Below are 55,747 nucleotides of genomic sequence, written 5' to 3' on the forward strand. Positions count from 1 at the left end.
TGTCGCTGTAACCCTGGGCCTTCAGTTCCGGCAAGGTCATTCGCCCAATGGTGGCGGCAGTGGCAGCGGATGAGCCGGAAACCGCCGCGAAAATCCCGCAGCTCAGAATGTTTACATGGAGGAGCTTGCCGGGCAGCCCCCCCATCCAGGGCGCGAGGCCCTTGAAAAGGTCTTCGGAGAGTCGGGTCCGGAACAGAACCTCTCCCATCCAGATGAACATGGGCAGGGCCGTCAGGGACCAACTGGTGCTGGCGCCCCAACTCGATGTGGCGAACAACAGGCCGATCTGATCGTTGCCAGAGAGCAGCAGGCCCAGGACGCCGATGCCAACCAGCGTCAGAGACACCCACACGCCCACCGCGAGCATCAGGATCATCGACACTGCCAGTACAATGGAGAGAAACGCGATATCCATTACACGTCCTCCAGGTTCAGCTCGTCTTCATGCTGCTGATAGGAGGGTGTGCGCTTGCGAATCACGGCGACCAGATCGTCAAGAATGGCAATGTTGAGTGCCGTCATCCCGAGCGCAACCGGAACCTGCGGGATCCAGATGGGAACGGGAATATAGCCGTGGGAGACCTCTTCGAAAATGTAGGATTCCCAGACCATGTGCCAGCAATAGAATGTCATATAGCAGGCGAGTGCGAACCCGAAAATAAGTACGACAAGCTCCTGCCAGAATCTTGGCCGTGCCGACCACTTCTGGATCACCAGGGTGACCCGGATATGGCCGCCGTTATGAAAGGTGTAGGCAAGACCGAAAAAGGTGGAGGCTGCAAGCGCCCAGCCGGACACGTCTTCCGCTGATGGAATGATAAAGCCGAACAGGCGGCCGACGATCTGCGCCAGGATGACGACCATGATCAGGGCGATGCAGAAACCAGCAGCGTAGCCGGATGCCAGATAAAACTTCTCTCGGAGAGAGTTCATAACGGATGCCTCCCGGAACAGCCTCCCGAACTCTCGGGAGGCTTCCGTTGATTGAACTTTTAGCGGTAGTTGGAGAGGATAGCGCCCACTTCTTCCGGTGCTTCCTGCTCCCACTCTTTCACCATGATGTCGCCGATCTTCTGGAGTTCGGCCATCAGTTCATCAGATGGTTCGGAGACCGTGATTCCATTTTCCGCCAGGGTGGCGGTGTCTTCTGCGGCGGTCTTGCGAACGCCTTCCCAGCCTTTGGCCTCGGCAGCGGCGGCCGCATCCAGGATCACCTGGCGCTGTTCATCGCCCAGGCGAAGGAAAGCACGCTTGTTGACGACCACAACGTTCTTGGGAATCCAGGCCTTGATGTCGGTGTAATGGGAAAGGTAATCCCAGGCTTGTCCGTTGGCGCCCGTTGACGGCGAGGTGATCATGGCGTCGATGATGCCGGTGCTGAACGCCTGCGGAATTTCGGGTACCTGAACGGTTGTCGGGGTGGTGTTCATCAGGTCAGCCAGACGCGATGTGGAAGGACTGTAAGCCCGCATTTTCAGGCCTTCGAGATCTTCCAGGGTGTTAACCGGCGCCTTGGTATACAAGCTTTGGGCGGGCCAGGGCACAGTGTAAAGCAGGATCATACCTTCCTTGTCCAACTGCTTTTCGATTTGCGGCTTGGCGGCTTCCCAGAGTCTTTTGGCATCTTCGAAGCTGGTTGCCAGGAACGGAATATTGTCGTGTTTGAACACCGGATGGGTGTTGCCCATGATGCCTATGAAGATTTCACCCAGCTGCACCTGACCGGTTCTTACTGCCCGGGGAATTTCCGGGTGCTTGACCAGGGAGGCACCGGAATGAACGGTGATGGTGAGGTCACCATCGGTGCCGTTTTTGATGTCCTCGGCAAAACCGTAGGCGATCTGGGTGGGCAGGTTGGCGTCGCCGTAGGGCGTTGGCATGTGCCATTGATCGGCCTGAACGGATGAAGTCAGCAGCGCCCCGGTAACCAGGGTGGCTGTGGCGAGTTTTTTGAACATAACGAATCTCCCGTGTTTCTGTTTTTTTATCGTTTAAAAGGAACTGGGGCTTCAGAGTACCGCCAGTTCTTCATTCAGCCGCTCGGTAAGCAGCATTTTTCCCGGTACATGGGTTATTGCGAAAGGCAGGCGCGCGTTCTCAAGGGCCAGTTGCGGGGTAACCCCGCAGGCCCAGAACAGCGGAAGCTCGCCCGGCCTGATCGTTACCGGATCTCCAAAATCAGGCTGGTTAACGTCCTGGATGCCAATGAGCGCCGGATCGCCGATATGAACCGGTGCACCGTGGGCCTTTGGCAGGCGGGTCGTAATCTGTATCGCGCGGATTGCATCCGCACCGTTGAACGGGCGCATGGAAACCACCATGTTGCCACTGAACGGGCCGGCGGGCCGGGTAGCGATGTTCGAGCGGAACATCGAAACGTTCCGTCCCTCGTCCACGTTCCGCACCGAGAGGCCGGCCCTGATCAAGGCATCCTCAAACGAGAATGAACAGCCCAGGACAAAGGTCACCAGGTCGTCCCGCCAGAGGCTTTTGAGGTCTGTGGCTGTCTCTGCTCGCTCGCCATTCCGGAATACCTGGTATTCAGGCACATCGGTCCGGATATCCAGATCGTGTCCAAGGTCGGGAAGGGCCGGGTCCCCGGGTTGGGACATGCCGATCAGGGGACAGGAAACCGGGTTATTCTGACAGTATAGGAGAAAATCACCGGCCCATTCGGACGGCAGGATGACCACGTTCCCCTGCAAGAGGCTGTTGGCCAGGCCACTTGTGGGCGCTGTGTGGGCGCCCGAACGAATGCGAGCGCGTAATTCTGAGGCCTGATCAAGCAGGTTGTTCTTGAAATCGGAATACGCACCGGTGTGCATGACGGTAACCCCTGATTGAAATTGTTTTTTACAACTAAATTTCAGGGTATACCGGCTGGTGAAAAAGTCTAATTATCGTTTTTTAGGTCTGGCGATAAGTTTTCGTGATGTGTTGTCCGGTCGTATTCGTCAGAAACCATTACGCCAAGGTTTGCTGCGAGTTCGGCAATCGGGTTGAAAGGGGCACCGGAATAAGACGCGGTGAAGGCGAGCTCGGAGGGCGTCCACGAGGTATTAAGCTGGACCAGACGACCGTTTTCCAGTTCATGCTTGATCACGCTCAGTGGAAGCGTGGAGATACCAATGCCATCCAGGGTCAATTGCCGGCAGGCTGCCAGCGAGCTTGAGGAATAGAAGCGCGCAGGGAGTTCATCCATCTCGCTGAATTTCTGGCTGATTTCAGCAAAGGGTTTGGTGTTTCTGGCATAAGTAATGATGGGCCATTCGGCCAGCTCCTTGAGAGCCAGGAGTCGATCCGGCAGGTTGAGCTCGGGGCTGGCCACCCAGATCAGCGGGAAACTGCAAAGCGCGCGGTTTTCAATTTTCGGCTCAGATACGGGCCCCATCAGGAAGGCCAGATCGAGGCTCCGGTCCAGCAAACCGGATCGGAGGTTGCCGGAGACATCAACGGTAATTTCCACATCCAGATTGGGGGCTGTTTCGTGCAGTTCCCGGAAAAAACGCGGCAGCCAGGAGTGCACAATAGTCTCGGAAACCCCGAGCCTGAGAATGCCGGAGAGCGAGGCCCCCCGGTCTGCGCGCTTGCGTAGCTGCTGGGCCATGAAGACAATTTTCTCGGCATAGGGCAGTAGCTCCTGCCCCTTGCTCGTAAGCTTGCTGTGCCCGGATTCCCGCTCGAACAGTCTGACGCCAAGCTCGTCTTCAAGCGCGGCAATTCGGTTTGAAATGGCGGGCTGGGTGGTGTGCTGGTGCTCGGCAGCCTTGCGAAAGCTGCCGAGCGTCGCAACCCAGATGAAGGTCTCCAGACGCTTGAAATTCATCGGTTATCGGACCTCTGAGGGGCCTACAGCGCGGCGTAGCGCTCGTGAAGGATGCCAACCCTTTCGACATAGGCTTTTGTTTCGGCGTAGGGTGGCACACCCTGGTATCGACTGACGGCGCCGGGCCCCGCGTTGTAGGCGGCGGTAGCCAGCCGGATGTCGCCATTGAACCGGTCGAGCATCTTGGCCAGATAATGGACGCCGCCACGGATGTTCTCGGCAGCCGCCAACGCGTTCCGTACACCGAGTTCTTCAGCCGTGCCGGGCATCAGTTGCATCAGCCCCTGGGCTCCCACCGGGGAGAGGGCTTTTTCGTTGAATGCCGATTCGGCGTGAATCACAGCGCGGACCAGCGCGGGATCAACCCCGAACTCCTGTGCCGCGGTCTGGATTTCGGAATTGAAGGGTTTGGTGAACAGCGGCGTTTTGCGCCAATCGACGCTGGACTCGGGGTCGCAGGCGTAGCAGTGGAAACGAATAACGTCGAACTCGGCAGCCGCCGGCTGCAAACTGCTGTAGGCAACCACGCCATTGTTATCGGTGTAGCGGTAGACGGTGTCGTTGCCGCTGGAGGCCCTGGGTTGGCTGGCACTCTTCACGTTGGTGAATTCGACGGTGCCATCCGGATGCACGATACGCTTGATGCCGTCTGCCAGCGCGGATGCGGACAGAACAAGCAGGAGTGCTGCGATGGATGGGATCATAAGTGATCTGCCGATGGTCATTACTCACTCGCGAAAGATGCCGTCAGTGGCCGGCTTCAGGTTTTGTCTAAAAACCGCCGTTGCACGAATTATACGGGCTTGCGGGGCGGAATAAAGCGCGTGCTCTGTCGTAAAAATGTTACGTTCTGCTTTTAATGCCGGCCAGTTCACATTCTCCACTGAGGTCAGACAGAAGCATCATGGTTACCCCGACCGACACAGGCAACCTCGTTCTCATCGGTATGCCCGGCAGCGGCAAGAGCACCGTGGGTGTGCTGCTGGCCAAGCGCCTTGGCCTCGGGTTTGTCGATACCGATTTGCTCATCCAGGAAGAAGCCGGTCGCACTCTCCAGGCAATTGTAGACCACGACGGCTACGAAGCCCTGCGGCGAATTGAAGAACAGGTGCTTCTCAAGCTGGATGTCCGGCACAAGGTTATCAGCACGGGAGGCAGCGCCGTTTACAGTGCCCGCGCTATGGAACACCTCAAGACCAACGGTACTGTTGTGTTTCTTGATATCCCGCTTGAGCTCGTCATTGAGCGAATTGGCGATCACAGCATGCGGGGCATTTCCCGGAGGCCGGATCAGTCTCTCACCGAGCTGTTTACGGAACGGTTCCAGTTGTATTCCCGCTGGGCGGATATCTCCGTTCAGGGAGAGGGCTGCAATCAGGAACAGGTCACTGACGCAGTCATTGCAAACCTGCCTGTGCCGCCGGAACCGGTAAAGAACACCCTGTAACCAGTAGTCCGTCCCCTACACCCGCCCTACCCAAGCCTTAGTCAATTATAGGTCTGGCACCAATTGTTACCTTGCCCTTTTCGATAGGACCATGACCCCGTCGAAATGGGGAGCCACTCGTGCCAAACAATCAACCTTTTCCCGAACACATGCTGATCGCGGTCACTGCTGCCCCGGCGCTTCTGGCAGCGGTTTTCGCTGCATTTCTGATGCCCATCGCTACTGGCCTGGTTGTCGCCGGTCTGCTGGTGTCACTGTCTGTCATATCCGCGCTCTGGGTCCGAAGTCTGGTTCGTCGTCGCATCAGTGCTCTGAGTGCCTTACAGGATGAGCAGTTCAGGACGCTGTCCCGATTACAGTCTCCCTTTCAGGACGCCCAGCAACAGATGGGGAAAGAATTATTGCCGGTCTGGGACCAGCAGATTGAAACGGCCCGGGTCCAGACGGAAAGCGCCATCACTGATCTCACAGGGTGTTTCAGCAACCTTGCCCGGGAACTGCATGGTGCCACCACCATGGCGTCCGAAGTGGCAAGTTCCCTGGAAGGTGGTATCGACAGCAGTTTTGGCCGAGCCGATTCCGAGCTCCACTCTGTGGTTAACACGCTTCGCGGCGCCCTTGAGGACCGTGACGGATTGCTACACCAGATCAATGGCCTGGATACCTTTGTGGACGAACTGGACAGCATGGCTCAGGACGTTGCCAAGATTGCGGGCCAGACCAATCTCCTGGCCCTGAATGCGGCCATTGAAGCTGCCCGGGCTGGAGAACACGGTCGCGGATTCGCCGTTGTCGCCGATGAAGTTCGCAAACTGTCCCGTCTTTCTGCCGACACCGGTGAGCGGATCAGCACCAAGGTTGGATACATCGGTGACTCCATACGCGCGGCTGTGAGCGCTGCGCAGGAGTCCAGTGGCAGGGATGGGGCATCGATCCGGTCTTCCGAGGAAACCATTGAGGGCGTGCTCGCCGATTTTCAGGGGCTGGGAGCCCGACTTCTGCACTCCGCGGAATCCCTACGCATTACCAATATTGGTATTCAGTCAGAGGTCGAGAGCGCCCTGGTTCAGCTCCAGTTTCAGGATCGTACCAGTCAGATGCTGACCCACGTTCGCGCCAGTATCTCGCATGCAGGGGAAAAGATGGTTTTCGGCGACGCCGTGGATGTCGGTGCCCTGATGAAAGAGATGGAGGCGTCCTACGCCATGGCTGAAGAGCGGCATAACCACAGCCGGAAGAAGGGAGCCCAAACGGTCGCCACCGGTGAAATCACCTTTTTTTGAATGCATGAGGAGCCGGCCCGTCGGCCGGAGCCGGACTGACAGCAAGCGGATTCCAAATTATGGCTAAAAGTATTCTGATCGTTGATGACTCTGCCTCCATCCGGCAGGTTGTGTCTCTCACCCTGAAAGGCGCGGGCTTTGACGTGATTGAGGCCTGTGATGGGCGGGATGCCCTGAGCAAGCTCAATGGCCAGCGGGTTCACCTGATGATCTCGGATGTGAACATGCCCAATATGGACGGTTTGACCTTCCTGAGGGAGGTCAAGTCCAGGCCCGAGTACAAGTTCACTCCCGTAATCATGCTCACCACCGAGTCCGCCGAGGACAAGAAGATGCAGGGCCAGGCCGGCGGCGCCAAGGCCTGGATGGTCAAACCGTTCCAGCCCCAGCAAATGCTGGCAGCCGTCGACAAGCTGGTGGGCCCATGAGCGCCTTTTTGAATTTCAACAACGCGACCGGCTGTCTGTCATTCCAGGGTGAGTTGACCATCTATGAGGCAAATGCTGCGTCCGAGAACCTTTGCCGGGCTTTCGGGACCGGAGAGCTCCGACACGTTGATCTGGCAGGGGTTACCGAGCTCGATACCGCTGGTTTACAGATACTGTTGCTGGCCAGGCGCTTGTTTACGCCTGCCGGTGAGCCAGTAGCCCTGGTGAACCACAGTGAAACGGTCCTGGAAGTATTGGGGTTGGTTGGACTGGAGCCTTCGCGATGAACATGGAGTTGGCCCTTCAAACCTTCCTGGATGAAAGCCGCGAGCTTTTGTCCGACATGGAACGCATTCTGCTGGAACTGGAGACCCGCTCGGGCGAAGCCGAGCTGCAGAATGCCCTGTTTCGCTGCGTGCACACCGTCAAGGGTTCGGCCGGCATGTTCGGTCTGGACCATGTAGTGAATTTTACCCATGTGGTGGAAAACGTTCTCGACCGGCTGCGGGCTGGCGAAATCGAGCTGAGCCGCGAACTGGCCAATCTGCTCCTGCGGTGCCGGGATCACATCAGCCTGTTGGTGGAGGTGCCCGAGCCCTCTGAAGCAGCGCATCTCGAATCGGCCGGTGCCTCGCTTCTGGCCGAACTGGAGCCTTATCAGTCGTTACCGGCCGAATTGAATTCTCGGTCAACAGAGGCACAGGCCATGCATTCAGGTGTGGCCGGACTCTGGCGAATTCAGATCCGGATCCACACGGATGCACTGCGTCATGGCATGGATCCGCTGGGGTTCATTCGGTTTCTGGGCACCCTGGGGGAGCTTGAGCAGGTCATCGCCCTTGATCAGGCACTGCCGGCGCTGGATGCATTCGACCCGGAAGCCTGCTACCTGGGATTTGACGTCTCGCTCCGGAGCGCTGTCGACCGCTGCGCCATTGAGGATGTGTTCGAATTCGCCGGTGATCTCTACCAGCTCGAGATTGACGCGCCGGGACAGTCCCCGGTGGCTGACCTGGTGTCGCCAGAAAGTCCGGAGGAAGCACCGCAAACCATGGCTCGCAACGACGTCGTGCGTGCAGATGTGCCGGTGGACGCGCAGCAGGGCCGCCGGAAGAAATCGGTACAGCACCTTCGTATCCAGGCCGACAAGCTGGACAACCTGATCAACCTGGTGGGCGAACTGGTCATTGCCTCGGCGACCGTGTCGATGGACGCTCACCGGTCAGGCGACGCCTCCGCCCGTGAATCCGCCGCCAACCTCAACCTACTGGTCGAGGAAATACGGGACAGCTCACTTGATCTTCGCATGGTGCCCATTGGCGAAACCTTCCAGCGCTTCCAGCGGGTGGTTCGGGATGTGTCCTCTGAACTGGGCAAGGACATTGAGCTTGTGATTACTGGTGCCGAGACCGAGTTGGACAAGACCGTCGTCGAGAAAATTGCCGACCCCCTGACGCATCTGGTTCGAAACGCCTGCGATCACGGAGTCGAGAGGCCGGATGTTCGGCTTGAAAAGGGCAAGCCCGCACGGGGGCGCGTGCACCTGAACGCCTACCACGAATCGGGCGCCATCGTGATTGAGGTCAGTGATGATGGCAGCGGCCTGAACCGGGACCGACTCCTGGACAAGGCGGTTGAGCGTGACCTAATCAAGCCCGACGCCAACCTGACCGACCAGGAAGTCTTCAACCTGATTTTCGAGCCGGGATTCTCTACGGTCGAGCAGGTAACCAACCTGTCCGGCCGCGGGGTGGGCATGGATGTGGTGCGCCGCAATATTGAAGGCCTGCGGGGCATGGTGGAACTAGTGTCCCCCGGCGTTGCCGGCGGCACCACCTTCCGTATCCGCCTGCCGCTGACGTTGGCAATTATCGACGGCTTCTTGGCCCGCGTGGGCGAGGCCACCTACGTGGTTCCGCTGGAAATGGTGGTCGAATGCACCGAGCTCAGTGCGGAGGAGCAAAAGCTCAGTGCCGACCAGGATTACCTCAATCTGCGCCAGGAGGTGCTGCCCCTGATCCGGCTGCGTGAGCATTTCAGTGTCCCGGGTGAACCCGGCCGGCGCCAGAACATCATTGTGGTGCGACACGCCGGTCAGAAGGCCGGCCTGATCGTGGACGATCTGCTGGGGGAGCACCAGACGGTGATCAAACCCCTGAGCGGTATTTTTTCTCATCTGAAAGGCCTCTCAGGCTCCACCATTCTGGGGAGCGGGCAGGTGGCCCTGATTCTGGACGTGCAGACCCTGATATCCCAGATAAGCCTTCGGGAGCAGGAATCGCTGAATTCGCATGGAATGCGCTTTAACCAACCAAGGCGTGGCCTTACACAGGGGATCAATCCCAATGAGTCTGTTTAATAACCTCCGTATTTTTACCAAGTTGATGGGCGCCTTCGGGATTGTCCTCGTGCTGTTCCTTGCCACTGGCATCTATGCGCTGATGCAGATGTCGACCATGAACGATTCGGCCAATGAACTGGCGGATAACTGGATGGTCGCCGTCGACGCTGCACAAACCATGGATTCCCTGATCGGCGACTATCGACGCTTTGAACTTGAGCACATTATCTCCCAGACCGCAGAGGAAATGGCCGGCAACGAAAAGCGGATGGATGAAATCACGGCACGGCTGGATTCCGTCACCGCAACGTTTACTGCTCTGTTGACGCTTCCCGAGGAAAAAGCTCTGTTTGATCGGTATCAGACGGCATGGAACAGCTATCAGACTGAGCACCAAAAACTGCTTTCGCTCTCGCTCAGTGGTGACACCGAACAGGCAATGGCGTACTACCGGGGTGAATCCCGCAAGACCTATAACGTTATCAGCGAGATCATCGACCGCAACGTCTCCTGGAATACTGAAATGGGCAGGTCTGCCAGTGATTCCGCAAGTGAGGCCTATTCTGCCGCACAGGTCGCGGTGATTGTGCTGCTGTCGGTCAGTATCCTGCTTGGCCTGGGTCTGGCTTACGTGATCGCACGCAGCATCACCGGTGCCATCAGGGAAGCCATGGTGGCGGCCACCAGCCTGGCGGATGGTGACCTCACCGTGAAAGTAGAGTCGCGCGGTCGTGATGAAATCGGCCAGATGATGGACACCATGCAGCGAATGGTGACCAAGCTTTCACAAGTTATTTCCGAAGTCCGCTCCGGTGCCGACAACCTGGCTTCTGCATCAGAGGAGGTCAGTGCCACCAGCCAGTCGCTGTCCCAGGCGTCCAGCGAGCAGGCCTCCAGCGTTGAAGAAACCAGCGCCTCCATGGAGCAGATGACCGCATCCATCAGCCAGAACACTGAGAACGCCTCCATTACCGATGGCATGGCGAGCAAAGCTTCCAGGGAAGCGGTTGAAGGTGGTGAAGCGGTCGGACAGACCGTCACCGCGATGAAGAGCATCGCCGAGAAAATCTCGATCATTGATGACATTGCCTACCAGACCAACCTGCTGGCACTGAACGCGGCTATCGAAGCTGCCCGGGCGGGTGAGCATGGTAAGGGCTTTGCCGTGGTGGCGGCGGAGGTTCGAAAGCTGGCTGAGCGCAGCCAGGTCGCCGCCCAGGAAATCGGCGAAGTGGCCGGGTCGTCGGTGGAACTGGCCGAGCGTGCCGGTCGCCTGCTGACCGAAATGGTGCCCTCAATTCAGAAAACTTCCGATTTGGTCCAGGAAATCGCGGCCGCTTCCAGCGAGCAGTCTGCAGGCGTTGAACAGATCAACGGCGCCATGGAGCAGCTCAACCAGATTACCCAGCAAAATGCCTCTGCCTCCGAAGAACTGGCGGCTACGTCCGAGGAAATGTCCTCCCAGGCAGAGCAACTGCAACAGGCCATGGCCTTCTTCCGGACCAACGACAGTCGTGGTGTTAAGGCGCCGGTTAAAAGCCGCCATACGAACACGTCGGCAAGAGAGCGGGACGTTGCCAGGCCGGCACTAGACCATGATGAGTTCGACGCGTCCGCCTATGTGCGTTTCTGAGCGGGGGGTTTATGAACCAGTCACAAAGACATGAAGAGGTGGCCCGCATAGCGGACACCTCAGAAAACCAGAACCAGTACCTGACCTTTCAGATCGGTCGCGAGATGTTTGCGGTCGGTATCCTTCACATTCGGGAGATCATTGAATACGGCAGCCTGACCACGGTGCCCATGATGCCGGATTTCGTGCGGGGAGTGATCAACCTGCGGGGCAGTGTAGTGCCGGTCATCGATCTCTCCGCGCGGTTTGGCCGAGGCGAGAGCGAGATTGGTCGGCGCAGTTGCGTGGTCATCCTGGAAGTGGAGGCCCCGAGTGGCAGTGAGGAGAGCCTGCAGGAAATCGGTGTGATTGTTGATGCGGTGTCCGAAGTACTGGAAATTCCACCGGAAGAAATTGAACCGGCGCCGAGTTTCGGTGCCCGTATCCGTGCCGACTTCATCGCTGGCATGGGCAAGGTGCAGGGTCAGTTCGTGATTCTGCTGGATGTCCAGCAAGCACTGAACACCCGGGAAATGGCCGAACTGGCCGCTATTGGGGATGCAACCGGTCATGGTCATGGTCTCGACAGCTGAAGCACGCCCCGCATTTGCGGTGAGCGGCGCTCCGGTCCTCAGCGAAGCTGAGTTCCGGGACTTCCAGCAGATGATTCTTGCGGTGGCCGGCATTCACATGCCTGACAGCAAGCAAACGATGGTTGCGGGGCGGCTGTCCAAGCGTCTCAAGGAACTCTGCCTCGCGAGTTACAGTGAGTACTGGAACTACCTTCGATGTAATGCAGCTGAGAAGCAGACGGCGGTGGATCTGCTGACCACTAACGAAACCTATTTCTTTCGGGAACCGAGGCACTTCGAGTTTCTCAGGAGCCGCATTGTGCCCGAATGTTCCCGGAGCCAGCGTTTCCGGTTATGGAGCGCGGCCTGCTCAAGCGGTGAGGAAGCCTATACCGCGGCGATGGTGCTCTCCGACTCGTTGGGTGTCAGTGGCTGGGAAATACTGGCCTCGGATATCAGCACCCAGGTGCTTGAGAAGGCCCGTTCAGGACGGTATCCGATGGCCCGAACGGACCGGATCCCTTCCGAAAGCCTTAAACGTTATTGTCTGAAAGGTGTTGGTGAGGCGGCTGGAACTTTGATGGTAGACCCGCCGCTTCGTGCGAAAGTGGATTTCCGGCAGATCAACCTGAACACGCGCCTGCCGGATATCGGGGCGTTCGACGTTATTTTTCTGCGCAATGTGATGATCTATTTCAACGCTGATACCAAGCAGCAGATTGTCGCCCGGCTGCAGGCCTGTCTCAGGCCAGGTGGTTACCTGATCATTGGTCATTCCGAGACACTGAACGGATTTCAGAATGGACTCGAGGCGATCATGCCCTCCATTTACCGGAAGAAAAAATGACAACAGAGCTGGGGTCGGGGATCGATATCTTTCTGCATCCGGGGGAGTGGTACTTTGGAGACAGGCACACCCGTATTCAAACGACGCTGGGGAGCTGCATTGCCGTGACGGTCTGGCACCCTTCTCTAAAGTTGGGCGGAATGTGCCACTACATGTTGCCCGGTCGAAGGGTAGAGGGTTGTGAATTCAATGCCCGATATGGCGATGACGCTCTCGAATTGCTTGTCTCGGAAATAAGACAGCATGACACCCAGGCAGGAGATTACGAGGCAAAGCTGTTCGGAGGTGCCAGTATGCTCGATGTTGGCCCTGGGGGAAGTTCCGTTGCAAGGCGAAATGTCGCGGCTGCCGAAGCGCTGATGGTCCGCCATGGGTTGCGTGTGGGTGCCCGGAGCCTCGGAGGCACCGGTTATCGCCAGCTGCGCTTCAATATCGCCGATGGTGATGTCTGGGTCCGTCAGGGAGATGGTCGAGCTATTTCCGTCTGCCGGACCCGATCAGGAGATGTGGCATGAATGCACCGGTCTCTGTGTTCATCGTTGACGACTCGGCGGTTGTTCGCCAGGTCCTTTCCCAGCTTTTGGCAGCGGATCCCGGCATACGCGTTTCCGGGGCCGCGCCTGATCCCATCTTCGCAATGCAGAAAATGCAGAGGGACTGGCCGGATGTCATCATCCTGGACGTGGAAATGCCACGGATGGATGGGATTACCTTTCTCCGAAACTTGATGAAGGAACGCCCGACTCCGGTAGTGATCTGCTCGACGCTGACGGAAAAGGGCGCGGATACCACGCTTCAGGCGCTATCCGCCGGCGCAGTGGATATTATTACCAAGCCGAAGATCGGGTTGAGGGATTTTCTTCAGTCGGGTGGCCAGCACATGGTTCAGGTGCTCAAGGCGGCGGCCCGGGCCAAGACTGGTGCCATCCGTACCCACCGCCAGCTTACAGCTGCCGAGCCCAAGGTGGCGCCGCCGACAGCCATGACGCGAACCACGGACAAGGTTGTGGCGCTCGGCACTTCCACAGGTGGCACCCAGGCCCTTGAGACTGTGCTGACGCGGCTCCCCGCCGATTGCCCCGGCATTGTCGTGGTTCAGCACATGCCAGAGAAGTTCACGGCCGCGTTTGCCCACCGTCTGAATCAGCTCTGCCGTTGCGAAGTACGTGAAGCTGTAGATGGCGACCGCGTTATCCCGGGGCTGGTACTTATTGCCCCTGGCGGCAAGCATATGCAGCTTCGTCGCAGTGGTGCCCAGTACCGCGTTGGCGTTGCCGACGGCCCCCCGGTAAATCGCCATAAACCCTCAGTGGATGTCCTGTTTCGTTCGGTCGCCACGACTGCCGGGCGCAATGCCCTGGGTATCATCATGACCGGAATGGGCGACGACGGAGCGAAGGGGCTTCTGGCCATGCGCCAGGCAGGTGCCCACACCATAGCCCAGGATCAGGAAACCTCGGTCGTCTTCGGAATGCCCAGGGAAGCGATCGAAATAGGCGCAGCCATGGAGGTACTACCTTTGGAGAGCATGGCGGAGGCTATCACCGGGCGTTACCAGCGGACTGTGGTCGCCTCCTAGCTGTTTCTCCGGATCTGCCAACGTATGCCAGGCCTGCTACAGTAAAAAGGTAAATGTGATGAGTGTTAAGGAGGGGCAGATGGGGTCACAAAGTGCGATCGCAATGGGCTCTCTCCCGGGGGCGGTTCTGCGGATCGCACCGGACGGCCGTATAAGAGACCTCAATAGTTGGGCGGAGCAGCTCTCTGCAGGCTTTCAGCGCGACACAATGGTAGTTGATTACCTGGATGAGTCTGGCAGGGCAGACTTGCTTTTGCGACTGTCCGGCAACTGGACGCTTCCGGAAGAAGACTGCCAGCTGGAGGCTTTCATAAAGGGGCGCCTGTATCGCCTGACACTTGCCATAAGCGCCGGCCCGGACGGCTCGCGTTTCGTTCAACTGGCGGATATCACGGCTTACCGGCATCTGTCTGAACGCATTGCCATCAACGAGCAACGATACCGTTCGCTGTTTTCCCAAAATCCCTATGCCGTCTGCAGCCTGGATTTGCAGGGCAGGCTGGTGGAGACAAATCGGTGCACGGAAGAGTTGACCGGCTACCCGGAACAACAGTTGTGTGATTATCACTGGGATAACCTGGTTGATGAGCGGGACCGGAAAGCGGCAAGGGAGAGCTTCGAAGCGGCGCTGGAGGGCAATCCCTGCAGCTATCGCTGCAGAGTCCGCAGCCGCATGGGTGAAAAAGCCCTGGTGCAGGTGACCTATATACCGATCGTGATCGGTGGAAAGGTAACCGGCGTGTTCGGTGTGGCCCGGGACAAGACCGAACGATACCGGCTAGAGGAGAGCCGCAGATTGCTTCAGGCCTGTATGGCGCAGATTCATGACGTGATCATCATTACTGAAATGGACCCGCTTGATCCGCCCGGCCCACGCATCGTTTATGTGAACGAGGGCGTGGAACGGATGACGGGCTATCGGCCAAACGAGGTCCTTGATAATACGCCTCGCATGTTCCAAGGGCCGGACACGGACCGCGCGGCCCTGCGCAGAATCCGCAAAGCCCTGGAGCGGCGTGAGCCGATCAAAGAGGTCTTGGTTAACTACTGCAAGAACGGGGTGCCTTTCTGGAATGAAGTGGAGATCGTGCCTATTCCGGCGCCAGGCATTGGCGGGAGATCCTATTTTGCTTCCGTCCAGCGTGACATTACCAAGACCAAGCAGCGGGAGGCCGAACTCCGGCATTCTCAGGAAGAGCTAAGGCAGTTGACCCGTGCTCAGGAAGGCGTGCTCGAACAGGAAAGAAGGCGGATCGCCCGCGACCTGCACGATGAGCTAGGCCAGACCCTGACAGCCCTGAAGCTCAATCTCGGCCTGGCAGTCGATCAGATGGAGGAGCTGTCTGGTGATCACCGTCAACATCTGGAGGCCACCATTGAGTCCGTTGACGACGCGGTTGAAAAGGTGCGGGAAATATCCCTGAATCTGCGACCGCCAATGCTGGATGACCTGGGCTTCGAAGCGGCCGCCGAGTGGTTGCTGACGAGATGGGCTGGCCGCGACGGTCTGGATGTGAAATGGCATTCCGAGCCTGCCGAAGACGGTGTGGTCAAGGGCGAGGTCGCCACTGCCCTGTATCGCATTCTGCAGGAGTGTATGACCAATGTCAGTCGTCATTCAGAAGCGTCAGTTGTGACCATTCATTACCGTGAGACCGAGACCTCTGCCAATCTCGAGGTGCGTGACAATGGTGGGGGCTTTGATCCGGCCGTGGCAGGGAATTACGGTTCAGGGCTTGTAGGTGTCCGCGAGCGTGTGGTTATGCTCGGCGGAGACCTGTCGGTGGAATCTGCAAGCGGTAAAGGTGTAAGAATACGTGTAGAACTGCCCCTGGAGAACAATCTGGATGATTAGTGTCTACATAGCCGATGACCACAGTATTGTGCGTGAGGGTATTCGTTCACTGATTGCTTCTGCGCCTGATATGGAGGTGGTCGGGGAGGCAGCGGACGGAGATGAAGCTCTCAGACAGATACCGAATCAGAAACCGGCCGTGTTTCTGATGGATATGTCCATGCCGGGATGCTCCGGTCTGGAGCTGATTGAACGGATCCGGAGACGGGTGCCAGACACCCAGATTCTGGTGCTGAGCATGCACAGGGAAGATCTTTACGCCACCCGGACGATCCGGGCTGGTGCCCGCGGTTTCATCACCAAAACGCGGCCTCCAGCGGAGCTTCTGGACGCTTTGAGAAAAGTAGCGCAGGGACAACTCTATATTACCCGGGAGTTGGCGGACAGGCTTGCGCAGGGCGCCCTGACCGGTAAGCCGGATGATGAACCCCATGCCCTTATGACCAAGCGTGAGTATGAGATATTTCTCGATCTTGCCCGTGGCATGAACGTCGGCGCTATTGCCGAAAAGCTGAACGTGAGCTCAAAGACGGTCAGCACCCACAAGGCGAGACTGATGGAAAAGCTGAATGCCAACAGCATTTCCGATCTGGTCCGCTACGCACTCTCTCAGGATCTTCTTTAGGTCCGGGTAGGGCATTCCCTATTTAATTTCAGACCTCCCTGATAGTTTTCTGGCATAGGTTCATGCACTTTGGTTGAAATGCCTAATCTGGTGCAGGTTATGAAGTCAGCACGTTTTGTAGAACCCGGGCTTGTTTCCTGGGGGGCGAGTCAGGGGCCTGCTCCCGTAAGAGACATGACCGACGCAATTTCCAGGGGAAACACAAAAGCAATGAATGGTTCATGTTGTAGCCCGACCGGTCCCATTACCAATCTACCGGTCAGGCAGAATCTTTCAGCCGCGATTGAAGCTGCTCATCAGCAGGGCTGGAGTGCTGCCGTCATTGTTATGAAGGTGGGCGATCTCACTGAGATTAATCATTGGCATGGTTATGCGACCGGCGACCGGGTCATTGAAACTGTGATGGAGCGAATCGAATCCTGTCTGTCCGAGGGGCATTTTGTCGGCCGTTTGGGCGGCGGTCATTTTCTGGTATTCCTCCGCACCCAACTCCATAGAGCTGCGCTGGCCGAGCACGTCGAACAGCTGATTTCCAGGGTGTCATCGGCCATGGATTTTGGAGCAGGTGCTCTCTTTATCAATTGCACTGCCGGGGTAAGCCAGATGCCTGATGATGCCTTGGTTGCCGATCAGCTTCTGCGTAATGCTGAGCTGGCTCTGCGCAGCGCAAGAATTGGAAACCAGGCTTTCTATTCAGAGGCATTGCAGCAGAATCTTGCGAGCCACGCGGAGATCCGCTCCGCACTGGTCGGCGCGTTGGAGCGAAAGGAGTTCTTTCTGGCTTATCAGCCCCAGGTTTGCATGAAAACCGGCGAGACGTTTGCCGTTGAAGCGCTGCTCAGGTGGCAGTCTCCGTCGCTCGGCCTGGTGCCTCCCGACCGTTTCATTCCGGTTGCTGAAAGTACTGGCCTGATGCCGGAACTTGGAGACTGGATACTTGAGAGCGCTTGCCTTCAGGCCAGCGAGTGGCTGAAAGAGGGTAAACCACTGCGGGTTGCGGTCAATATAAGTGCAGCACAGCTTGAAGAAAGAGGATTCGCAAGCCGCGTCCAGGAGATACTTGCTGACTGCCATCTGCCAGCCTCGTGGCTGGAAATAGAAGTGACGGAGAGTATGCTGGTCGGCCATGTTGAGGATACCCAGAGAACCCTGCTGGCGATAAGGGATGCCGGAGTAAAACTGGCCCTGGACGATTTTGGCACCGGTTACTCGAATCTGGCCTACCTTAGGCACTTTGTTTTTGACACCCTCAAGATTGATCGGCTTTTTACGAGCGCGGTAACCGACGCTCGTGCGGGCGACGTGCTGGTGAGGGCCATCATAGCCATGGGTGCCGAGCTGGGTCATGAAATCGTTGCCGAAGGGGTGGAAACGGCGGAGCAGATGCAGTCCCTGCAGAAGCTCGGCTGTTCACGGATGCAGGGTTACTACTTCAGCCGTCCAGTGCGGCCCGAGGAGATCCTGCGGGATTGACCTAGGCCACCCCACATTGCAAGGATTACGATGCTAACGCCGGGCGTTGCCGGAGAACCGATCGAGGCGCCCACTGCCCTGGCAACCACAAAAGCGACGGTACCGTGGTGTTCTTCGACATTCCGCTTGTGCTGGACATCGAGCAAATCGGTGATCACATCAACTGTGAGCTCCAGTATTAGCTTAACTTAAGGTGCATCCAGCCAGACCTCGCTGCTACAGTCCGAGAATGTGTTGGGAGGACTGAATGATGAAGAACTGGACTTACGCACTTGTGATTGTTTTTGCTGGACTGTTTTCAGGGACGGCTCTGGCTGAAACATCACCCGAGGATTCTTCCGTGGAGTCGCTTAAGCAGGAAACCCGTGAGTTGGGTGAGGCGCTTCAGGAGTATGGTTCTGATCAGAAAGAGCAGGCCGAGGATTCGATCAACAAAACATTGTCGGCCCTGGATAAACGCATCCAGGAGCTCGAGCAACAACTCTCGAAAAACTGGGACGATATGAGCGATACCGCCCGGGAGCGGTCCCAGAAGAGCCTCGAGTCGTTGCGGGAACAGAGGGCGCGTGTCCAAAACTGGTATCAGGAACTGAAAGACAGCTCAGCATCCGCCTGGGAGAGGGCTCGAAAGGGATTCTCCGATGCCTATGAAGCGCTTTCAGAGCAATGGAATAGCACCGAGGAGGAGTTGCAGGACTCGGAGAAACGCTCCGACAGCATCTGAGCTGGCCCAGTGCTGGTCAAGTCACCTCCGCCCGATCAAGACGTTTCTTCCGGTATTGGTTCGGGCGGCAGTCTCTTCCCCGCCAGATTCTCCATCAGCCGGCAGGTCACCAGGTCGCCCGTCACGTTGATGGCCGTCCGGCACATATCCAGGATTCGGTCCACGCCCATGATCAGTGCGATGCCGCTGGGAGGAATGCCCACGGTCTGCAGCACCATGGCAAGGATCACGATGCCTACCCCGGGCGTGGCGGGAGAGCCGATGGACGCGCCCACAGCCATGGCGACCACGAGCGCCATACTGCCCATGCTGAGATCAATGCCGTAGACCTGTGCCAGAAAGATCGTAGCAACGGCCTGGTAGAGTGCCGTGCCGTTCATGTTGATGGTGGCGCCCAGGGGAATCACGAATTGGGAAACCGACGGCCGGACACCGAGCTTGTCTTCGGCGGTTCTTATGGAAAGCGGCATGACGGCCGCCGAGCTGGATGTGGAAAAGGCCAGCAACAGCACATCCCGGGTGTCTTTCAGGAACCGGACGGGGGATTGGCCGGCGAGCAGCTTCAGGATCAGCATGTAAACGCCCAGAAGCACCAGCAAGCCCGCAATGACGGTTGCGACGTAGGAGGCCATGCCAAGCATTGCCCGGAATCCCAGGGTGGTTGTGAGTTGGGCCATCAGACCAAACACGGCAATGGGGGCAAGGCGCATCGCCCAGCGTACGACCGTCATGCAGATTTGCTGGAGGGAATCGAGCAGGTCCAGCATGGGCCTGGATTTTTCCGGGGCCATGCTCACCAGGGCAATGCCGACAATGATGGAGAAGATCACCACCTGGAGCATCTGGCCTTCAACCATGGCATCGAGCGGGTTGCCCGGTAACAGCCCGATCAGGGTCTTGGGCAGCTCATCCACACCCGGCATGGAGGCAACAGGTGCACTGGTTTCCCCGGCCGCAACCGGAGTGCCGAGTCCTGCCATCATTTTGCCGGGGTTGATCAGATCCCCGATCCAGAGACCTATCGATGCTGCCATGGCCGTGGTGATCACGAAAAAGCCGGTTACCCTCAGGCCGAGCTTTCGCAACTGTTCGAGGTCTTCGCTGGCGGCGAGTCCGCGAACCACCGAGGCAATCACCAGGGGGATTACGATCATCTGGATGGTGGCGAGGAACAGTTGCCCGGGGAAAGCCAGCCAGTTACCGATCAACGTGCCGGTTTCCGGTTTCACGAGTCCCACCGACGGCCCCAGCAGCGTGCCTGTAATCAACCCGAGGAACATGCCAATGAGCACCTTCAACCAGAGCTTGCCCTGCACCAGCCCCGAGAGGTAGCTGCTGAGATGACGCAGTGGCCGTGGGTAAAAATCGCTCGTCTGGTTTGGCATTGCCGTGAATCTTCCCTGTTTCTATTGAACGTGCCCTGCAAGCATAGTCCATGCTGGGTCAGCGTTTGTGAGGCAGATCAATCCGGCATCAGGTTGATTTCTTCGGCAGTCAGCGGGCGGTATTCGCCGGCCGCCAAGTCGTCGTCCAACCGGATATTCCCCATTTGTTCCCGATGCAAGGCCGTTACACGGTTACCGACGGCATGGAACATGCGCTTTACCTGATGGTAGCGGCCTTCGTAAATGGTCACTCTGGCTTCACAGGGGGTCAGAAGATCCAGGTCAGCAGGTGAGGTGGTGAGTTGCTCGAACTCAAACCAGATGCCCTCCGCGAATCGATGAGGGGTCTCTGGAGAAATCGGATAGGCGGTGCTGACCCGGTAGACTTTCGGGATCTTGATTCGGGGCTCGGTGAGCTGGCGTGACCATCGGCCATCGTTGGTGAGAATCAGCAGGCCCGTGCTGGCCCGGTCGAGCCTGCCGGCAATGTGCAGGTCCGGGCGCAGTTCCGGGGTGATCAGATCCATTACGGTTCGGTGGGTGTTATCGAGCGTTGCGCTCAGGAAGCCCGCCGGTTTGTGGAGCATCAGGTAGTGGGCGGGTTCAGCTGCCTGAAGTGTGCTGCCGTCCATTTGTACGCTCGCAAAACGGTCTACCTCAGCGGCCCCGTCTGTGCAGATTGCGTTGTTCACTGCCACGCGACCAGAGGCGATGAGCCAATTGGCCTGCTTGCGACTGATGTCTTTATGGTTGCTGAGAATTCTGGAAAGCTTCATGGTGTGAATCGGCTATGCTGAGTGTAAACCCCTGACAATAATACGAGGAAATGCCATGCCATTCTCTGTTGATCACCTTGCCGAACTCAATCTGCTGGGCCAATTTCCCTCCACCTCGACCCAGGAAGGCCTCAAGGTGCATGCGCATTCGGCGGCACCGGAAACAGTAAAGGCGGCAGAAAACCTGTATGCCAAGGGACTGATTAGCCAGAAAGATGGTGGCTACCTCACGCCGTTGGGGGCAGAGGCAGTGGATCTGACCCAGAAACTCCAGTCGATTCTCAGTAGCTCATAAAGCGCGGATGACCTGTCCGGCCTTTGAGACCCGGTGCCCTCCCGCGTTAGGGTGAGGCCATGAACAACTGGAAGAAGTCGCCCGTCCTCTGGATGGGCGGGAGCATTGCTGCCGTTGGGCTGATAGTCGGTCTGCTTTACGCCTTCGGTGTGCATCAGCAGGTCGTTGAGCTTCTGCGCTGGTTTGATACCCAGGGGGCCTGGGCGGCTTTCCTGTTTGTCGGCATCATGGTGCTGGCCATGGTGCTGCTTCTGCCCGGGGTGTTGCTGACCACCGGGGCGGGTTTTGTGTTCGGCGTGTTGGAAGGCACAGCTTATGTGGTGGTGGGCACTACTTTGGGCTCGGCCCTTGCCTTTCTGCTTGCCCGGCATTTTTTGGGTGAGCACGCCCGCGTGTACATTCGCAGCCGTGCACAATTGTCTGTCGTCAGCAACGAAATGGCGCCCCACGGCTGGAAAATCGTACTGCTGACCCGCCTGATCCCTTTCTTCCCCGGCAAGCTGTCCAATTTTCTGTTCGGTCTCACCAACTTCTCGTTTGGCGGTTTCGTTGTCGGCACCTTTTTCGGCGTGATTCCCTTTTCCCTGCATAACGTTTATCTCGGCTCGCTTGCCGCCGACCTGTCAACTCTGGGTGTGCGGGAAACCGGCCGTTCACCCCTGGAGTGGGCCATTTACGGTGCCGGTTTCGTAGGCACGGTACTGGCCGTGGTGTTTCTCAATCGTCTCGCCCGGCGGGCACTGGCGCGTTACAAAGTCGAGACCGAACCAACAGAACAGGAGGCGAACGAATGAGCTGGATGAAGTGGCTGCCCTGGCGTTATCTGGTAAAACGCGTGGCCCATCGCCATGGGTTTCTCGATCCGATCGCGCTGCTTGGGAAACTGCACAGTTTTGCCCAGCCCTCGGAAGTCGGCGAGCCTATCGAACTGCTCAGGGCTGGCGTGGTTTTCCACGCGCGGGGTCTGATCAACAGCCGGGTCATCCAGCATAATCTCGACTGGGTCTGGCCCTACTGGGTGGAACGTCAGTTTGACCCCGAAGACGTTGCCTTCATTCCCCGGGCGTTCTCGATTACCCACATCAATCTGAGTAACCGTAACTGGACGGCCATTGGCCAGCCGGATGTGGATGAACTGCCGGTTGTGGATCCCCGTGGGTTGCTGACCCCCTTCTATGACGGCTGGTCATTGGACGCGTGGCTGTTGGCAGACGATGGCCGGTGTCTTCTGCCCTCACGTTGCAAGACGACCCGGCAACGCCAGGAACTTGAGGATGGTCCCTGCGTGGTCACAGAATCCGAACTGGATGGGCTGGCCCTGACCAGCCGTTCCCGGGTTGTGGTTGAGAATGGCAGGCCGGTTTGCGAGATGGTTGTGAAAGCCAGGGCGGAGACCTCCGGCTCCCTGGTTATATCCCTGCGTCCGGCCAACCCTGAAGGGATCAGTTTTATCAATAAGGTACGGCTGTCCGAGCAGAGAGATGCCTGGACCGTGGACGGCAAGCAGGCGGTGTTTTTCAGTCGGCCGGCTGAGCGGCATCATGTGTCGAACTACCGCGAGGGTGACGTTCGCATTCACCTGCAGGACAAGGAAGACCAGAGCGAAGGGCAGTGTGACGTTGGAATGGTAACGGCGGCGGCACTGTTCCGGGTTGAGGCCGGTGAGGAATCGGAACTCAGGCTCAGGGTGCCGCTGCAGGATGAATCGGCGCCAATCATTCATCCGGATGGCTGGGAGAGGGCCCTTGAAGGCTACGCCCGGCTCGATTGCCCGGACGAAAACTGGCAGTTCCTCTATGACGCCGCGCTGAATTCCCTGGTGCTGCACTCTCCGGAGGACGTGTACCCCGGGCCTTATACCTACAAGCGTTTCTGGTTTCGTGACGCCGCCTTCATTATCCATGCTCTGCTATGCGCAGGTCTGACCGATCGGGCCGAACGGGCGCTGTACCAGTTTCCGGCACGGCAACTGAAGAACGGTTACTTCCGCTCCCAGGAAGGCGAATGGGATGCCAACGGTGAAGTGCTCTGGATTCTGAGGCGGTTCCACGAACTCACCGGCCGGCCGCTGCACCGCGAATGGCAGGAGCCGGTGCGAAAGGGCGCTCGCTGGATCGAGAACAAACGCCTCAGTGAAAACATTGATGAGCCTCATGCCGGCCTGCTGCCCGCCGGATTCAGTGCCGAGCATCTGGGTCCCAATGACTATTACTACTGGGACGACTTCTGGGGCATCGCTGGCCTGAAGGCCGCGGAATCATTGTTTGCCCCGGTTGACCGGGAAACCGGCGAGCATTTTGGCGCCGGTGCCCGGGAATTCAGCCAGACTGTAGATCGCAGCCTGGCAACCTGTGAACAACGCCTGAAACGACCGGGAATGCCGGCCTCGCCCTACCGCCGCCTGGATGCCGGCGCCATTGGCTCGCTGGCCATGGGTTACCCCACCCAGTTGTGTGAGCCGGATGACCCCAGGTTGCTCGACTGTGTCGAGTTCCTGCTCGACAAATGCTTTGTAAAAGGGGCGTTCTATCAGGACATGATTCACTCGGGCCTTAACGCCTACCTGACCCTCCATGTGGCACAGGTGCTTCTGCGCGCGGGTGATCCACGGTTTCTGGAGCTGGTGGATGCCGTTGCCAGGCTGGCATCGCCCACCGGCCAATGGCCGGAAGCGATCCATCCGGCGACCGGCGGCGGCTGCATGGGTGATGGTCACCACGTCTGGGCGTCTGCCGAATGGGTGTTGATGGTGCGTAACTGCTTTGTGCGGGAAGAGGGCGATTGCCTGATTCTCTGTGCCGGGATTCCTCCGCGTTGGCTGGAACAGGAAAGCCCAATCCGCTTCGGTCCTGCTCCGACCAGTTTCGGATCCGTGTCCATCACCATTACGCCACGGCCGGGTGACGCCCCCGAAGTGACCTGGGAGGGCGACTGGCACGGCGCCGAACCGGATATCGAGGTAAAGCTTCCGGCGACTGCCGCCTGACAAACTGTACTGGTTACGAAACCGGTTTTCTGTATCTGTTTTGTTTGCCTGCTAACTTATAAAGTAAGCTGACTGACAAATACATCGAATCCGGTTGAGTTTCATGCGCTCACTGTTTTTCTCGTTCTTCGTGCCCGCGCTGTTCGTCTGGCTGTGGAGTACCGGTTTTATCGGCGCCAAGTACGGCCTGCCGTTTGCTGAGCCGTTTACGCTGCTGCTGATCCGCATGCTTTTGACGCTTGTGGTGCTGGGCGGGTTGGCGTGGCTGATGAAAACCCGTTGGCCGGGCTGGCGCGGTGCCGGACATCTTGCGGTTACCGGGATGCTGGTGCATGGCTGCTATCTGGGCGGCGTCTACTATGCAATCCAGGACGGCATGGCGTCCGGAATTGTTTCCCTGATTGTTGGCCTGCAACCACTGGTAACCGCAGCTGCGGCGGTTGTCTTCCTCAAGGAGACCGTCAGTGGCCGGCAGTGGGCCGGGCTCGCTCTCGGCCTCATCGGTGTTGCTCTGGTGCTTCTCGAGAAATTCGGAGTCAACGGTGCAGACTCAGTGTTCTCACCCTGGAGTCTGCTCTGGGCCGTTTTTGCACTTGCCGGTATCTCCATGGGCACCGTCTACCAGAAACGCTACGGCGCCAGCGCGGATCTGGTGGCTGGCACGCTGATTCAATTTTCGGCAGCGGCCGTTTTGTTTGCCATTGGAGCCTTTGCCCTGGAAACCCGGGAGGTCGAATGGAGCCTGCAGCTTCAGCTGTCCATGGCATGGCTCGTTATCGGCTTGTCCACGGGCGCTGTCCTGCTGCTAATGTGGCTGATCCGTCAGGGTGCGGCCTCACAGGTCGCCAGCCTGTTCTATCTGGTGCCACCCGTGACTGCACTTGAAGCCTACCTGTTGTTTGATGAGCGCCTCGGTGGACTCGCCATGACGGGTGGCCTGGTGGCCATTGTCGGTGTGGCATTGGTGGTCACCCAGAAAAAACCTGCTTAACAAAACGGTTCCCAGGAGTGGTTGAGACATGACGGAAGTGACCAAGGGTGTCTGGTATGGTCTGGGTGCCTATACCATCTGGGGCTGCTTTCCTCTCTTCTTCGCGCTGTTCCAGGGCGTGCCTGCTTTTGAAATTCTGATTCACCGGATCATCTGGTCCTGTGTTTTTCTGGCCGTGGTCATAAGTGGCCTCCGTCGCTGGCCGGCTGTAAGAGCGGCATTGGCGAATCCGACCCAGCTCTGGCGGGTACTGGCCTGTGCGTTACTGATTGCGGCCAACTGGGGTATCTACATTTATTCGGTGGAAACCCGCCACGTTCTGCAGGCCAGTCTGGGATATTTCCTCACGCCGCTGGTGAATGTTGCCCTGGGCATGCTCGTGCTTCGTGAACGCATGGGACCATGGCAGATGGCTGCGGTGGTGCTGGCCGGTATCGGAATCCTGATCCAGCTGGTGCTTCTCGGCGAGCTGCCCTGGATTTCATTGGCCCTTGCCATCAGTTTTGGCACCTATGGCCTCGTTCGCAAGCAGGTCATGCTGGATGGGCTGTCCGGGCTCTTCGTTGAGACCATGCTGCTGTTGCCGGTCGGCCTTCTGACCTTTGGCTGGCTGGCGAGTGAGGGCATGTCCCACTTCGGCGAAAGCGCTTATATCGGCGGCCTGCTTATGGCCAGCGGCATCGTGACTGCCATTCCCCTGCTTCTGTTTGCAGGCGCTGCCCGGCGCCTGCGGTTGGCGACCGTGGGCTTCCTGATGTACATCAACCCCACGTTGCAGTTTTTCATCGCTCTGCTGGTTTTTGGTGAGCCATTAAGTGATGTTCAGCTGATCAGTTTCGTAGTGATCTGGATTGCACTGGGCCTGTACAGCTGGTCTTCCTGGCACTACCGGCCACGAGTGCCGGTCGGCCAGGACTGAGGTTGCCGCCCTCAGGACTGCAACACTCAGGAGAGGGTGGCGAGCAGGTCATTGATCGCCCGGGCGAACGGCACGGGCGAATCCTCCTGAAGAAAATGGCCACCCTTGAGGGTTACGTGGGGCTGGTCTTTGGCCCCCGGGATCCGTTTCTGCATATACGCATCCCCACCCCGGGTAATCGGATCACCGTTGCTGAAGGTGGTCAAAAACGGCTTTTCCCAGCGTTCGAGCACTTTCCAGGCGTTCCGGTTGGCTTCACTGGCGGGGTCGTTGGGCTGCATGGGCACCAGGCGGGGAAAGGCGCGGGCACCGGCTTTGTATTTCTTGCCGGGGAAGGGCGCGTCATAGGCGCGCATTTCATCCGGGCCGAGCTTGCGGAAAGAACCAGTGTTGATGATCCGCGCAATGGGAAACCAGGGGCTGTGCTGGGCGAAATTTTTCCAGATTTTAAACACTGGCGGCGCTTTCTGATCGCCGGTAGGTAACATGCCGTTGCCCACCACAATGGCCCGGAACCGCTCCGGATTCTCCGCCGTCAGCCGCAGCCCAAGCAATGAGCCCCAATCCTGGCATACCAGAGTGATGTTGGTGAGTCCGAGCTGATCGAGGAACGACTGCATCCAGTCCATGTGCTGCTGGTAGGAATAGTCGTCAAGGGACGTGGGTTTGTCGGACTTGCCGAAACCGATCAGGTCCGGGGCGATAACCCGGTGGCCGGCCGCCGCGCAGATCGGAATCATATGCCGGTAGAGGTAGGACCAGGATGGTTCGCCATGCATCATCAGAACGGGACTTGCGTCGGCCGGCCCTTCATCCACGTAGTGCATACGCAGCCCGTCCACCTCCACGTAGTGGGGCTCAAACGGGTAATCCAGGAGTCGTTCAAAGCGTTTTTCCGGGGTTCTGACAAAATCCATCGAGCTTGCCTTGTTGTTCATTATTGTGAGGGAATGGTCGAAAGGATTGTGCTGGAGCAGGGGAGCAGAGACAAGCGCCATGGCTTATTGGCTTATATGCAATTCCGGTGCTGGCGATGGTGAGCGAGGCCGGGACTTCTGGCTGGAGCACCTGGCAACTGCCGGTATCCAAGATCCTCGATGCCGTGACTTTGAGGAATCCGACTGGAGCACCAGGCTCGACGACCGGGACACGCTTATTGTCGCGGGCGGAGACGGTTCGGTAAGCCGGGCCGCCGCTGTTTGCCGAGAGAAGGGGGCCACCCTTGCTGTCCTGCCGTCTGGTACAGCCAACGACTTTGCCCGGAATCTGGGGCTTCCCCACCAGCCGGGAGCGCTGTGTGAGTTGATTGCCAGCGGCCGAATGCAAATGGTGGATGTCGCGGATTATGGTGACGGTATGTTTTTGAACGTTGCCCATGTTGGCATGGGAACCCTGCCTGCTCGGGAATCCTGCGGTACCGAAAAAAAGCTCTTCGGGCGTTTCAGCTATGTGGTCGAATTATTGCGCCGGCTGAACGCGAAGCGAGGCTTCAGGGCAACCATCCATTGCGATCGGGGCGTCGTGAAGGGCCGGTGGCTTTCCATCGCGGTGGCCAATGGCGCTTTTTTTGGCGGTGGCAACGAGATTCCCGAGGCATCCGTCAGCGATGGCCAGCTGGCTATTGTCGCGATCCGGCCACGCCCCATTCTTCAGCTTCTGTTCACGTTTCTGATGGTTCGCCTCAACCGGCAGACTCCTCGGCGCACCAGCACGCTGGTCCATATCACGAGCCAACGCTGCCTGGTACACACCGGCAAACCTAAAACCGTTACGGCCGACGGGGATGTGGTCTCCAGAACGCCTCTCAACGTAGTCTGCAAGAGCGGCTGCCTGCGTGTGATTGGTGACAGGATTGTCAGCACTGCCGACGGTGACGCCGGAGACGTTGTCTCTGGTGGCATCTGAGCTCCACAGAAAGAGGGCAGGTTTTCCAGATACGTTTTGTCACTGACTTTTTCCGCAGGAAGCGCAATCATGGGTTTTGCTGGCATAATCAACCAAGAAGGCTGACATTAAATGCCAGTGTGTCGCTTTTGCAATCATGTCCCTGGTTTATGGCCACCCAATGCGGCCGCCTGACTTCCGTTCCAGCTGAATCGTCGAAAAGGACTAGAGAATGCCCACAGAAACTGCACCGGTCTCCTCGAAGTTAATTACAGGCATTAAAGCCGGCCTCATCGCGTTGACCATGTCGGCCATTGGCCTCCCGGCCCTTGCGGCCGAGCGCCTGTATATCTTTACGGAAAACTACCCTCCCTATAATGCCTCTGAAACGGGAAAAGGGTTCGCCCACAATGAAGACGACATAACCGGCATCTGTGCGGATATGGTCAAGGCGATGCTGTCCCGGGTCGACTATGACTACGTGATGAAAATGCGGGACTGGAGCTACGCCTACAACTGGGTACAGGATCGCGAAAATCATGGTCTGTTCTGCACCGCGCGCACCGACGAGCGGGAAGACCAGTTTCAATGGGTAGGTCCTCTGGCATCGATCAAGTGGACGCTGTTTGCCGCGCCAGACTCCGATATCACTTTGGACTCCCTGGAAGAAGCCAAAGACCTGAGAATCGCCGGGTACAAGGGCGATGTGATGTCCGAGTACCTAGTTGACCAGGGATTCAACGTGGTGATGGGGATCTCAGGTGATGTAAACACTCGTCGCCTTACCCTGGGCCAGGCGGATTTGTGGGTGACCGACGGCCTGGTGGGCCCCCTGATGGCAGAGGAAGAGCACGGTATCACCGGGCTGCAGCCGGTGCTGGTATTCCGGGAGACGCCGATGTATCTGGCGTTCAGCAACAACACCGATCCGGCCGTGGTTGAGGATCTCCAGCAGGCGCTTGATGAGGCCCGTGAGGCCGGAGAGATCGACAGAATCGCAGCCAGCTACGAGTGAGTGCTTTGATGTCGAAAAGCGGATAAGTGGTATTCGCTATGCTTGAAAGCCGCGTGTGAGCAAAAAATGATCTACACTCCCGACTAGAGCGTTGCAAATGGCAGGCCTGATTATGGTCTGCCTGCTCATCGACCGAATGGGAGGATGGACGATGGAAGATCCGAAAACGGTTGTTAAGCGCGAGCCACGCAAGAGTCTGATCATTCTCTTTCTGTCCGCGATGTACAGCATCATTATCGGTATTGTGGTGGTGATCGGCCTTGGTAGTGGCGATACTCAGATGGCTGAAGGGGCAGGATGGGTAATGATCGTGTGCGGCGTTGCGCTTCTCGTCTACTACGTTCTGGCCCGAAAACAGACTCCCCCGCTCAAGTAGCCAGCATGTCTCAGAACCAGAGCCCGATCTGCGGATCGGGCTCTTTGCGTTCGATCAGCAAACCGTTCTTCTCAAGCATGCCAATGAGCTTTTCGGTATCCTCGATGTTCAGGAAGCCGCCAATTGATACTTCGGTATCCCGATGGGTCAGAGAGAGCTTAGCCGGTGTGAACGGGTGCGGCGGTGACGCAATCCTGAGCCGCGCATAACGGGTGGGAAGGGTCCACTCGGCCTGCTTGCGCTTTCTGCCTTTCTCCAGATGAATGTCTTCATCATCGATGGACAGCACCTCCTGCCGCTGGCACTCCCGCGAGGTCAGGTAGATGCCGCAAGCGAGCGCAATCAGCTCCAGCCCGGCAAACGGAATAATCACCCAGGCGCCCATAAGCGTAAAGCCCGTTGCGATAAGAGCTGAAAGCACGAACAGGGCGGCCCAGATCCGGACATTGCCATGCCAGCTGAGGGAACGGTTAGGTGTCAGGACCAGCCGGAAACCATCCGGATGTGGCAAGCGTTCCACCATGGAATCTGCCTCAGTTTTAACGCGCCGCTAGACTTGATGATAGTCAATTATACGGTGAGTGCGACTTGATCAGATCTGACAGTTGGCTGGAGGAACCGTCTCGAAAACCGAGCGGGCAGCCTCCAGCTGATTTTGCAGGGAGGCAATGCGGCTATCGTGGTTCGGGTGAGTGGAGAGAAATTCCAGCGGCTGTGCGCCTGAAGCCCGCGCCATATTTTGCCAGAGCCGAACACTCTGGCCGGGTTCAAAACCGGCCCGGGCCATGATTTCCAGGCCCATCGAATCGGCTTCCTCCTCATGGGCACGACTGAACGGCAGAGTAATGCCCAACTGGGCACCGATGCCGAGAGCCTGCTGAATCTGGTCTTCTGCGATTTCGCTTTCGGTGAACAGGCCCACCAGGAGCATTCCTGCTTGCAGGCCCAGTTCCTGGGTCAGGCGTTCATTGCCGTGGTCGGCAAGAACATGGGCGATTTCGTGACCAATGACCGTGGCCAGCTGGGCCTGGTTTTCGGCCAGTTCAAGTAGCCCTGAATGCACGCCGATCTTGCCTCCGGGGAGGGCAAAGGCATTGGGCGTGGCGTTTTCAAAGACCGCAATTTCCCAGGAATCGGGCATTGGCGCGCTCGGATACCGGGCCTGGGCCGCGCTGACCAGGGCCTCTGTAATGCATTGTACAAGACGGTTAACATCGGGCCTTGTGATCACCGGGTTCTGCTGCTTCATCTGCTCGAAGCTGTCCTGGCCCATGTCCGCCAGAACAGCGTCGGGGACCAGGGCCAGTCGGTTCCGACCGGTGGGGGATTCCTGGCAGCCGGTCAGGAGAACAAGGGCTGCGAGACTAAAAATCAGCGGCTTCAAGCAGAACTCCAGTTTCGCTCAGGAGCAGTTGGTTGGGGTACAGTATCGTCGCTCCGGGCGTCCGACACTACCATAGGTCACTTCAGCGGACAGCTCTTCGGTACCCACCAGGTATTCCAGATAACGCCGGGCGGTCGTTCGGGAGGCCCCGATGGCACCACCGACATCCTCGGCACTCAGGTGGCGGCCGCTTGCCATCACCGCCCGGATCTTGTCCAGGGTCAGGGCATCAATACCCTTGGGCAATCGCTGTTCTACGCTCTGAGTGCTTTCGCTGGTGGTTCTTGGGAGCAGAGCATCCACCTCCTTCTGGGCAACATGGTGCAGTGATGACAAGCGCTCCATGTGGTCGCGGTAGCGGCTGACCGCCTCCTGCAAACGCTCGAAAACCAGGGGTTTCAATATGTAGTCGAAAACACCACCTCTCAAAGCGCTGCGCAGGGTTTCAACCTCCTTGGCGGCGGTTATAAGAATGACATCGCTGCCGCTGTCTTCAGCCCGAAGTTCGCGAAGCAGTTCGAGTCCATTGCCATCGGGAAAGTAAACATCCAGCAGAATCAGATCGGGTGCTAGTATTTCGATCTGGTCCCGGGCATCGGCAAGCGTATGGGCGATGCCGCAAAGTTCAACATTTTCCAGCCGTTCAACGAAACGTCGCTGTATTTCGGCGATTTTTCGGTCATCCTCGACGATCAGCAGGCGAATGGTGGTCAATGTTCGAACCTCCGCTCAGGCTTTTTCGGTAAGTATAGGGTAAAGCGACTGCCGCCTTCCGGGATGTTATCGACCGTTACCGAGCCGCCCCAGTACCCCAGAAACTGTTGAACCAGATGCAGGCCATAGCCACGGGCCTCTCCCTCCTTACTGCTTACCCCTTTCTCGAAAATCCGCTGCCGTTCAGATTCCGGAATACCCGGCCCCTGATCCTGAACTTCAAAAATCAGCTCCTGGCCGAGATCTGTCATTGAAAGCTGCACCCGCCCACCGGCACCTGTTTCAAGGCGCGTGGCATCCAGGGCATTGTCGATCAGATTGCCAAGAACGCTGACAAGCTGATCCCGGGGCAGGGTGGCGGGCAGGTCTGCCATCTGACTGTCAGGATCAATGTCCAGCCGTAACCCCATTTCCCTGGCGCGATTGTATTTGCCGAGCAGGCAGCCAGCGATAACCGGATCAGGCACGGCTTCCAGCAACAGGTGAATAAGCGCCTGGTGATCACTCACCTCACTGCCAATCAGGCTCAGGGCTTCTTCGGTAGCGCCGATCTGGATGAGCCCGGCAATGGTGTGGAGCTTGTTCGAATACTCGTGGGTTTGGCTGCGCAGGGTATCCGCATATTGCTGAATCCGGGTGAGCTGGCGGCTGACTTGATCCAGTTCGTTACGCAACCGGAAACTGGCAACCACGCCAATGATCTCGTCGCCCTGTCGAACGGGCAATCGGTTAACCACCATCTGGCGCCCACGCAACCAGATCTCGCGGTCGAAGTCCGGGTGACCGGATGACAGTACCGACATCAGACTGCTTTCTGGCAGAACCTCCAGAATGGGCCTGCCGGCAAGTGGGCTGTCGGGCGGCAAATCCAGTGTTTCATATGCCGCCCGGTTCGCTGTGGTGATAATGCCCTCCCGATTGACGGCAATGATCCCTTCCCGCACCGATTGGAGTGTTGCCTCTCGTTCCCGGAATAGCCTGGCGATTTCCTCCGGCTCCAGCCCGAAGATGGCCTGCTTGAATCGGCTGGCGATAACAATGGCCGACAGGATGGTGACCAACAGCATCAGCCCTACCACGCCATAGAGCACAAAGTTGTAGCGCTGAATCGTGGCTTCGACCTGGCCGAGGCTGTAGCCGACCGAGACGATGCCGACGATCTCTCCGGTCTCTGGAACTGTGATGGGTGCCTTGCCGCGCATGGATTCGCCGAGGCTGCCTCTGGCAAGGGCCACATAGGCGTTGCCTTCCACGAGGGCCTTGCGGCCAAAGTCGCCATCATCATCACCCATTGAGTGGCCAATACGGGTCGGGTCCGGATGCGCCAGGCGTACGGCTTCGTGATCGCCTATGACAATAAACAAAGCCTCATTGGTCTCCGTCAGTCGCGTGGCGAGGCGGTTCAGACCATCCACATCGCGGGAGCGCACACCATCAATGACGGCGGGGGTGGCGGCCACGGTCTTTGCGACCATAAGTGCCCGCTGGCCGATCTCATCGTACAGGGAATCGCTGAGGTAATAGCCGGCAAACCCACCAATGAGCATGGTCTGCAGGGCGCCGAGCAGTCCCAGCGTGAGGATCATTCGGGTTTTGAGTTTGGTTTTTCGGAACACGGATTGGTCATGGCTTGTTGTCGTTTGGTGTTCAGGGTACTGCATGATCGCCCGGGTTGCCCGTAATCAATATGAACAAAATGCCCGTTAAGCCCTTTAAAGGCGTTACGTGCACAAGCTTCCGAGTCTCGGGTTTCACCTATTAACCTGCCTGCAATCGCTCCTCTGGCCTGCCATAGCCAGGGACCCGGCCAACACGGTCCTGCCTCAGGAGTGATCACAAAAACAAGTTGATGAGGTGACAACCATGATTATCAAACGAACCCTGTCCTTTGTGGCGGCCGCGGCCGTCTCCATGTCTGCCATGGCCTGGCAGCCCTCCGGAAAAGTGGAATGTCTTGCCCCGGCTGATCCCGGCGGCGGTTGGGACTTTACCTGTCGCAGCGTTGGCAATGTTCTGCAGGACCTCGGCCTGGTTGATGGTAGCGTGCAGACCGTCAACATGGCGGGCGCCGGCGGTGGCGTGGCCTATGCCCATACCGTGAGCAAGCGGGCGGAAGACAACAAGCTGTTGGTGGCCGCGTCGACGGCGACCACAACCCGTTTGGCCCAGAAACAGTTTCCGGGCATGAACGCGGATATGGTCACCTGGGTCGGGGCCCTGGGTGCCGATTACGGCATCATCGCCGTCGGCAAGGATTCCGAGTACCAGAACCTCAGCGAGGTTATGGCCGCTGTGAAAGCCAATCCGAAATCCGTGAAATTCGCCGGTGGCAGTGCCCGTGGCGGCTGGGATCATCTCAAGGTGCTGATTGCGGCCAAGGCGGCCGGCGCCGACAAGCTCCCCTCCATTCCCTACCTTTCCTACAACAACGGTGGTGAAGCCATGAGTCAGGTTGTTGGTGGGCAGGTGGATGCTTTCACCGGAGATATTTCCGAAGCCACCGGCTTTCTTGAATCTGGTGACCTGAGAGTCGTCGCGGTACTGGCCGAGGAGCGTTTGCCGGGCAAGTTTAGCGATCTTCCAACCGCAAAGGAGCAGGGTATTGATGCGGTTGGCCCGAACTGGCGTGGCTTTTACATGCCCAAAGGCGCCAGCGAAGAAGCCAAATCCTATTGGGTGGAGGCCGTCGATACGCTGTACGCCAGTGACGAGTGGAAAAAGGTCATGACGAGCAACGGCCTGATCCCGTTTCATCCGCCGGCAAGCCAATTCGATGAGTTCGTGCGCAACCAGGTGCAGGACATCGAGAACCTTTCACGGGAAATAGGGTTGCTGAAATGACCAGCCTCGGTGATCGCATTCTTGGCCTGGGCCTTCTGGTTCTCGCCGTTGCCTACGGTTGGGCTGCCCAGCAGTGGCCCGAGCCGTTTGGTGGCGCCGAGACTGTGGGTCCGGAGACCTTTCCTACCATGCTGGCAGTCGTACTGGTGGCAGGCAGTCTTTACCTGATGATCAAACCGGATCCAGATGCCCAGTGGCCGGTTGGCAAGTCCGCCGCTGAGCTTGGGATCTCGTTGGTGGTTCTTGTGGTCTATACGCTGCTGCTGGAACCTCTTGGCTTTGTCATCGCCACTACCCTGGCTGTGGGTACACTCAGTTGGCGCATGGGGGCAGCGCCCAGGCCGGCGTTTCTCACCGGTCTGTTGAGCGCCGTCGTGGTCTTCGTGCTGTTTAACTATGGCCTGTCTCTGAGTCTGCCGGCCGGCTTGCTGGAGGTGCACTGATGGAAACTCTAGGCTTCCTGATGGACGGTTTTGCGGTGGCCCTGACTCCGTATAACCTGATGTTTGCTCTGTTCGGCGCTTTCGTGGGCACGTTGATCGGGTGTCTGCCCGGTCTGGGGCCTGCCAATGGTGTCGCCATTCTTATTCCCTTGGCCTTTACCCTTGGCTTGCCTCCTGAAACCGCGATGATCCTGCTGACAGCTGTCTACGCTGGCGCCATGTACGGTGGACGGATTTCCTCGATTCTGCTGAACATTCCGGGTGACGAGCCGGCGATGATGACCTGCCTGGATGGCTACCCCATGGCCCAGAAGGGGCGGGCAGCGGATGCACTGGCAGTCTCGGCGATCGCATCCTTCGCCGGCGGTCTGATTGGCACCATTGGTCTGATCATGCTGGCCCCGGTGCTGGCGAAGTTTGCCCTTACCTTTGGGCCGGCCGAGTACTTTGCCTTGTTCCTTCTGGCCTTTGCCACGCTCGGGGGAATTACTGGCAAGAACCCTGTGAAAACTGTGGTCGCCGCTACCCTCGGGATCATAATCTCCACCGTGGGCATCGATATCTCGACCGGTACCCAGCGCTATACCTTTGGTGTGCTGGAGTTGTATGAGGGTATCGACTTCATTCTGGCCATTGTCGGGCTGTTCGCCATCTCCGAGTTGCTGTTCTTTGTGGAATCCCGCATGGGCAGAGGCCGTGACAAGATGAATGTGGGCAAGCTGACTCTGACCATGAAAGAGTTGGTGATGACAATCCCGACCCAACTGCGTGGTGGTGTGCTTGGTTTTATATCTGGCGTCTTGCCTGGGGCCGGTGCCTCATTGGGCAGTTTTATCAGCTATACCCTCGAAAAGCAGGTGGTCGGCAAGAAAGGCAAGTTTGGAGAAGGTGACATTCGAGGTGTGGTCGCTCCCGAGGCCGGAAACAACGGGGCATCCTCTGGCGCCCTGGTGCCCATGCTGACCCTCGGGGTTCCCGGAAGCGGCACCACCGCGGTTCTGCTGGCGATGCTGATCTCCCTGAATATCACGCCGGGACCGCTGATGTTCACCCAGAACGCGGACATTGTCTGGGGGGTTATTGCCGCCCTGTTGATTGGCAACGTCCTGCTGCTGGTGTTGAACATTCCGCTGGTGGGCTTCTTCGTGAAGCTGCTGTCGGTGCCACCGATGTATCTGCTGCCTATCGTTACTATGGTGGCCTTCGTTGGCATCTATTCAATCAGCCACAGCACTTTCGATCTTTACTTCATGGTGGCCTTCGGCGTCGCCGGCTACTTCCTGCGCAAGCTGGAAATACCACTGGTGCCTATCATCCTTGGCCTGCTGCTGGGGCCCGAGATGGAAAAGAACCTCGGTCATGCACTTGTGCTTTCAGATGGCGAGTGGAGCGTGCTCTGGTCGAGCCCGCTTGCGATGGGGCTCTGGATCGTTGCAGGCCTTGGACTGATTCTTCCCTACCTGGTAGGTCCGCTCTTGCGTCGGCGAATGAACGCCGCGATGAAAGAGAGCCCGGTCAGCGATTGATAACTCCCACCTGACGATCTGCAGTCAGTCTTTGCACCGGGCCATGCCCGGTGCTTTTTTATATCTGGTCAATCCGGCAAATCAGTGACACGGTCCACCACAGCCGCATACAGATCCCGCGTGGACGCCAGGGCGCCATCGTGGACTTCCTGCGCCGAAAGCACTTTGCCGTTGGCCGCCTCCAATGGCCGGGTGGCCGTGGCGCTGGCGACGACCGTCGGCGCATATCCCAGATTGAAGCCGCCGTGAGCGGTCGAGTTAACGCACATGTGGGTCATGAATCCCGCAAGAATGATATTTTTTACGCCTTTCGCCTTGAGTTGCTCATCGAGGTCAGTCTGTACGAACGAATTCGGAAAGTTCTTGGTAATCACCGGTTCGCCCTCGATGGGCGCGACAATATCGGCTATTGCTCCGATGTGATCGTTGATGTCGTAGGGCGAGCCAGGGCCCGAATCATGACGGATGTGGAAGATCGGAATGCCCCTGGCGCGGGCTCTTTCCAGCAACTTTTTTCCTTCCTTCAGAGCGTTCTCTACCCCTTCAAGTTTCATGATGCCTTCGCGATAGGTGTTCTGACAGTCGATCATGATCAGGGCTGATTCAGAAAGTGCGGAAGGCGAATGACCGAGCCCTTTCAGGTCTCGGAGAGTGGTGGAGGCTTTTGTCATGGTTATTCTCCTGTTGTTGGTCGGCAAGGAATCAGTGCAACATGGGCTGCTCCGGTGTTACATACGACGATAAACCCGTTTCGATGGGTCTTTGGTAGGATGGATGCAGATGAATCTCGGGGAAAGACGGTTATGAGGGTGATGTTGCTGGGCGCTACCGGCCTGACTGGTGGCAAAGTGCTACAGGGTTTGCTGGGCAGGGATGAAGTTTCGCAGGTGGTGGCGCTGGTGAGGCACAAGCTGCCGACGCTGCATGACAAACTGGCACAGCATGAAGTCGATTTCGATAGCTTGGAGGATCACGCCGAACTGTTCGATGTGGATGTGATTATCTGCTGCCTGGGCACCACCATCAAAAAAGCGGGCTCACAGGATCAGTTCCGGAAGGTGGATCTGGGCTACCCCATGAAAGCGGGTGAGCTGGGCCGCTCCCGTGGAGTGCGGGCGTTCATCCTGATGTCTGCGATTGGAGCCTCGTCGTCGTCGACTATTTTCTATAATCGGGTAAAGGGCGAGCTTGAAGACGCCCTGAGAGGTCTCGACTATCCCTACCTGTCCATCTATCACCCGAGTCTGTTGTTGGGCGATCGCAAAGAACAGCGCACTGCGGAGGCCCTTGGCATAAAAGCGATGCCGCTGGTGAACCGTCTGCTGATCGGTCCCCTGGATAAGTACCGCGGCATTGAGGCGCAAACAGTGGCCAGTGCCATGGTCAATGAGGCCTGCCATCTGGCGGCAGAACCCGCCGCCGAGCAAGTCGTCCAGACGCGCGAATACGATGAGATTGTCCAGCTGGCGGGCTGAGCCGGCTATTTCCCGTTCAGAATCCCGACGACAAGACGGCCAGCCAGGCCAATGAGAATGGCCCCGAAGATACGCTCGAACCACACGGCTTTTTGCCTGAGCAGGGTCAGCCATTTCGGGTTGGAGAACAGCCAGGCAACGATCAGGTACCAGCTGGTATCAATGACAAGAGCGGTTGCGGCATAGCCGAACTTGGCCATCAGGCTGGTGTCGGTGCCCACCACTTGGCTGAACAGAGCCAGGAAGAATACCGCGATTTTCGGGTTGAAGAAGGCAATCAGAAAACCGTCACGGGCCGCACTTTTGGTGGTGGGCGGCTCGGGCAGTTCGTCATCCACCTGCCGCTTTGCCATCAGTCCTTTCACGCCCAGCCAGGCCAGGTAAAGGGCGCCGCCCCATTGCAGGATTGAAAACGCCGTTGGCGAGGCGGTGATGATGGCGGCGAGCCCGAGGATGCTCAAGAAGGCGTAGATGCCGACACCGATGCCATGGCAAAGAGCGGTGATGATGCCGTTGCGCCGACCACCGGTGAGCGTCTGCTTGAGCACCAGTGCCAGCGAGGGTCCCGGGGACATAGCGCCCAGAACGCAGATGGTGACCACAGTCAGCCAGGTTGCAAGCGTCATAATGGGTCAGTCCTTTGAAATTGAAACAGGCTGCCGATTCTAGCAGCCTGCCCGCCGGTAAAAACCTGGAAACTGCAATCAGTTCAATGCTCAATCACCCGCCAGAATCCACCTGGCGGCCTTCTCGGCAATCATCAGGGTTGGAGAATTGGTGTTGCCGCTGGTGATGGTGGGCATTACCCCGGCATCCACCACGCGCAATCCCGCCACACCCCGGACCCTCAAGTGTGGGTCCACCACTGCCTGTTCATCATCGGCTCGCCCCATACGGGTAGTGCCCACCGGGTGAAAGATCGTGGTGCCGATGTCGCCCGCCAGCTTCGCCAGTTCGTCGTCGGTCTGGTATTCAAGTCCGGGTTTGAATTCCTCCGGCTGGTACTGCATGAAGGCAGGCTGTTCGGCAATACGGCGCGTCACCCGCAAAGAGTCTGCCGCAACTTTGCGGTCTTCCGGCGTGCTCAGGTAATTGGGGGATATCGCCGGTGCCTGTTTTGGATCGTTGCTGCGGATGCGCACCGTACCCCGGCTGGTGGGGTTCAGATTGCAAACGCTGGCGGTGATGGCCGGGAAATTGTGAAGCGGCTGCCCGAAAGCGTCCAGGCTAAGGGGCTGCACATGGTATTCGATGTTGGCGTAATCGTATTCCTCGGAACTGCGTGTAAACAGACACAGCTGTGAGGGCGCCATACTCATCGGCCCCGAGCGTGTAAGCAGGTATTCCAGGCCGATCCTGGCCTTGCCGATCAGGGAGTTGGCCATGGTGTTCAGCGTTGTGACCCCTTTCACCTTGTACACAGACCGGATCTGCAGGTGATCCTGGAGGTTCTCGCCAACGCCGGGCAGGTCGGCAACTACATCAATGCCGTGTTCCTTGAGGAGGTCGGCGGGACCAATGCCCGAGAGTTGGAGCAATTGCGGGGAGCCAATGGCGCCAGCGGACAGGATAACTTCCCGTTTTGCCCTGGCGATAACGTCATCTCCGCCAGACCGCTCGACCCGAACGCCGACACAGCGAGGTCCGGAGCCGGCGTTTTCTGCCTCGAGCCCTAATACGTGAGTTGAGTGCCACAGGGTCAGATTGGAACGCTTTTCCGCGTTCCTCAGGAACGCTTTGGACGTATTCCAGCGCCAGCCGGAGCGCTGGTTCACCTCAAAGTAATCCACGCCCTCGTTGTCGCCGCGGTTGAAATCCCGGGTCCGGGGTATGCCCGCCTCGACGCAGGCAGTGGCAAAGTCCTCCAGCACTTTCCACTTCAGGCGCTGATGCTCCACACGCCATTCCCCGCCGTGACCGTGGTACTTGCGGTGCTCCGGATCGGCATCGCCGCCCTCATCAAGGCGGTAGTGATCCTCGTGGCGCATGAAATCGGGAAGGCAGTTGTCCCAGTTCCAGACGTCCTCGCCGGTAATTTCGGCCCACTGCTGGTAATCACGGGCCTGACCACGAATGTAGAGCATCCCGTTGATGCTGGAGCAGCCACCCAGAGTCTTGCCGCGGGGGTAGATGAGGGATCGTCCGTTCAGGCCCGGATCGGGCTCGGTACGGAAACGCCAGTCTGTTCGCGGATTGTCGATGCAGTACAGGTAGCCCACCGGGATATGAATCCAGTGATAGTTATCCCGTCCGCCAGCCTCGATCAGCAGCACCCGGTTCTCCGGGTTTGCGCTCAGGCGGTTGGCGAGGAGGCAGCCGGCGGTGCCGGCGCCGATGATGATGTAGTCGAACTCCTGATGTCCCGTCGCATTGTTGTTGTCGGACATGGCGTTTTCTCCGCAGCTGGTTCTGTTGTTACTTGGCGGTTGGCATTACAAATTCCGCACCGGCGTCAATGGAATCGGACCAGCGCTGCATGATGGATTTCTGGCGCGTGTAGAATTTCACGCCCTCTTCGCCGTAGGCGTGGGTGTCGCCAAACATCGAGCGCTTCCAGCCACCAAAGCCGTGCCAGGCCATGGGTACGGGAATGGGTACGTTAATCCCGACCATGCCGACCTGGATTCGGCGGCCAAATTCCCGGGCCACGCTGCCGCTCTCTGTGAAGCAGCTGACGCCGTTGCCGAATTCGTGGTCGTTGATCAGGCGAATCGCGGTGGCGATATCGGGTACCCGGACACAGGCCAGAACCGGTCCGAAGATTTCTTCACGATAGATCGTCATATCGGGCGTGACGTGATCAAACAGTGAACCACCCATCCAGAAACCATCGGCACAGCCATCGCCGGTGTTCGAGGCATCGAACTCCCGGCCATCGACGACCAGCTCGGCACCTTCCGCCACACCTTTGTCAATGTAGCCGGTAATGCGCTGGTGTGCGGCGGCGGTAACAATCGGGCCCATCTCGGCATCCAGCTGTTCGCCGTTCTTTACTTTCAGGCTTCGGGCCCGTTCGGCCAGTCTTGGCATGATCTTGTCTGCAACATCCCCGACAAGCACCGCCACACTGATGGCCATGCAGCGCTCGCCGGCACTGCCGTAAGCCGCGCCGATCAGAGCGTCTACTGCTTTGTCCAGGTCGGCATCCGGCATCACCACCATGTGGTTCTTGGCCCCGCCAAGGGCCTGGATACGCTTGCCGTGTTTGGCGCCTTTCTCGTAAAGCAGGTTGGCAATCGGCGTGGAGCCCACAAAACTCAGGGCCTGGACATCCGGATGCTCTATCAGGGCGTTCACCGCGTCCTTGTCGCCCTGAACCACGTTAAACACGCCATCGGGCAGGCCAGCCTGCTTGAGCAGGTCGGCAATCATCAGGGAAGCGCTCGGGTCGAGGGGGCTGGGCTTCAGGACGAAGGTATTGCCTGCCGCGATGGCTACCGGAAACATCCACATGGGCACCATTGCCGGGAAGTTGAACGGGGTAACGCCGGCGACCACGCCCAGGGGCTGGCGGGTGGTCCAGTTATCGATACCCGTGCTCACCTGCTCGGTGTAATCGCCTTTCAGAAGCTGGGGAATGCCGCAGGCGAACTCGACGATGTCGATGCCCCGGGCTACTTCGCCCTGGGCGTCCGTGAATACCTTGCCATGCTCCGCGGTGATGGCGCGGGCCAGGTCATCCTTGTGGGTGTTCAACAGTTCCAGAAACTTGAACATGACCCTGGCCCGGCGAATGGGCGGTGTGTCGGCCCAGGCGGGGAATGCAGCATCGGCGGCAGCAACAGCAGCGTCTACGTCCTCACGGCCGGCCAGCGCTACGCGGCCTGTGACCTGTCCAGTGGCCGGATTAAACACGTCCTGGGACTGGCTGGATGTGCCGAGAGATATTTCGCCATTGATATAATGCTGGATGGTTGCGTTGGTCATGGATGCCTCTGTCTTTTCGCGATTGGCCGCTGGAAATGGCAGAAATGCATTCTGCTAAGGGCCCTTAAGGAGCGTTGGGTAATTTCTGACCATACAGGTTAGGTGTGGCAAAGGGGTAAAGCAATTGAGATTTTCAAAAGCCAGATATAAGGTAAGCTTATATCTAGAGCCTGAAACGAGACACTTATGTACCCCCTTCAGAGCCTTCGGGCGTTCGTTACTGTCGCCCGTGAGGGCAGTGTAAGCCGCGCTGCCACTCGCCTCCATCTGACTCAGCCCGCCGTCAGCCTCAAGCTCAAGCAACTGCAGGACGAACTGGAACTCAAACTGTTCCTGCGCAAGCCCCAGGGTCTGGTGTTGACCCCCGATGGTCAGGCTCTCTTGCCTTCGGCTGAAAAAGCACTCGCTGCCATGGCGGCGTTTGAGCAGAGCGCCCGGGCATTGCATAACACCCTTCGAGGGCGGCTGAGGATTGGTACCATCGTGGATCCGGAATTTATCCGTCTCGGGGCGTTTCTGCACCGCTTGGTGGAACGGGCGCCACAACTGGAAACCGAACTGCGTCAAGGCATGAGTGGCAGCGTGTTGGAGCAGGTGCGGGATGGCGGGCTTGATGTCGGTTTCTTTCTGGCTCCGCCAGGCGTCGGGCCGGGCGCACTGGCGCCGGATGTGGTTCACCGTGAGCTGACCCGGTTTCACTACTATGTGGTTGCGCCGGCGGGTTGGGGGCCGAGGCTTCGGTCGGCCCAGTGGTCCGACTTGGCAGCTATGCCCTGGATTGTGACCCCAAAAGACTCCGTTCATCACCGGCTGCTCAAAGGCACTCTGGAACCCATGGGGTTAATGCCGCGGGGCGTAGCCCAGGTCGACCAGGAGGCGTGCATGCTGGACCTGGTCAGGGCAGGTGTGGGTTTGAGTCTCGCGAGGGATGCATTGGCGATGGCTGAGCGCCAGGAAACCGGCCTGGAAATTGTTGAAGGGTTGCAGTTGCCTTGCGCGCTCAGTTTCGTATGGCACCGGGACCGACAGGGCGAGCCTCTGATCGCGGAGGCTCTGGAAGCCCTGGCGGGTGTCTGGGCGGTTAGCCCAACGTAGCATCCAGGAACATCATCACGGCAAAACCGCCCATCAGGCAGAAGGTGGACATGATTTTCCATTGCCGGTGATGGGTTTCGGGGATGATTTCGTTGCTGATGATGAACAGCATGGCGCCCGCTGCGAAGCCCAGGGTCCAGGGCATTATTGGCTCGGCAAGCCAGACAAGCGTCGCTCCGAAGAGACCACCCAGGGGCTCGGCCAATCCAGTTATCAGGGCAATGCTGAAGGCCTTGATTCGCGAGTAGTTGATGGCCAATAGCGAAAAAGCGACGGCCAGGCCCTCGGGAATGTTCTGGAGCCCGATACCGGTGGCAAGAACATAGCCATTATTGACATCGCCGCCGGCAAAACCGACGCCGACCGCCATGCCTTCGGGGAAGTTATGGAGGGTTATAGCGACAATAAAGAGCCAAATGCCACGGATGTAAGAAGCGTCCGATCCTTCCCGGCCCAGCTCGAAGTGCTGATGCGGCAGCTTCTGATGCACAAAGTAGAGGGCTGCGGCACCGGAGAGCAGACCGAAAATGACAATCAGCGCGGCGGTCCAGGTTTCGCCGGTAATCTGTTCGCCGTACTCCAGACCAGGCAACAACAGTGAGAAAAATGAAGCCGCCAGCATCACACCAGCGGCCGAAGCCAACATTCCGTCCTGCAGCTTGTGGGTGAGTGTACGAACAAGGAAAACACCCAGGGCGCCCACGCCACTGGCAAGGCCCGCCAGCAGGCTGGCAATGGTTCCCATCCAGACAATACCGATGTCAGGGGTCATTCAGTCTCCCGTTGGCTTGTGATGTCAGCATAGCAGCTTGAAGTAGCTACGCCGGAAGAACCCCGATGGGTTCCTCCGGCTGCGTTTCTCGGGAGGGGAAGAAAATCACGCGGCGTTCTGCTTGCGCCAGGCCAGCTCGTTGGAAATCGTGGCCTTCGGCTGCAGCATCGCGAAATCGATATCCGCTACCTCCTTGCCGTCCTTGAGGCGCTGCACGAAGTCGGGGTTTGCGAGTGCTTTCTTGCCGACCGCAAGCAGGGTGTCCGGGAACTGGTTGGCCACGTCCTGGCAGTTGGTTTCATCAATGTTGCCATTGAGGATAAGACCGATCCCTTCAACGCTGGCGGCCACGCCAGCCAGGCTCTCATCACCCTCTACAAAATGCTTCCGGTTAACGTCACCGTCGGTTGTATGGACGAAATCGGCACCTGCATCGCGGACCGCTTCCACAATCTGACGGAATCCGGCTTCGCCTTCCGGCAGCTGGTAGTCTGGATCAGTTACCGTGCCCTGAGACAGGCGGATGCCTACGGTGAAGTCCTCGCCAACGGCCTCGCGAATCGCACGGACCACTTCAACCACCAGGCGCAGCCGGTTTTTCAGTGACCCACCGTACTCATCGTCGCGTTGGTTAAAGTAGGTGCTCAGGAACTGATTCAACAGATAGCCGTTGGCCCCGTGAATCTCAATGCCATCGAAGCCGGCGGCTTTCGCATTGGCGGCGGATTGTGCAAAACCTTCAACCGCCGCCTGAATGTCGGTCCTGGTCATGGCGCTGGGCGTTTGCCACTCAGTCTGGTCGCCATAGAAACCAAGAGGGGCGCCTTTTGGGGTAACTTCGCTGGGCCCCTGGGGCTGGTCGGTGAAACGGTTGGCCTGGAACTGCGCGCCGGCGTGCATCAACTGAACGATGATCTTGCTGCCTGCGGCGTGTACCCGTTCGACAATGGTCTTCCAGCCATCTATCTGCGCTTCGTTGATGATGCCGGGCTGGTTGGCATAGCCCTGGCTTGCCTTGTCATCGGTATAGGTTCCCTCGGTGATCACCAGACCAAAGCCGCCCCTCGCGTAGCGTTCGTAATGGTCTGCCATCAGGGCATTCGGCGTGCCGTCCGGCTCCGCACTGGTGCGTGTCATTGGTGCCAGGGCGAATCGATTAGGTACCTCGATGGTGTTGAATTTGATGGATTGCATCACGTCGCTCATAGATACCCTTTCATGTTGTTGAATTGAACGAAGAGTACTATCGGGGCGCAGCGCCTTCTCTAAAAGCGAAGAATATCGACACAGCCTGTCAGTATTTTTGAATGATTATTCTGAGGTGCCGGTTTTGGTGTCGGAATGGCCAAGGGAGCGTTCCGGTGCAACCTGGTCGCGAACCAATTGCTTGAGTTTGGTAATTTCCGGGAAGCCGCCGTCTTGCTTGCGGGACCAGACCCGCATGCCATTGACCCATACCTCGAAAATGCCGCCAGTGCCGGGGTGCAGGCTCAATTCACTGATCTCGCCTTCGAAGGTTGTCAGCAGCTCCTGCGCCATCCAGGCCGAGCGCAGAAGCCAGCGGCAACCGGTGCAATAGTGGATATCGATTTTGTTGGTCATGATGGTGTCTGTGACTCCTTTGTTTGATGGCGATCCAGCTGCAGAGTGAGACGTTGAAAAAGCTGATCCTGAAAGTCCCGGCAAAGCGGGTACAGATGACCGAGGCCGGGCATCGGGGTCAGCTCTGCGACTGGTAGATTTTTGGCGAGGTGGCGAGCGTAGTCCATGGGCACGAATGGATCCTCCTCGCCCTGGTAGATGAATACCGGGGTCCGGACATCGCGAAGACTGAAACCCCAGTTTCCAAGTTCGGTCAGTAAATCGGTGGTAATGGCTGGTCCGCCACTGTTGAGACACATGAGCTGATCACGCTGGAATTCGCCGTCGCTCAATAGCTCCCTCAATAGCTGGCGGTCATGCCTGCTGGCCATTTCCTCGGCACCTTTGAGATACAGTCCCGGGTGACGCCTGGATAGCCAGGCAATCAATGTGACGGCCAGTCGCGTCAATCGGGGACTGAGCCTGACCAGCTGTGGGCCCGGCCATCGTGTGGCCTGAACCAGCCCTCCGGAGCCGGGATACTCCGCAAAATGAGTGAGCCCGGAAAGGCAGACCCCGAGATCAACTCGATCCGCGAGTCGGTAACAGCAGGCCAGGGTACGGGAACCGCCACTGGACCAGCCGATATGACTGAAGCGCGCCAATTCCAGGGAATCGGCAAGCTGCTCGATATCGGCCGGGTAATCGAGCAGCTTGCGCCCTGGCTGGAAATCGGAGTTGCCGATACCGGGGCGGTCGGGGGTCAGGATGCGAAACCCGTGCTCCCTGGCTTTTTTATCAAAGAAGCGGCCTTCCAGACGGCTGCCCGGCATACCGTGCCCAAAGACAATCGGGTAACCGAGGGGGTCGCCAACGTCTGTAAACGCCAAGGTCCTGCCATCTGAAAGCGTTAGAACCCGGTCCCACCGCCCATCGGTACTAATTTGTGTCATTCGTGGGATAGACCGAACGCGACAAAGTGGGCTCACAGCCGACAACTCTACGGGCCTGTTTGTGAGCGTGGAGATACCAGCGTTGCCCCGCTTTTGCGAACGTGTTTTTGCTCACTGCAAAGTCTACGTTTTCCATGGTTGCCGGAATAGGCGAGCCGTCGGCGTGGCGATAAACACAGCTCACTCCAATAGTCAGCGCTGTCGCTGCCGGTAGCTCAATGAATCCGTCTTCTCTTACAGCCGGCTCATTGCCGTTTATCGCAATGACCTTGAGACAGGGGCCGTAATGCACCTTCTCAAGATCATCCAGGTATTCGTTGAGACAATGGTTGGCGCTGACGAAAACAGTGTCTCCGTCAATTTCGTCCTCGGCGGGTGGCAGCGACTGACATCCCTGCAGTAAGAGTATCCCGAAAACCAATAGCAGGGTCTGTTTCATGATATCTCCTCAACTGATGCGATTAGCCTGTTTCAGAGCTTGTCCTGTGCCGGGCTCGAGCCGGCTACCGGAGTATTGTAGCGCGTATCCCCCTCGGCGGTTCCACGGAGCTGTTCAATCAGGCGGGCATCGCGGTTGTATAAATCATTGCGGAACTGCAGCCTTCCCTCGTTATCCACCCAGGAGGTCCAGTACTGGATGTGCACAGGCACCGGCTCCGGGAGCACGACAGTCTGGGGTTGTGCTCCGGAAACCACCCGGTCAATCTTTTCCCGGGACCAGTCGGGCGCCGACGCCAGAAGTCGCTCTGCAAGATCAAAAGGTTGCTCAACCCGGATGCAGCCAGAGCTGAATGAACGCTCGGCCCGGGAAAACAGGCCGCGCCCCGGCGTGTCGTGCAGGTAAACATCGTACTGGTTCGGGAACATGAACTTGATCTGACCCAGGGCATTCTGAGGGCCGGGTTCCTGCACCAACTGGTACGGGAAGTTGTTCCGATTCAGTGATGGCCAGTCAACCTCCAGCGGGTCCACTCTTTCCCGGTCAGCGCCCCAGCCACGGTAAACGCTGATATTGAGTCGGGAGAGATAGTCCGGATCGCTGAGAATCCGGGGCAATTGATCCTGAATCATCAGCGTTCGCGGTACGGTCCAGGTGGGATTGAACACCAGATACCGGATGCGATCGCTGAACACCGGCGTTTGGCGGAATGGCTGGCCGACGATCACTCGTTTGCGCAGTACTTCTTCGCCGTTTTCCACCATCTTCAGTTCAAATCCGGCGATATTGACCAAGACATAGGTTTTGCCGAGGGATTCCGGCAGCCACCGCCATCGTTCGAGCGTGGCGTCAATGTGGCGCAGGCGTTCCACCGGTATCAGGTTCAGTGCTGTCAGGGTGTCCTTCCCGACAAGGCCATCGGGTTCAAGCCCATGTCGGGCCTGGAAACGCATGACCGCAGATTCAAGCTCGGCGTCGTAGTCACGCGGATCTGTGACCGTTGCCGGTAACTCTGCAAGCTCTCCCAACAGAGAGAGTCGTCGGCGGACCTCATTCAGGCGCTCATCCCTGTCGCCGGGGCGAATGGTTGGTCGCAGGGCCAAAGGTAACCAGGGCTGGCCCAGCAGTCTGGTCAGGTCCTGCCTTGCGCTCATCAACTTCCGGTATGCGGGATCGGCCGGCCGCAGTGAATCCAGCGTGCCGGTGATATCCGAGCGCTCCAAGGCATCCTTCAGAACGGATTCCATCTGGCGCTGGCGTCTGTTGGCGGTCCATTCGGCGTGAACCGACTGTGGGTTGACCTTGCCAACCAGCATGTGTGAGCTGAGCATCAGAAAAGCGTCAGAGAAAAGCAGGTCCAGATCGGCCCTCAGGTCTTCAGAGAAATCGCTCATGGGTCTGAGTGCCAGCCCCGAGAGAATATCCGCGTGATAGTCAGCCGGGTTCAGACCGTCATGACTGGCTTGTTCAACCGAATCAATCAATTGCCGACGAAGCTCAGCTGATTTCCATGCTGGCTGGTATCCGTTGGCCCCATAAAAGGCCGACAGTGCCTTGTGAGCCATTAGCCTGCTTCCGAGCACCTGCACGGGGAAACCCGCCTCCATCGCCTCAATCCTGGCGACAATGGCTTCATCGGCTGCCAGGCAAGCGGGCTGCCAGAGCGCGGTAAACAGCGCAAAAAGTGTTGTGGCGAGGGAAAAAGGTCTGATTCCATGCATGGGGGTACTCTCCACCTCATCCCTGAGAGGCATCAATTAAGGCTGTAGGTGTAACCGATATTCTGATGCTACCACAGCGGCATTTGTTCCCCACCTGGCCGCCGGAAAAGATCGTTTCGCAACGGTTCCTCTTCATGGAGGTTCAGTCCCAAACGCCGTGCTTTTTTGGTGAAACGCTGGCGAATCAGGTCCGAGTAGGGGCCTGTGCCCGTCATTCTGCGGCCGAAGGTGGCGTCATAACTCTTGCCGCCCCGGAGGTCGCGCATCCGGTTCATTACGTGCTCGGCCCTTTGCGGAAAGTGCCGTTGCAGCCAGTCCTGGAACAGCTCGTCCAGTTCATGGGGTAACCGAAGCATAATCCAGCTAGCCCGGGTGGCGCCCGCCTCGGCAGCCGCTTCCAGAATAGACTCGATTTCGTGATCGTTGATGAAGGGGATTACGGGCCCGAGAATAATACCGGTCGGAATGCCGGCTTCCGCAAGCTGCCTGATCATCTTGAGGCGGGTGGCCGGCGCGGCTGTCCTCGGCTCCATGCGTCGTTTCAGATCGTTGCTCAGGCTGGTGAGGCTGATGCGCACGGAGCAGAGCCCCTCAGAAGCCATATCAGCGAGCAGATCAAGGTCCCTGAGAATCAAGGCGCCCTTGGTGATGATGGACACCGGGTGGCGATACTCGGCCAGAACTTCCAGCACCTGACGGGTAATTTTCTGGTCCCGCTCAAGGGGTTGGTAGGCATCCGTATTGACGCCCAGGGCAATGGGCGACACCCGGTAGCCGGGCCTGTCGAGCTCTTCTCTCAGGCGGGTGGCGGCGTTGGGTTTCGCTATCAACCGGGTTTCGAAATCCAGCCCCGGTGACATATCCCAATAGGCGTGGGTAGGGCGGGCGAAACAGTAAATGCAGGCATGCTCACAGCCACGGTATGGATTGATCGACTGGTCGAACGGCACGTCCGGTGACGTATTTCGACTGATTATGGATTTTGCGGTCTCAAGGACGACTTCCGTAGCGAGCGTATCGGGGTTCAGGTCGTCTTCGGGGTCGTGATACCAGTCATGGTCTGCCTCCCGGTCAGTGACAATGGGCTGGAACCGGTTGTGGGGATTCAGGGCGGTGGCGCGAGTTTTCATGGGCATGCTCGATACTGTTTAAATGTACAGTATCGAGCATGCTAACGCCTGGAACCCTGCCGTGCAACCTGTCCAGGGCCCATTGTTACAGACGGAAGCCCTGTGAGGCCTGGGTCAGGGTGCTTACCTGGGATGACAGTCGTCCGATGTGGGCGTTGAGCTTCTGGCGGATATCCGAGGTTTCCCGGGTGTGCCCGTGGATCTGTTCCACCTTCTGGGCGATTTCCTCGGTGGTCGTTGATATCCCCTCAACAGAGGACACCACCTGATTCATGTCGCCAGCCAGTTGTTGTATCGAGCCGGTGATCTGTTCGATCGAGTGCGCTGCCTCTCTCGAGCTTTCCTCTCCCTCACCTGCGGAAGTCAGGCCCTCTTTCATCAGTCTGGAAATGGCCTGGGTTTCGCGGTTAAGCGATTCCACGATCTCAGCAATCCCGTTGGTTGCCGATACGGTTTTCTCTGCGAGGGAACGAACTTCGTCGGCAACAACCGAGAAACCGCGTCCGGCCTCGCCGGCTCTTGCCGCCTCAATCGCAGCATTCAATGCCAGCAGGTTGGTCTGTTCAGCCAGGCCGTTGATTACGCCAACGATGGAGTTGACCTTCTCGCCGGTTTTGCTCAGCTGGCCGACCTGATCGTGGGTTCTCTGGATCTTCTCGGCCAGTTCAGTCATGGTTTTTGCGCTTTGCCTGACCACCTCGGCACCAGAATGGGCGGCGCCGTTTGCGCTCTGAACAGCGTCATTGACTGACTGGGTGTACTGGGCAATATCCACCGCCGTGTGGGAGATTTCCTGAACCGCAGTGGCGGTTTGCTCGGTCTCGTCTTCAACCTGCTCGCCGTTCCTGCCCATCTGTTCTACCAAAGCGTCCAGTTCAACCTGAAGCGATGACAGCGTGCGGTTACCCTCGACGACCTGTCCGATAACGTCCGAGACATCATCCAACATCTTATTGGCCGCCTCGCCCAGGCGATTGAATTCATCATTTGGATTCCTGCCCGGCTCAAGGCGCTGACTGAGGTCACCGCCGGCAACCCGGGTGAGCAGGTTTACCGTCTCATTAAGTCGTTTTACCAGGGTTCTGGAGGCGGTCGTCAGGGTAAGGATAAGGATGATGACCACCGCAGCAGCGGTTGCAATGATCAGCCAGGTCGAAGCGGCGCGGGCCTCTTCGGCCTGCTGGCTGGTTGCCACAATAATGTCCTGGCGAAGCAGGGTGTTTTGCTCGGCAATCAGATCGCGAATACGGGTGCCGGTGGCTGACAGTTGGTTCTCTATGGCAGACAGGCTGGCGATGAGCGATTCGGCATCGGAAAAGGCAGTGGCGAACGCCTGGACGGCCTGGCCGATGTCAATTTCCTGCCAGTCCATCTCGGTGACGGTGGCCTGCATCCGCGCCAGGGCCTCACGGGTTGACTCGGCATAAGTCGTATCGAAGGTAGACAGATAGTCGCGGTAGGTGGAAGCGATGGTGTTGATGTCGTCGTTAAAGATGGAAATGCTGATTTGCCGAAGCCTGTCGTTAATGGCTTCGGACATTGTTGCTCTCAAACCGCTGGACGGAGTGAGGCCCAGCTGTTGATTCAAGGCCAGCCATTCGGTGCGAAGTCGGGTATACTCCGCAACCTGCTCCTGGATTTGTTGTGCTGTGGTCTTTACCGCGTCACCGGGCAGGGGTCCGGCCGATTCACTGAGTGCCGATGACTGTGTCGCGAGCGACGCCAGTCTCTCCCGATAGTTCTCAACCTGGTTCGGTTCCAGATTTTCACTCGTTCTCTCGAGTGCCAGCCAGTCGTTCAGCAGGGTCAGGGACGCGGATTCGTAGGCTCTTGCTTCGCTTCGGGCCTCATAAGCGTCAGATACCTTGCCGAGCCCGCTCAGGGAGGCCAGAGTGGCAATCGCCAGACCAATCAGCGTAGCAACAATCAACAGCAGGAACTTCTGTTTCCATGACAGGGCCATTCACATCCTCCGGGGAATGTTGTTTTTCTTCGCAACTAACTGAGCTTAGACCAGTTCCGGATAAACGACGGCCCTTTTGACGACAACCGGGAATCCATGTCTGATCTCGCGATTTACCAATATTTGCTGATTGCCCTGATTTTCGTCTGGAGTGGTTTTGTCCGCTCCGGGCTGGGATTCGGTGGTGCCGTTTTGTCCCTGCCATTTCTGTTGCTGGTTCTTGATCAACCGCTGGTATTTCTGCCGATCATTGCAGTTCACCTTCTGGTTTTTTCATCCCTGACAATATGGATGAACAATCGCACCGGGGCAGGCGAGCAACGTGAGGCGGGCTCGGGCACTGTCGACTGGCAATACCTGTGGCGGATCCTCGCCATCATGATTGTGCCCAAGCTGATTGGTGTATTCGGGTTGATCACCATGCCCAGCGACATCCTGAGCGCCATTATTTTCGTTATCGTGGCGCTTTATTCCGTTTCCTACATCATCAACCGACCGTTCCGCAGCGGCAGCAAAACGGTCGACGCGATATTCCTCATGGTGGGCGGATACATCAGTGGCACTTCCCTGATCGGCGCGCCCCTGATCATTGCCGTGGCAGCCCAGCACCTGCCCAAAGAAAAACTGAGGGATACCTTGTTCGCGCTCTGGTTCATTCTGGTGCTGATCAAGATGGCCGCTTTTGTCTGGGCCGGCATCGATCTGCAACTTATCCATCACCTCTGGCTTCTGCCATGTGCAGCCGTGGGCCACATAATCGGGCTCTACGCTCATGACCGTATTCTCCAGGCGGAGACTCCGGTGTTCTTCCGTCTGCTGGGGACGGTGCTGCTGCTGGTGAGCAGCGTCGGGATTTTCAGCGTGCTCTGGTAGTCGCCAGGGCGCGAGGCTCAGCCTGCGCGCCCGAATACCCGTTCAAAGAAACCGGTCACCCGCACGTCTGGTATCGGCAGGCTGTCGACCTCTTCCATGGCCCGTCGCCAGAACTTCTCGGGGTCATCCAGGTGTGCAACTTTTGCGCGCTCGTCCGGGCTATAGTGGTTATGCTCCCCGGCAATGCCCTCAGCCATCAGTTCCTGGGTCCAGAGGTAGATTGCAGCCCGAACGGTTTTGAGGAGCCGGCAATAGACGTCGCGACTCAGGTTGATGGCCAGCTCGGCGGTCAGGTTGATCTGCTTCTGCAACACGGTCATCTCATCTTTTTCCAGCAACACCCGATTGCCGTTGCCTTTCTTGCAGTTAACACAGATTTTCTCCAGAGCCTTCACGCCCTCGAGCAGATCCATGTTGCCGAACTCCTCCTTCTGTTGGTCGTCTACCGGAGCGGGAATCCAGCCATACTGGGGGGATTTGGCAACAATGTGTCCGTGTAGCTGCCTACGATAGGGCGGTGCGGCAGCAATGTCCTGGTACCCGTCAAATTCGGTACGCAGCCAGGCGGCCATTTTCCGGTGGCGAAGCATCATGGCCAGGGTAATGGCAGAGGGCATGATCTCCTCGAGCAGGTCTGCGGAGTCCCGCGTGCGCTCGTCGAGGTGGTTTACGGATGTCGACATTTCTCCTCCTCGGCAACGGGTTGGCCGGTTCGTGGACCCGTTGTCCGTTTGTTGTTTTTGGCATTCGGTGGTTGTATGTGTCATTACCGATGTCTAAAAAGTAGACAGATAATCTCAAGCGCGCCGTTGTAAAAAAGTTACTGCTTTGTAACGGCCGGTAAGCAGCCAGACCAGGGGAAGGAAGAGGGTCATGAATCAGGACAATGGCTTTGAGTTGCAGAGAGCGTCCATGGTGGATTTTCAGCTCCGCGCCCGTGGAATCGAGTCGCCCATTGTGCTCGAGGCCATGGGTCGGGTGCCGCGTGAACACTTCATTCCCGAACGCATGAAGGACTGCGCCTACGATGATGGTCCCCTTCCGATAGGCGCGGGACAGACCATTTCACAGCCTTACATCGTGGCGTTGATGACGGAAGCACTGAACCTGGAGGGTGGAGAAAGGGTTCTGGATATCGGGACAGGTTCGGGTTACGCGGCTGCCGTTCTGGGCTGTATTGCAAGCGAGGTGTTCAGCATCGAACGGGTTCCGGAACTCGCCGATCGCGCAGCCCGAACGCTGGCCGCCGACGGTTTTGACAATGTCCGGGTTCGCTGTGGCGATGGCACGATAGGTTGGCCCGAGCACCAGCCTTTCGATGGCATCATCGTGGCTGCCGGTGCGCCAGCGGTGCCGGAATCATTGAAGCATCAGCTGGCGGTTGGCGGGCACCTGGTCATACCGGTGGGGTCGGACCATTCGGTTCAGTCGCTTGAACGTATTACCCGGCTGACGGAGAACGAATTCCGGACCGAGGACCTCGGCGCAGTCCGGTTCGTTCCCCTGATCGGTGAACAGGGGTGGTCGTGACCGCGAGTCTTTGCACGCAGACTCAGCTGCCGGCGTTCGTGCTCTCAAAGATCTTGTCGGCCGATGCCGCCACGAAGCCCGAGTAGAGCGGGCCATCCGGTTTCGGATAACGCAGGGCAAATTCGTAGAAACAACTGGGTATGGTTACCGTCTCGTCGGTAAAGGTTACCGGCACCCGGTCGGCCATGGTTGAGGACTGCTCCAGCAAGTCTTCCGGGGAGCCTTTTACTTCACCGCCGGATGAATTCACCGTATAGCCATGATCTTTCAGCAACTGATTGATTTCCGGAACCGAACCGAACTGTTCCAGATGGTTGATGCTGACCGTGAAATGGTTTGCGCGGTAGCCCCAGGCGGCCATCCAGGCGGCGTACTCGCTTTCCTTCATCAGCTGGCGGTAGGTGTCGTAGTCGACCTCCCAATGGCGTCCCGAATAGAGAAAATCATCGGCAGTAACCGCCTCCGGATTTACCTGGCCGACAAGACTTTTAACCACCGATTGCAGCTCTTGTGAGCATTGCTCTACAAGCAGCTCGGAAATAAACACCTTGGGCAGTTCCCGGGAGGGGTGCTCATAGTGGCGGGCATAAAGCTTTTTGGCCTCGAAGTGGTATTCGCCACCTTCCTCGTAGCCGAGGCTGAGAAAGTGCTCTGCAAGAGCGTCCAGCCGAACAGGGTCCAGGTTGAAGGTGCGAAGCGCAATGTGGTCGTTGACGATGGCCTGCCCCTCTTCGGCGCCGAGGATTTTATGTATGCGATCGGCCGAAGGGGTTACCTGGCGGTAGGACTCCCAGAGTCTTGCAAACAGGGTGTCCGGATCAGTGTGCATAGCGAATCTCCTCAGTAACCGGTTTTTGGCAGGGCTGTTGACGCCCCTGTGACTCTTCCCTGGACTGGCTCAGTGGCAGATAGCAGGCCAGGCTATATCCGCCAAGGTTCAGTTCGTTCGCCAGTTGCTCTGGCACTGACAGGCTATTGGCATCGGGGTTCGGCAGGACCTGCTCGGTTACCGTAGCCCTGAAGCCTGAACAGCCAGCATTGGCAACTATAGCGGATCCAACGGTGTTTCCAGCAATATTCCAGGAACTCCGGTTGCCTTTCTGTAGCTTTGCGCGGGTAAGAAGGGTATCGCGCACGCTGGCGATGTCCGATCTGGCGCACTCCAGTGTTGGCCCCCCATCCAGAAGATCCACGAAGCCCCGGTGGCGAAAACCTTCGCGCTCCAGCATGTGTCGGGCAGGGCGCGTATCTTCATGGACCTGGCCGATAACCGCCCTGGCTGCCTCGGTCATCTGCCGGGTGAACAATGGCGTGGCGGGGATAAAGCGTTCAACAAAACCGCTCTGGCCACAGCAGGCCAGCTGTGTGGCAGACATGAAATCAAGATCTGCCACGTGATGTTTGAGCCAGTCCCAGAACGGGGATTGGCCGGCATGGTCTGAAACGCCGCGCATTTCTGCAATAACGGTGTCCGCAAAACGCTCCGGGTGCAGTGCCATGAACAGAAAGCGAACCCGTGACAGGAGCTTGCCCGCATTGGCCCGGCGAAATCCGGGCCGAAGATACAGCGAGCATACCTCGGTGCAGCCGGTGTAATGCTGGCATCGGGTAAGGCTTTCCTCGGCGTGACGTTTCCGGGGATCTTCCTCGTGATGGATAACCGCGTTACGGCGGAAATGCACGAGCGGGCGGGATAAGCCAGCAGCAGCTTCTATGCCGGTGGTCCCCATAATCTGGCCGGTCGCACTGTCTTCAAGCACGAAAAGATAATGCTCATCGCCGGGAGTGGTCACAGTCCGTGCAAAGCTCTCAACCGAATGATCAATCTTGCGGCTCAGGGCATCGCGATCCGGCATTAGCGAGGTGAAGCCGGGGCCGGATTCCACTGCGATCTGCATCAGGGCATCAAGATCTTTGGGGGTAATCGGTCGAATTATCATGGCGATCTTCCTGGGCATTGTTTTGGGCCCAGTATGAAAGCCGCCAGCGTCAGAATGCAGCTGCAAAATGATCGAAATGATCTACAATTTATGCAAAATAGGAAAGAGATTTGGCGGTATGATTAATTCACAGGATCAGAAATTGCTAATGCTGCTGCGGCAGAATGCCCGTGCCAGTATCACGGAGCTCGCCAAAGCCAT

58 protein-coding genes (2 of these 58 running past the window's edge) are annotated in these 55,747 nt (G+C 58.1%); 30 read left to right on the top strand and 28 right to left on the bottom strand.

Translation table 11 applies throughout. The annotated features are described in order from the left end of the window. The 6 genes from J3362_RS01940 to J3362_RS01965 form a co-directional block, all read right to left on the bottom strand. A protein-coding gene (locus J3362_RS01940; protein WP_349517877.1) for a TRAP transporter large permease crosses the window boundary here: on the bottom strand, positions 1-415 show its 5' end (the start). It extends 893 nt beyond the left edge of the window; only the first 415 of its 1,308 coding nucleotides appear in the window; its start codon is at positions 413-415; its stop codon lies off the left edge, out of view. Further along, the gene (locus J3362_RS01945) at positions 415-933 is read right to left on the bottom strand and encodes a TRAP transporter small permease (protein ID WP_014577955.1); all 519 of its coding nucleotides are present in this window, start codon (positions 931-933) and stop codon (positions 415-417) included. Before J3362_RS01945 ends, J3362_RS01940 begins: the two co-directional genes overlap by 1 nt. 59 nt (positions 934-992) lie before the next feature. Then, positions 993-1,958: a TRAP transporter substrate-binding protein gene (locus J3362_RS01950; RefSeq protein ID WP_349517878.1), complete on the bottom strand. Its 966-nt coding sequence runs from the start codon at positions 1,956-1,958 to the stop codon at positions 993-995. A 51-nt stretch (positions 1,959-2,009) separates the two neighbouring features. Beyond that, a complete protein-coding gene (locus J3362_RS01955; RefSeq protein ID WP_349517879.1) occupies positions 2,010-2,825 on the bottom strand; it encodes a putative hydro-lyase in 816 nt (271 codons plus the stop codon). 68 nt (positions 2,826-2,893) lie between these two features. Further along, positions 2,894-3,826: a LysR family transcriptional regulator gene (locus tag J3362_RS01960; protein ID WP_349517880.1), complete on the bottom strand. Its 933-nt coding sequence runs from the start codon at positions 3,824-3,826 to the stop codon at positions 2,894-2,896. A 23-nt stretch (positions 3,827-3,849) separates the two neighbouring features. Then, positions 3,850-4,530, bottom strand: a complete 681-nt coding sequence (locus tag J3362_RS01965; protein WP_502882399.1) for a lytic transglycosylase domain-containing protein — start codon at positions 4,528-4,530, stop codon at positions 3,850-3,852. Positions 4,531-4,730: 200 nt separating this feature from the next. On the opposite strand from J3362_RS01965, the gene J3362_RS01970 reads away from it, so the two are divergent. From J3362_RS01970 to J3362_RS02035, 14 genes are all read left to right on the top strand, one after another. Continuing rightward, a complete protein-coding gene (locus J3362_RS01970) occupies positions 4,731-5,273 on the top strand; it encodes a shikimate kinase (protein WP_349517882.1) in 543 nt (180 codons plus the stop codon). A 515-nt stretch (positions 5,274-5,788) separates the two neighbouring features. Then, a complete protein-coding gene (locus J3362_RS01975) occupies positions 5,789-6,556 on the top strand; it encodes a methyl-accepting chemotaxis protein (RefSeq protein WP_502882414.1) in 768 nt (255 codons plus the stop codon). A gap of 59 nt (positions 6,557-6,615) precedes the next feature. After that, complete coding sequence (locus tag J3362_RS01980; protein WP_349517884.1) at positions 6,616-6,984, top strand: response regulator; 369 nt, start codon at positions 6,616-6,618, stop codon at positions 6,982-6,984. Next, the gene (locus J3362_RS01985; protein WP_349517885.1) at positions 6,981-7,271 is read left to right on the top strand and encodes an STAS domain-containing protein; all 291 of its coding nucleotides are present in this window, start codon (positions 6,981-6,983) and stop codon (positions 7,269-7,271) included. Before J3362_RS01980 ends, J3362_RS01985 begins: the two co-directional genes overlap by 4 nt. Beyond that, on the top strand, positions 7,268-9,343 hold the full coding sequence (locus tag J3362_RS01990; RefSeq protein WP_349517886.1) for a chemotaxis protein CheA: 2,076 nt from the start codon (positions 7,268-7,270) through the stop codon (positions 9,341-9,343). Before J3362_RS01985 ends, J3362_RS01990 begins: the two co-directional genes overlap by 4 nt. Continuing rightward, positions 9,330-10,958 (top strand): methyl-accepting chemotaxis protein, encoded by a 1,629-nt coding sequence (locus tag J3362_RS01995; RefSeq protein WP_349517887.1) that lies wholly within the window; start codon positions 9,330-9,332, stop codon positions 10,956-10,958. Before J3362_RS01990 ends, J3362_RS01995 begins: the two co-directional genes overlap by 14 nt. Positions 10,959-10,969: 11 nt before the next feature. Continuing rightward, positions 10,970-11,530 carry a chemotaxis protein CheW gene (locus J3362_RS02000; protein WP_349517888.1) on the top strand — a complete coding sequence of 187 codons (561 nt, stop codon included), beginning with the start codon at positions 10,970-10,972 and terminating at the stop codon, positions 11,528-11,530. Further along, entirely contained in the window at positions 11,514-12,356 is an 843-nt protein-coding gene (locus tag J3362_RS02005) for a CheR family methyltransferase (RefSeq protein WP_349517890.1), read from the top strand. Before J3362_RS02000 ends, J3362_RS02005 begins: the two co-directional genes overlap by 17 nt. Next, entirely contained in the window at positions 12,353-12,871 is a 519-nt protein-coding gene (locus J3362_RS02010; RefSeq protein ID WP_349517891.1) for a chemotaxis protein CheD, read from the top strand. The genes J3362_RS02005 and J3362_RS02010 overlap by 4 nt, the downstream gene beginning before the upstream one ends. Next, the gene (locus tag J3362_RS02015) at positions 12,868-13,935 is read left to right on the top strand and encodes a protein-glutamate methylesterase/protein-glutamine glutaminase (RefSeq protein WP_349517892.1); all 1,068 of its coding nucleotides are present in this window, start codon (positions 12,868-12,870) and stop codon (positions 13,933-13,935) included. Before J3362_RS02010 ends, J3362_RS02015 begins: the two co-directional genes overlap by 4 nt. A 79-nt stretch (positions 13,936-14,014) precedes the next feature. Further along, on the top strand, positions 14,015-15,790 hold the full coding sequence (locus tag J3362_RS02020) for a PAS domain-containing sensor histidine kinase (RefSeq protein WP_349517893.1): 1,776 nt from the start codon (positions 14,015-14,017) through the stop codon (positions 15,788-15,790). After that, positions 15,783-16,415, top strand: a complete 633-nt coding sequence (locus J3362_RS02025) for a response regulator (RefSeq protein WP_349517895.1) — start codon at positions 15,783-15,785, stop codon at positions 16,413-16,415. The genes J3362_RS02020 and J3362_RS02025 overlap by 8 nt, the downstream gene beginning before the upstream one ends. A gap of 210 nt (positions 16,416-16,625) precedes the next feature. Beyond that, positions 16,626-17,888, top strand: a complete 1,263-nt coding sequence (locus J3362_RS02030; RefSeq protein ID WP_349517897.1) for a putative bifunctional diguanylate cyclase/phosphodiesterase — start codon at positions 16,626-16,628, stop codon at positions 17,886-17,888. 247 nt (positions 17,889-18,135) lie between these two features. Further along, a complete protein-coding gene (locus J3362_RS02035; RefSeq protein ID WP_349517898.1) occupies positions 18,136-18,612 on the top strand; it encodes a hypothetical protein in 477 nt (158 codons plus the stop codon). 35 nt (positions 18,613-18,647) lie between these two features. Here J3362_RS02035 and J3362_RS02040 read toward each other — a convergent pair whose 3' ends face one another. Then, positions 18,648-19,997 carry a dicarboxylate/amino acid:cation symporter gene (locus J3362_RS02040; protein ID WP_349517899.1) on the bottom strand — a complete coding sequence of 450 codons (1,350 nt, stop codon included), beginning with the start codon at positions 19,995-19,997 and terminating at the stop codon, positions 18,648-18,650. Between the two features lie 77 nt (positions 19,998-20,074). After that, positions 20,075-20,773 carry a pseudouridine synthase gene (locus tag J3362_RS02045; RefSeq protein WP_349517900.1) on the bottom strand — a complete coding sequence of 233 codons (699 nt, stop codon included), beginning with the start codon at positions 20,771-20,773 and terminating at the stop codon, positions 20,075-20,077. A 55-nt stretch (positions 20,774-20,828) separates the two neighbouring features. Between J3362_RS02045 and J3362_RS02050 the strand changes: the two genes are divergently transcribed. The 5 genes from J3362_RS02050 (at position 20,829) to rarD (ending at position 25,964) form a co-directional block, all read left to right on the top strand. Beyond that, positions 20,829-21,068: a TIGR02647 family protein gene (locus tag J3362_RS02050; protein ID WP_349517901.1), complete on the top strand. Its 240-nt coding sequence runs from the start codon at positions 20,829-20,831 to the stop codon at positions 21,066-21,068. A gap of 59 nt (positions 21,069-21,127) precedes the next feature. Continuing rightward, on the top strand, positions 21,128-21,862 hold the full coding sequence (locus J3362_RS02055; RefSeq protein WP_349517902.1) for a TVP38/TMEM64 family protein: 735 nt from the start codon (positions 21,128-21,130) through the stop codon (positions 21,860-21,862). Next, entirely contained in the window at positions 21,859-24,054 is a 2,196-nt protein-coding gene (locus J3362_RS02060) for a hypothetical protein (RefSeq protein WP_349517904.1), read from the top strand. The genes J3362_RS02055 and J3362_RS02060 overlap by 4 nt, the downstream gene beginning before the upstream one ends. A 103-nt stretch (positions 24,055-24,157) precedes the next feature. Beyond that, positions 24,158-25,045: a DMT family transporter gene (locus J3362_RS02065; RefSeq protein WP_349517905.1), complete on the top strand. Its 888-nt coding sequence runs from the start codon at positions 24,158-24,160 to the stop codon at positions 25,043-25,045. Between the two features lie 28 nt (positions 25,046-25,073). Continuing rightward, positions 25,074-25,964 carry an EamA family transporter RarD gene (gene rarD / locus J3362_RS02070; RefSeq protein ID WP_349517907.1) on the top strand — a complete coding sequence of 297 codons (891 nt, stop codon included), beginning with the start codon at positions 25,074-25,076 and terminating at the stop codon, positions 25,962-25,964. 26 nt (positions 25,965-25,990) lie between these two features. On the opposite strand, the gene J3362_RS02075 is transcribed toward rarD, so the two are convergent. Further along, positions 25,991-26,881, bottom strand: coding sequence for a haloalkane dehalogenase (locus tag J3362_RS02075; RefSeq protein ID WP_349517908.1), 891 nt, complete (start codon positions 26,879-26,881; stop codon positions 25,991-25,993). Between the two features lie 79 nt (positions 26,882-26,960). On the opposite strand from J3362_RS02075, the gene J3362_RS02080 reads away from it, so the two are divergent. From J3362_RS02080 to J3362_RS02090, 3 genes are all read left to right on the top strand, one after another. Further along, positions 26,961-27,869, top strand: a complete 909-nt coding sequence (locus J3362_RS02080) for a diacylglycerol/lipid kinase family protein (RefSeq protein ID WP_349517909.1) — start codon at positions 26,961-26,963, stop codon at positions 27,867-27,869. 211 nt (positions 27,870-28,080) lie between these two features. Beyond that, complete coding sequence (locus tag J3362_RS02085) at positions 28,081-28,863, top strand: substrate-binding periplasmic protein (protein ID WP_349517910.1); 783 nt, start codon at positions 28,081-28,083, stop codon at positions 28,861-28,863. Positions 28,864-29,014: 151 nt separating this feature from the next. Next, the gene (locus J3362_RS02090) at positions 29,015-29,239 is read left to right on the top strand and encodes a hypothetical protein (protein WP_156484237.1); all 225 of its coding nucleotides are present in this window, start codon (positions 29,015-29,017) and stop codon (positions 29,237-29,239) included. Between the two features lie 10 nt (positions 29,240-29,249). On the opposite strand, the gene J3362_RS02095 is transcribed toward J3362_RS02090, so the two are convergent. From J3362_RS02095 to J3362_RS02110, 4 genes are all read right to left on the bottom strand, one after another. Beyond that, complete coding sequence (locus J3362_RS02095) at positions 29,250-29,762, bottom strand: DUF2244 domain-containing protein (RefSeq protein WP_349517911.1); 513 nt, start codon at positions 29,760-29,762, stop codon at positions 29,250-29,252. A 69-nt stretch (positions 29,763-29,831) separates the two neighbouring features. Continuing rightward, positions 29,832-30,623 (bottom strand): M48 family metallopeptidase, encoded by a 792-nt coding sequence (locus tag J3362_RS02100; protein ID WP_349517912.1) that lies wholly within the window; start codon positions 30,621-30,623, stop codon positions 29,832-29,834. An 18-nt stretch (positions 30,624-30,641) separates the two neighbouring features. Then, positions 30,642-31,337, bottom strand: a complete 696-nt coding sequence (locus J3362_RS02105) for a response regulator (RefSeq protein WP_349517913.1) — start codon at positions 31,335-31,337, stop codon at positions 30,642-30,644. Beyond that, positions 31,334-32,953 (bottom strand): ATP-binding protein, encoded by a 1,620-nt coding sequence (locus J3362_RS02110; protein ID WP_502882401.1) that lies wholly within the window; start codon positions 32,951-32,953, stop codon positions 31,334-31,336. Before J3362_RS02110 ends, J3362_RS02105 begins: the two co-directional genes overlap by 4 nt. A gap of 247 nt (positions 32,954-33,200) precedes the next feature. Here J3362_RS02110 and J3362_RS02115 point away from each other — a divergent pair, with 247 nt between their 5' ends. Genes J3362_RS02115 through J3362_RS02125 form a run of 3 tightly spaced genes read left to right on the top strand, consistent with a single transcriptional unit; the run spans position 33,201 to position 36,147 of the window. Continuing rightward, positions 33,201-34,178 carry a Bug family tripartite tricarboxylate transporter substrate binding protein gene (locus tag J3362_RS02115; RefSeq protein WP_349517915.1) on the top strand — a complete coding sequence of 326 codons (978 nt, stop codon included), beginning with the start codon at positions 33,201-33,203 and terminating at the stop codon, positions 34,176-34,178. Next, a complete protein-coding gene (locus J3362_RS02120) occupies positions 34,175-34,621 on the top strand; it encodes a tripartite tricarboxylate transporter TctB family protein (RefSeq protein ID WP_349517916.1) in 447 nt (148 codons plus the stop codon). The genes J3362_RS02115 and J3362_RS02120 overlap by 4 nt, the downstream gene beginning before the upstream one ends. After that, on the top strand, positions 34,621-36,147 hold the full coding sequence (locus J3362_RS02125; protein WP_349517917.1) for a tripartite tricarboxylate transporter permease: 1,527 nt from the start codon (positions 34,621-34,623) through the stop codon (positions 36,145-36,147). The genes J3362_RS02120 and J3362_RS02125 overlap by 1 nt, the downstream gene beginning before the upstream one ends. Before the next feature lie 68 nt (positions 36,148-36,215). Here J3362_RS02125 and J3362_RS02130 read toward each other — a convergent pair whose 3' ends face one another. Beyond that, complete coding sequence (locus tag J3362_RS02130) at positions 36,216-36,818, bottom strand: cysteine hydrolase family protein (protein WP_349517919.1); 603 nt, start codon at positions 36,816-36,818, stop codon at positions 36,216-36,218. Positions 36,819-36,950: 132 nt separating this feature from the next. On the opposite strand from J3362_RS02130, the gene J3362_RS02135 reads away from it, so the two are divergent. Further along, positions 36,951-37,622, top strand: a complete 672-nt coding sequence (locus J3362_RS02135) for an NAD(P)H-binding protein (RefSeq protein WP_349517920.1) — start codon at positions 36,951-36,953, stop codon at positions 37,620-37,622. A 5-nt stretch (positions 37,623-37,627) separates the two neighbouring features. Here J3362_RS02135 and J3362_RS02140 read toward each other — a convergent pair whose 3' ends face one another. The 3 genes from J3362_RS02140 to J3362_RS02150 form a co-directional block, all read right to left on the bottom strand. Then, positions 37,628-38,248 carry a LysE family translocator gene (locus J3362_RS02140; protein ID WP_349517921.1) on the bottom strand — a complete coding sequence of 207 codons (621 nt, stop codon included), beginning with the start codon at positions 38,246-38,248 and terminating at the stop codon, positions 37,628-37,630. 90 nt (positions 38,249-38,338) lie between these two features. Continuing rightward, positions 38,339-40,009 (bottom strand): GMC family oxidoreductase, encoded by a 1,671-nt coding sequence (locus tag J3362_RS02145; protein WP_349517923.1) that lies wholly within the window; start codon positions 40,007-40,009, stop codon positions 38,339-38,341. A gap of 28 nt (positions 40,010-40,037) precedes the next feature. Further along, positions 40,038-41,549, bottom strand: a complete 1,512-nt coding sequence (locus J3362_RS02150) for a CoA-acylating methylmalonate-semialdehyde dehydrogenase (protein WP_349517924.1) — start codon at positions 41,547-41,549, stop codon at positions 40,038-40,040. A 186-nt stretch (positions 41,550-41,735) separates the two neighbouring features. On the opposite strand from J3362_RS02150, the gene J3362_RS02155 reads away from it, so the two are divergent. Continuing rightward, positions 41,736-42,644, top strand: a complete 909-nt coding sequence (locus J3362_RS02155) for a LysR family transcriptional regulator (protein WP_349517925.1) — start codon at positions 41,736-41,738, stop codon at positions 42,642-42,644. On the opposite strand, the gene J3362_RS02160 is transcribed toward J3362_RS02155, so the two are convergent. The 8 genes from J3362_RS02160 to J3362_RS02195 all read right to left on the bottom strand — a co-directional run bounded on the left by J3362_RS02160 (position 42,631) and on the right by J3362_RS02195 (position 51,203). Then, on the bottom strand, positions 42,631-43,416 hold the full coding sequence (locus tag J3362_RS02160; RefSeq protein WP_349517926.1) for a ZIP family metal transporter: 786 nt from the start codon (positions 43,414-43,416) through the stop codon (positions 42,631-42,633). The genes J3362_RS02155 and J3362_RS02160 overlap by 14 nt on opposite strands. Positions 43,417-43,521: 105 nt before the next feature. After that, positions 43,522-44,622, bottom strand: coding sequence for an oxidoreductase (locus J3362_RS02165; RefSeq protein ID WP_349517927.1), 1,101 nt, complete (start codon positions 44,620-44,622; stop codon positions 43,522-43,524). Positions 44,623-44,727: 105 nt separating this feature from the next. Beyond that, a complete protein-coding gene (locus J3362_RS02170) occupies positions 44,728-45,018 on the bottom strand; it encodes an Rdx family protein (protein ID WP_349517928.1) in 291 nt (96 codons plus the stop codon). Next, positions 45,015-45,887, bottom strand: a complete 873-nt coding sequence (locus tag J3362_RS02175) for an alpha/beta fold hydrolase (protein WP_349517929.1) — start codon at positions 45,885-45,887, stop codon at positions 45,015-45,017. Before J3362_RS02175 ends, J3362_RS02170 begins: the two co-directional genes overlap by 4 nt. A 49-nt stretch (positions 45,888-45,936) precedes the next feature. Next, on the bottom strand, positions 45,937-46,389 hold the full coding sequence (locus J3362_RS02180; RefSeq protein WP_062781613.1) for a hypothetical protein: 453 nt from the start codon (positions 46,387-46,389) through the stop codon (positions 45,937-45,939). 32 nt (positions 46,390-46,421) lie between these two features. Then, positions 46,422-48,110, bottom strand: a complete 1,689-nt coding sequence (locus J3362_RS02185; protein WP_349517930.1) for a L,D-transpeptidase family protein — start codon at positions 48,108-48,110, stop codon at positions 46,422-46,424. 68 nt (positions 48,111-48,178) lie between these two features. Further along, positions 48,179-49,240, bottom strand: coding sequence for a PA0069 family radical SAM protein (locus tag J3362_RS02190; RefSeq protein ID WP_349517931.1), 1,062 nt, complete (start codon positions 49,238-49,240; stop codon positions 48,179-48,181). Between the two features lie 85 nt (positions 49,241-49,325). Beyond that, positions 49,326-51,203 (bottom strand): methyl-accepting chemotaxis protein, encoded by a 1,878-nt coding sequence (locus J3362_RS02195; RefSeq protein WP_349517932.1) that lies wholly within the window; start codon positions 51,201-51,203, stop codon positions 49,326-49,328. A gap of 96 nt (positions 51,204-51,299) precedes the next feature. Between J3362_RS02195 and J3362_RS02200 the strand changes: the two genes are divergently transcribed. Beyond that, the gene (locus J3362_RS02200) at positions 51,300-52,076 is read left to right on the top strand and encodes a TSUP family transporter (protein WP_349517933.1); all 777 of its coding nucleotides are present in this window, start codon (positions 51,300-51,302) and stop codon (positions 52,074-52,076) included. Positions 52,077-52,093: 17 nt separating this feature from the next. On the opposite strand, the gene J3362_RS02205 is transcribed toward J3362_RS02200, so the two are convergent. Beyond that, positions 52,094-52,759, bottom strand: coding sequence for an AbiTii domain-containing protein (locus J3362_RS02205; protein ID WP_349517934.1), 666 nt, complete (start codon positions 52,757-52,759; stop codon positions 52,094-52,096). 190 nt (positions 52,760-52,949) lie between these two features. Here J3362_RS02205 and J3362_RS02210 point away from each other — a divergent pair, with 190 nt between their 5' ends. Further along, the gene (locus tag J3362_RS02210) at positions 52,950-53,606 is read left to right on the top strand and encodes a protein-L-isoaspartate(D-aspartate) O-methyltransferase (RefSeq protein ID WP_349517935.1); all 657 of its coding nucleotides are present in this window, start codon (positions 52,950-52,952) and stop codon (positions 53,604-53,606) included. Positions 53,607-53,628: 22 nt separating this feature from the next. On the opposite strand, the gene J3362_RS02215 is transcribed toward J3362_RS02210, so the two are convergent. Both J3362_RS02215 and J3362_RS02220 read right to left on the bottom strand, forming a co-directional pair. Further along, positions 53,629-54,435 carry a DUF1338 domain-containing protein gene (locus J3362_RS02215; RefSeq protein ID WP_349517937.1) on the bottom strand — a complete coding sequence of 269 codons (807 nt, stop codon included), beginning with the start codon at positions 54,433-54,435 and terminating at the stop codon, positions 53,629-53,631. After that, positions 54,425-55,546: an arginine N-succinyltransferase gene (locus tag J3362_RS02220; protein ID WP_349517938.1), complete on the bottom strand. Its 1,122-nt coding sequence runs from the start codon at positions 55,544-55,546 to the stop codon at positions 54,425-54,427. The genes J3362_RS02215 and J3362_RS02220 overlap by 11 nt, the downstream gene beginning before the upstream one ends. A 118-nt stretch (positions 55,547-55,664) precedes the next feature. Here J3362_RS02220 and J3362_RS02225 point away from each other — a divergent pair, with 118 nt between their 5' ends. Next, positions 55,665-55,747, top strand: partial view of an Lrp/AsnC family transcriptional regulator gene (locus J3362_RS02225; RefSeq protein ID WP_349517939.1) — the beginning only. 346 nt of this gene lie beyond the right edge of the window; only the first 83 of its 429 coding nucleotides appear in the window; it begins with the start codon at positions 55,665-55,667; the stop codon falls past the right edge of the window.

The sequence above is a fragment of the Marinobacter sp. NFXS11 genome (genome assembly GCF_040148675.1).
Lineage (GTDB): Bacteria > Pseudomonadota > Gammaproteobacteria > Pseudomonadales > Oleiphilaceae > Marinobacter.

Bases quoted from the DNA above. Each gene is read 5' to 3' on its own strand.
- J3362_RS02190 (WP_349517931.1), bottom strand. From the start codon at position 49,240: ATGAAAACTCGCGCCACCGCCCTGAATCCCCACAACCGGTTCCAGCCC.
- J3362_RS02145 (WP_349517923.1), bottom strand. From the start codon at position 40,009: ATGTCCGACAACAACAATGCGACGGGACATCAGGAGTTCGACTACATC.
- J3362_RS02125 (WP_349517917.1), top strand. From the start codon at position 34,621: ATGGAAACTCTAGGCTTCCTGATGGACGGTTTTGCGGTGGCCCTGACT.
- J3362_RS02205 (WP_349517934.1), bottom strand. From the start codon at position 52,759: ATGTCGACATCCGTAAACCACCTCGACGAGCGCACGCGGGACTCCGCA.
- J3362_RS01970 (WP_349517882.1), top strand. From the start codon at position 4,731: ATGGTTACCCCGACCGACACAGGCAACCTCGTTCTCATCGGTATGCCC.
- J3362_RS02120 (WP_349517916.1), top strand. From the start codon at position 34,175: ATGACCAGCCTCGGTGATCGCATTCTTGGCCTGGGCCTTCTGGTTCTC.
- J3362_RS02035 (WP_349517898.1), top strand. From the start codon at position 18,136: ATGATGAAGAACTGGACTTACGCACTTGTGATTGTTTTTGCTGGACTG.
- J3362_RS02000 (WP_349517888.1), top strand. From the start codon at position 10,970: ATGAACCAGTCACAAAGACATGAAGAGGTGGCCCGCATAGCGGACACC.
- J3362_RS02095 (WP_349517911.1), bottom strand. From the start codon at position 29,762: ATGGTGGAACGCTTGCCACATCCGGATGGTTTCCGGCTGGTCCTGACA.
- J3362_RS02200 (WP_349517933.1), top strand. From the start codon at position 51,300: ATGTCTGATCTCGCGATTTACCAATATTTGCTGATTGCCCTGATTTTC.
- J3362_RS02050 (WP_349517901.1), top strand. From the start codon at position 20,829: ATGCCATTCTCTGTTGATCACCTTGCCGAACTCAATCTGCTGGGCCAA.
- J3362_RS02155 (WP_349517925.1), top strand. From the start codon at position 41,736: ATGTACCCCCTTCAGAGCCTTCGGGCGTTCGTTACTGTCGCCCGTGAG.
- J3362_RS02075 (WP_349517908.1), bottom strand. From the start codon at position 26,881: ATGGATTTTGTCAGAACCCCGGAAAAACGCTTTGAACGACTCCTGGAT.
- J3362_RS02065 (WP_349517905.1), top strand. From the start codon at position 24,158: ATGCGCTCACTGTTTTTCTCGTTCTTCGTGCCCGCGCTGTTCGTCTGG.
- J3362_RS02150 (WP_349517924.1), bottom strand. From the start codon at position 41,549: ATGACCAACGCAACCATCCAGCATTATATCAATGGCGAAATATCTCTC.
- J3362_RS01975 (WP_502882414.1), top strand. From the start codon at position 5,789: ATGGCGTCCGAAGTGGCAAGTTCCCTGGAAGGTGGTATCGACAGCAGT.
- J3362_RS02030 (WP_349517897.1), top strand. From the start codon at position 16,626: ATGAATGGTTCATGTTGTAGCCCGACCGGTCCCATTACCAATCTACCG.
- J3362_RS02185 (WP_349517930.1), bottom strand. From the start codon at position 48,110: ATGCATGGAATCAGACCTTTTTCCCTCGCCACAACACTTTTTGCGCTG.
- J3362_RS02085 (WP_349517910.1), top strand. From the start codon at position 28,081: ATGCCCACAGAAACTGCACCGGTCTCCTCGAAGTTAATTACAGGCATT.
- J3362_RS02005 (WP_349517890.1), top strand. From the start codon at position 11,514: ATGGTCTCGACAGCTGAAGCACGCCCCGCATTTGCGGTGAGCGGCGCT.
- J3362_RS02135 (WP_349517920.1), top strand. From the start codon at position 36,951: ATGAGGGTGATGTTGCTGGGCGCTACCGGCCTGACTGGTGGCAAAGTG.
- J3362_RS01995 (WP_349517887.1), top strand. From the start codon at position 9,330: ATGAGTCTGTTTAATAACCTCCGTATTTTTACCAAGTTGATGGGCGCC.
- J3362_RS02025 (WP_349517895.1), top strand. From the start codon at position 15,783: ATGATTAGTGTCTACATAGCCGATGACCACAGTATTGTGCGTGAGGGT.
- J3362_RS01950 (WP_349517878.1), bottom strand. From the start codon at position 1,958: ATGTTCAAAAAACTCGCCACAGCCACCCTGGTTACCGGGGCGCTGCTG.
- J3362_RS02180 (WP_062781613.1), bottom strand. From the start codon at position 46,389: ATGAAACAGACCCTGCTATTGGTTTTCGGGATACTCTTACTGCAGGGA.
- J3362_RS01960 (WP_349517880.1), bottom strand. From the start codon at position 3,826: ATGAATTTCAAGCGTCTGGAGACCTTCATCTGGGTTGCGACGCTCGGC.
- rarD (WP_349517907.1), top strand. From the start codon at position 25,074: ATGACGGAAGTGACCAAGGGTGTCTGGTATGGTCTGGGTGCCTATACC.
- J3362_RS02210 (WP_349517935.1), top strand. From the start codon at position 52,950: ATGAATCAGGACAATGGCTTTGAGTTGCAGAGAGCGTCCATGGTGGAT.
- J3362_RS02010 (WP_349517891.1), top strand. From the start codon at position 12,353: ATGACAACAGAGCTGGGGTCGGGGATCGATATCTTTCTGCATCCGGGG.
- J3362_RS01955 (WP_349517879.1), bottom strand. From the start codon at position 2,825: ATGCACACCGGTGCGTATTCCGATTTCAAGAACAACCTGCTTGATCAG.
- J3362_RS02160 (WP_349517926.1), bottom strand. From the start codon at position 43,416: ATGACCCCTGACATCGGTATTGTCTGGATGGGAACCATTGCCAGCCTG.
- J3362_RS01980 (WP_349517884.1), top strand. From the start codon at position 6,616: ATGGCTAAAAGTATTCTGATCGTTGATGACTCTGCCTCCATCCGGCAG.
- J3362_RS02040 (WP_349517899.1), bottom strand. From the start codon at position 19,997: ATGCCAAACCAGACGAGCGATTTTTACCCACGGCCACTGCGTCATCTC.
- J3362_RS02060 (WP_349517904.1), top strand. From the start codon at position 21,859: ATGAGCTGGATGAAGTGGCTGCCCTGGCGTTATCTGGTAAAACGCGTG.
- J3362_RS01945 (WP_014577955.1), bottom strand. From the start codon at position 933: ATGAACTCTCTCCGAGAGAAGTTTTATCTGGCATCCGGCTACGCTGCT.
- J3362_RS02140 (WP_349517921.1), bottom strand. From the start codon at position 38,248: ATGACGCTTGCAACCTGGCTGACTGTGGTCACCATCTGCGTTCTGGGC.
- J3362_RS01965 (WP_502882399.1), bottom strand. From the start codon at position 4,530: ATGATCCCATCCATCGCAGCACTCCTGCTTGTTCTGTCCGCATCCGCG.
- J3362_RS02090 (WP_156484237.1), top strand. From the start codon at position 29,015: ATGGAAGATCCGAAAACGGTTGTTAAGCGCGAGCCACGCAAGAGTCTG.
- J3362_RS02045 (WP_349517900.1), bottom strand. From the start codon at position 20,773: ATGAAGCTTTCCAGAATTCTCAGCAACCATAAAGACATCAGTCGCAAG.
- J3362_RS01985 (WP_349517885.1), top strand. From the start codon at position 6,981: ATGAGCGCCTTTTTGAATTTCAACAACGCGACCGGCTGTCTGTCATTC.
- J3362_RS01990 (WP_349517886.1), top strand. From the start codon at position 7,268: ATGAACATGGAGTTGGCCCTTCAAACCTTCCTGGATGAAAGCCGCGAG.
- J3362_RS02055 (WP_349517902.1), top strand. From the start codon at position 21,128: ATGAACAACTGGAAGAAGTCGCCCGTCCTCTGGATGGGCGGGAGCATT.
- J3362_RS02215 (WP_349517937.1), bottom strand. From the start codon at position 54,435: ATGCACACTGATCCGGACACCCTGTTTGCAAGACTCTGGGAGTCCTAC.
- J3362_RS02170 (WP_349517928.1), bottom strand. From the start codon at position 45,018: ATGACCAACAAAATCGATATCCACTATTGCACCGGTTGCCGCTGGCTT.
- J3362_RS02195 (WP_349517932.1), bottom strand. From the start codon at position 51,203: ATGGCCCTGTCATGGAAACAGAAGTTCCTGCTGTTGATTGTTGCTACG.
- J3362_RS02015 (WP_349517892.1), top strand. From the start codon at position 12,868: ATGAATGCACCGGTCTCTGTGTTCATCGTTGACGACTCGGCGGTTGTT.
- J3362_RS02020 (WP_349517893.1), top strand. From the start codon at position 14,015: ATGGGGTCACAAAGTGCGATCGCAATGGGCTCTCTCCCGGGGGCGGTT.
- J3362_RS02115 (WP_349517915.1), top strand. From the start codon at position 33,201: ATGATTATCAAACGAACCCTGTCCTTTGTGGCGGCCGCGGCCGTCTCC.
- J3362_RS02220 (WP_349517938.1), bottom strand. From the start codon at position 55,546: ATGATAATTCGACCGATTACCCCCAAAGATCTTGATGCCCTGATGCAG.
- J3362_RS02080 (WP_349517909.1), top strand. From the start codon at position 26,961: ATGGCTTATTGGCTTATATGCAATTCCGGTGCTGGCGATGGTGAGCGA.
- J3362_RS02165 (WP_349517927.1), bottom strand. From the start codon at position 44,622: ATGAGCGACGTGATGCAATCCATCAAATTCAACACCATCGAGGTACCT.
- J3362_RS02130 (WP_349517919.1), bottom strand. From the start codon at position 36,818: ATGACAAAAGCCTCCACCACTCTCCGAGACCTGAAAGGGCTCGGTCAT.